We start from the raw sequence: 57,046 nt of genomic DNA, 5'->3' as shown, positions 1-57,046 counted from the left end.
CGGCGCTCACCTGCGACAGGTGCGGGTGGCTGAAGGTGTGATTGCCAAGCACATGGCCTGCAGCTTCGTAGCGCGCGATCCGCTCCGCCCCGCCGGTGGTCTTGGCGAGGTTGCCGGTGGTGACGAAGAACGCGGCCTGCCCGACGCCTGCCTGCCGCAGGCCGTCGATCAGGCGTTCGGTCCGTTCATCCTCGGACAGGAAGGCGCCCGGATTGCGCGGTACGTCGTCGAAGGTCAGCGCGATGCGCTTGGGCCCTTCGGGCACGGTAGCGCAGGCAGCGAGACAGGCCGCAGCCAGCAAAGCAAAGAGCGCGCGAAGCATCATCCCATCGTCGGTATCACGAAGGCGTTGGAGCCGTCACCGCCGCCGTCGGGCCAGCGCTGGGTGACCTTCTTGAGCTTGGTCCAGAACTTGAGTCCCTCCGTGCCGTACTGGTCGGTGTCGCCGAAGCCCGAGCGCTTCCAGCCGCCGAAGCTGTGATAGCTGACCGGGACGGGGATCGGCACGTTCACGCCGACCATGCCGACGTTGACCCGGGTGGCAAATTCGCGCGCGGCGTGGCCGCTGCGGGTGAAGATGGCGACGCCGTTGCCGTACTGGTGCTCGCTGGGCAAGCGCAGCGCTTCCTCGAAGTCCTTTGCCCGCACGATCTGCAGGACGGGGCCGAAGATCTCGTTGTGGTAGCTCGCCATGTCGGGGGTGACGTGGTCGATCAGGGTCGGGCCGACGAAGAAGCCGTCCTCGTGCCCCTGCAGGGTGAAGCCGCGCCCGTCGATGACGATCTCGCCGCCTTCCTTCTCGGCGGTGGCGATCCAGTCCTCGATCCGCTGTTTGTGCTCGGCGGTGACCACCGGGCCGTAATGCGCTTCGGGATCGGTCGAGACACCGACGCGCAGCGCGTTGATTGCGGGAATGAGCTTGGCCTTGAGCCGCTCCGCCGTGTCCTCGCCGACCGGGACCACCACGGGCAGCGCCATGCAGCGCTCGCCGGCGCTACCGAAGGCCGCACCGGCGAGGTCGCCCACCACCATGTCGAGGTCGGCGTCGGGCATGACGATGCCGTGGTTCTTGGCCCCGCCCATCGCCTGCACGCGCTTGCCCGCACGCACGCCGCGTTCGTAGACGTAGTGGGCGATGTCGGACGAGCCGACGAAGCTGACCGCGGCGATGTCAGGGTGGTCGAGGATGGCGTCGACCATTTCCTTGTCGCCGTGGACCACCTGCAGCAGCCCCTCGGGCGCACCGGCCTCGAGGAACAGTTCGGCGAGGCGCACCGGCACGCTGGGATCGCGCTCGGAGGGCTTGAGGATGAAGGCGTTGCCCGCCGCGATGGCCATGCCGAACATCCACATCGGGATCATCGCCGGGAAGTTGAACGGGGTGATGCCCGCGCCGATGCCGAGCGGCTGGCGCATCGAATAGACGTCGATGCCCGGGCCCGCGCCCTGGGTGTACTCGCCCTTGAGGACCTGCGGGATGCCGCAGGCGTATTCGATCACTTCGAGCCCGCGCTGGACGTCGCCCTTGGCGTCGTCGATGACCTTGCCATGCTCGCTCGACAGCAGCCGGGCGAGGTCTTCCATGTTGGCCTCGATCAGCTCCTTGAACCTGAACATCACGCGGGCGCGCTTCTGCGGATTGGTTGCCGCCCAGCCGGGCTGGACCTGCTTCGCGGTCGCCACGGCGCGGTCGAGCAACGCGGCATCGCCGAGCGCGACTTCGGCCTGCACCGCGCCGCTGTTGGGGTCGAAGACCTTGTGGGTGCGGGCCGGCGCGCTGCCGGTACCGCCGACTATGAAATGGTCGATCTGGCGCATGAGGATCATGCACTCCTTTCAGGTGAAACTATTTTTCTTGCGCCCTGCATGAGCGCGGTGCGCTTTGCAAGGTCTCCCTCGGTGAACGAACGTCCCCCTACGCCTATCGGTATCGTCAGGCGAGGGCGAGCACGCTGGTCAGGATGTGCCGCACGAGGTCGGCCTGCCCGCGCGCGCCGGTCTTGGCGTAGATCTTTTTCGAGTAATTGCGCGCGGTCTCGATGGTCAGGCCATGCGCGGCGGCGGCCTCGGATATGCTCATGCCCTGTGCCATCGACCAGGCGAGCCGCGCTTCGCTCGGGGTGAGCTGGAACAGGTCGGCGAGCTGCTCGTGGCGGTCGGCGAGCGAGGTGCGGTCGCCGCGCAGGTAAACGGCCGCGACCGCCTGCGATCCGCCGGACAGCGTATCGACCCTGAGCGGGGAGACGAGAAGGTCGATCCACGGGTCGTGGCTGAGGTTGATCGCGCGCGGGCGCTCATCGGGTGAGGCGGCGAACCGGCGGGCCAGCGCGGTCAGTTCGCGGTCGACAGCGGGATTGGCAGGGGTGAGGCGGTCGTAGCTGCCGCAGCGCAGGAGGCCCGACTGTTGCAGCACCCGCTCGGCTTGCGGATCGAGGTCGACGATGCGGCACTTCCCGTCGATGGCGATCCACCCGAAGTTCATCCGCCTCACCGCGTCGTCGCTCATGACCGAACGCGCCCGCTCGCGCTCCAGGGCGGCAAAGACGCGCAAGGCGACGCGCAGGTGCGGTGCGAGCGCGGCGAGGAGGCTTCCGGCGGCAGCGGGCAATGCGCCGGGCCCTGCGACCGTGAGCACCGCGTCGATCCCGCTTTCCTCGCGCACCCGCACCGCGCGCAGGTCCCCGGCGATGGCGCCCTCGAATTCGCTCGCGGCATAGCTGCGATTCTCGCGCAGCGCCGTCCCGCTCGTATCGACCGCCTCGATCGCACCGGCGGGGGCATCTCCGTGGGCCAGCACCAGCCCGTGCGCGGCGTGCGGCGGGGTCAGGACCAGCCCTGCGAACGGCACTTCGCAGACCGCGGCGAGGCGGGCGAGGAAGGTGCGCCACATCGGCTGCTCGAACAGCCCGTCATGCAGCGGCACAAGAAGATCTGTCTCGCCGAGGGCCGGAAAGCGCATGTATCAGGCCATAATCCCTCCCATATGGGAGGTCCATAGCGAACCGACAGGACTATGCCCGGAGCCATGAGCGAGACTGCGACCCTGACTCACCTCCAGCGCCTCGAAGCCGAGGCGATCCACATCATGCGCGAAGTCGTCGCCGAGGCGGACAAGCCGGTGATGCTCTATTCGGTCGGCAAGGACAGCGCCGTCATGCTGCACCTGGCGCGCAAGGCCTTTTACCCCTCGCCGCCGCCCTTCCCGCTGCTCCACGTCGACACCACGTGGAAGTTCAAGGACATGTACGCGCTGCGCGACAAGATGGCGCGCGAGAGCGGCATGGACCTGCTCGTCTACCACAACGAGGAGGCCAAGGAGCGCGGGATCAACCCGTTCGACCACGGCCCGCTGCACACCGACATGTGGAAGACCGAGGGGCTCAAGCAGGCGTTGACCAAGTACGGTTTTGACGCGGCCTTCGGCGGCGCCCGGCGCGACGAGGAAAAGAGCCGCGCCAAGGAGCGCATCTTCAGCTTCCGCACCGCCAGCCACGGCTGGGACCCGAAGAACCAGCGCCCCGAGCTGTGGAACCTCTACAACGCCAAGAAGAACAAGGGGGAGAGCATCCGCATCTTCCCGATCAGCAACTGGACCGAACTCGACATCTGGCAATACATCATGGCCGAGGGGATCGAGATCGTCCCGCTCTACTTCGCCGCCAAGCGACCGACCTTCGTGCATGACGGCCAGCTGCTGATGGCCGACGATATCGAGCGGCTCGAAAGCGTGCTCGGCTATCGCCCGGACATCACCGAACGCTCGGTCCGCTTCCGCACGCTCGGCTGCTTCCCGCTGACCGGTGCGGTGGAGAGCGAGGCGGCGACGCTCAGCGACGTGGTGCAGGAAACCCTGCTCACCACCACCAGCGAGCGGCAGGGCCGCGTGATCGACAAGGACGCCGGCGGCGCCGGCATGGAGAAGAAGAAGCAGGAGGGCTACTTCTGATGGCCGACCAGGACGTCATCTACAAAACCGAAGCCCTCATCGCCGAGGACATCGACGCGTACCTCGACCAGCACCAGCACAAGACGATGCTGCGCTTCATCACCTGTGGCAGCGTCGACGACGGCAAGTCCACGCTGATCGGCCGCCTGCTCTACGATTCGAAGATGATCTTCGAGGACCAGCTGGCCGCGCTCGAGGACGATTCGAAGAAGGTCGGCACGCAGGGCCAGGAAATCGACTTCGCGCTGCTGGTCGACGGCCTCGCCGCCGAGCGCGAGCAGGGCATCACCATCGATGTCGCTTATCGCTTCTTCAACACCGAAAGGCGCAAGTTCATCGTCGCCGACTGTCCGGGCCACGAGCAGTACACCCGCAACATGGTCACCGGCGCATCGACCGCCGACCTCGCGGTGATCCTGATCGACGCGCGCAAGGGCGTGCTCGTCCAGACCCGCCGCCACAGCTTCCTGTGCCACCTGATCGGCATCCGGAACATCGTGCTGGCGGTGAACAAGATGGACCTCGTCGACTACTCGCAGGAGGTCTTCGACAAGATCGTCGCCGACTATGCCGGGTTCGCCAAGGAAATCGGCATCGAGAGCTTCACCGCCCTCCCCATTTCCGGCTTCAAGGGCGACAATATCACCACCGCGCCGAGCGCCAACACCCCGTGGTACGAAGGCCCAAGCCTCATCGATCACCTCGAGACGGTCGAAGTCCGTTCGGCGGTCGACCGCAACAAGCCGTTCCGCATGCCGGTGCAGTGGGTCAACCGCCCCAACCTCGACTTCCGCGGCTTCTCCGGCCTGATCGCCACCGGATCGATCAAGCCGGGCGACGCGGTGCGCGTGCTGCCCTCGGGCAAGACCAGCACCGTCAAGAGCATCGTCACCTTCGACGGCGAGCTCGACGAGGGAGTCGCCGGCCAGTCGCTCACGCTGACCTTCGCCGACGAGATCGACTGCTCGCGCGGCAACGTGATTTCCGTATCCGACAACCCGCCGCAGGTCGCCGACCAGTTCGAGGCGACGATAGTGTGGATGGCCGACGAGGCGCTCCACGTCGGGCGCAGCTACTGGCTCAAGCTGGCGACGCAGACCGTCTCGGCAACGGTGCAGGCGCCGAAGTACGAGATCGACGTCAACAGCCTCGAACACCTCGCGGCGAAGACGCTCGAACTCAACCAGATCGGCGTAGCCGAAGTGCTGACAGACAAGCCGATCGTGTTCGAGCCCTACACCGACAACCGCACGCTCGGCGGCTTCATCCTGGTCGACAAGATAACCAACGCCACCGTCGCCGCCGGGATGCTCAACTTCAGCCTGCGACGCAGCCAGAACGTCCACTGGCAGCCGACCGACGTGACCCGCGAGAGCCACGCGATAATGAAGAACCAGACGCCCAGGCTGCTGTGGTTCACCGGCCTTTCCGGCTCGGGCAAGTCGACCATTGCCAACGAGGTCGAGAAGAGGCTCGCCTTGATGAACCGCCACACCTTCCTGCTCGACGGCGACAACGTGCGCCACGGGCTCAACAAGGACCTCGGCTTCACCGAGGCCGACCGGATCGAGAACATCCGCCGCGTCGGCGAAGTGGCCAAGCTGATGGTCGATGCGGGCCTGATCGTCATGACCGCCTTTATCAGTCCGTTCCGCGCCGAGCGGCAGATGGTGCGCGACATGCTGCCGGAGGGCGAGTTCGTGGAGATCTTCGTCGATACCCCGCTCGAAGTGGCCGAGGCGCGCGACGTAAAGGGGCTGTACAAGAAGGCCCGCTCGGGCGAACTTAAGAACTTCACCGGGATCGACAGCCCCTACGAAGTGCCGGAAAAGCCGGATATCGTGGTCAACACGGTCGAAATGAGCGTCGAGGAGGCCGCGCAGCACATCGTCGACCAGTTGCTGCCGCTGAAATGATGTTTCTTTTCCGCTTCGTCATTGCGAGGAGCGCAGCGACGAAGCAATCCTGAGTCCAGTGTGATGACGCCCTGGATTGCCGCGCGGCTTCACCGCTCGCAATGACGAAAGGCAAGTGATGAACGACGCCGAACTCGCCGCGCACCTGGCGGAAACCGCCGGACGCATCCTGGTTGCGGTGCGCGAGAGCGGCATGTTCGAAGGAAAGGCGCTCGGCACGGCGGGCGACCAGACGGCGAACCAGTTCCTCGTCCACGCCCTGCGCGCGCAGCGGCCCGACGACGGCCTGCTGTCCGAAGAGAGCAAGGACACCGAGGAACGGCTGGGCAAGGAGCGCGTGTGGATCGTCGATCCGGTCGACGGCACCCGCGAATACGGCGAGGAGCGCACTGACTGGGCGGTGCACGTCGCGCTCGCTATCAATGGCGTGCCGACGATCGGCGCGGTCGCCCTGCCCGGCCTCGGTGAGGTCTTGCGGACCGATGCGCCCATCATCGTTCCGCCCACGCCCGAAAAGCTGCGCATGGTCGTCAGCCGCACACGCCCCGCCGCCGAGGCGGTCGCGGTGGCCGAGGCGCTCGGCGCGGAGCTGGTGCCGATGGGCAGCGCCGGGGCCAAGGCCATGGCCATCGTCCGCGGCGAGGCCGACATCTACCTGCATTCGGGCGGACAGTTCGAATGGGACAGCTGTGCGCCTGCCGCCGTGGCCCTCGCGCACGGCCTCCACGCCAGCCGGATCGACTCCAGCCCGCTCGTCTATAATCAGCGCGACACCTACATGCCCGACCTGCTGATCTGCCGGCCCGAGCTCGCCAAGACAGTGTTCGACGCGCTGGCGGCGCTCGGCTGACGCTACCGCGATCGTGCTTTGCGGCGTCCCCGCCTGCTGGTAGGTAACCGAAATGTCTTCTTGCGATACCTGCGTTGTGCGGAACCGGGCGATCTGCGCAGTTCTCGATTCCAAGGAAGTCGAGGCGCTCAACGGCATCGGCCGCCGGCGCAATCTCGAAGCGGGTGAAGCGCTGATCTGGGAAGGCGAGGAATCGGTCCTCGTCGCCAACGTGATCGAGGGCATGCTCAAGCTCTCGACCGGGACCGAAGACGGGCGCGAGCAGATCGTCGGCGTCGCCTATCCGTCGGACTTCATCGGCCGCCCGTTCGGTGCGCGCACCAGCCACTCGGTCACCGCGCTGACCGATGCCCGCGTCTGCCTCTTCGCGCGCAAGGACTTCGACCGTTTCGCCGGTGAGCACCCGGCGCTCGAACAGAAACTGCTTCGCCGTACGCTCGCCGAACTCGACCGCACGCGCGACTGGATGCTGCTGCTCGCCCGCAAGAGCGCCGAGGAGAAGGTCGCGACCTTCCTGCTCGAAATGTCCTCGCGGCTGGTCGAACCGGGCTGCGAGGCGCCGGGCGACAAACCGCTCGACCGCTTCGACCTGCCGTTCTCGCGCCAGCAGATCGGCGACATCCTCGGCCTGACGATCGAGACCGTCAGCCGCCAGATGACGCGGCTCAAGCGCGATGGGGTGATCGGACTGCCGAACCGCCGCGCCGTCGAAATCCTCGACCGTCAGGCGCTGGAAGCCAGCGCCGGCTGATCTTGAGCGCAAGCCGGTGGGCACTGGCAGCGCGGCCTCCAAACTTTCGCACGAAAATTTCGCGATCGCGCAACGAATATTTGACCCACGTCAAGGTTGAGCGCCCGCTCGCACAGGCATAGCCTCCGCCACAACAGGAGGTACCGATGGAACGAGTCGTCACGCGCGCCGGGATATGGTTCGCCATCATGGTGCTGACACTTCTCGCGGCCGCCACGGCAGCGGATTCCGGCTTCGCCACGCACATGGTCATCGTCTGCCTCGCGGCGGGACTGTGTCTGTGGCTGACCGTTTCTCAGGCGGATTACGAGGCCATTGCGCGCGGCGTGCTGCGAATGCCGATAGACCCTTCGAAGTACGATGACGATCCGATCCGCTGGGGCGTGATCGCCACGGTCTTCTGGGGCATGGCGGGCTTCCTCGCCGGGCTGTTCATCGCCTTGCAGCTGACCTGGCCCTGGCTCAACCTCGAGCCCTACCTCAACTTCGGCCGCCTCCGCCCGCTGCACACCAGCGCGGTGATCTTCGCCTTCGGCGGCAACGCGTTGATCGCCACAAGCTATTACGTGGTGCAGCGCACCTGCCGCGCGCGGCTCGCCTTCCCCTCGCTCGCCCGGTTCGTGTTCTGGGGCTACCAGCTGTTCATCGCGCTGGCGGCGACCGGCTATCTGCTCGGCATCTCGCAGTCGAAGGAATACGCCGAGCCCGAATGGTACGTCGACTGGTGGCTGACGATCGTCTGGCTCGCCTACCTCGCCGTCTTCGTCGGCACGATCCTCAAGCGGTCGGAACCGCACATCTACGTCGCCAACTGGTTCTACCTCGCCTTCATCATCACCGTGGCCATGCTCCACGTGGTCAACAACCTCGACATGCCGGTGAGCCTGCTGGGCTCGAAGTCCTACCCACTGTTCGGCGGGGTGCAGGGGGCGCTGGTGCAGTGGTGGTACGGCCACAACGCGGTCGGCTTCTTCCTCACCGCCGGGTTCCTGGCGATGATGTACTACTTCGTGCCCAAGCAAGCCGAGCGGCCGGTCTACAGCTACCGCCTGTCGATCATCCACTTCTGGTCGCTGATCTTTCTCTACATCTGGGCCGGCCCGCACCACCTGCTCTACACCGCGCTGCCCGACTGGGCGCAGACGCTGGGCATGGTCTTCTCGATCATGCTGTGGATGCCGAGCTGGGGCGGCATGATCAACGGGCTGATGACGCTCAACGGCGCGTGGGACAAGGTCCGCACCGACCCGATCATCCGCATGATGGTGATGGCGCTCGCCTTCTACGGCATGAGCACGTTCGAAGGGCCGATGCTGTCGATCAAGAGCGTCAACAGCCTGTCGCACTACACCGACTGGACCATCGGCCACGTCCATTCCGGCGCGCTTGGCTGGAACGGGATGATCACCTTCGCCTGCGTCTATTTCCTCGTGCCCCGCCTGTGGCAGCGCGAGCGGCTCTACAGCTTGCGCATGGTCAACTGGCACTTCTGGCTCGCGACGATCGGCATCGTCTTCTACGCCGCGAGCATGTGGGTGGCGGGCGTCACCCAGGGCCTGATGTGGCGCGAATACGGCGCCGACGGCTACCTCGTGAACTCCTTCGCCGAAACCGTTGCCGCGCTGCACCCGATGTTCGCGCTGCGTGCCTTCGGCGGGTTGCTCTATCTCGCCGGTGCCGTCGTCATGGTGGTCAACGTCTGGGCCACGATCCTCGGCAAGCTGCGCAGTGAAGCGCCGATGTCCACCCCCGTATACGACCCAGTGAAGGACCGCCCGATCGTCGCGGTTCCGGCCGAGTAGGAGCCCAGGACGATGAGCACTCCCGACGTCGAAACCACCGTCACCGGCCATGCGCGCCTCGAACGCAACGTCACCCTGATGGCAGCGTTCTCGCTGGTCGTCGTCGCCATCGGCGGCATCGTCGAGATCGCCCCGCTGTTCTGGATCGACAACACCATCGAGAAGGTCGAGGGCATGCGGCCCTACACCCCGCTCGAGCAGGCCGGGCGCGACATCTACGTGCGCGAGGGCTGCTACGTCTGCCACAGCCAGATGATCCGCCCGTTCCGCGACGAGGTCGAGCGCTACGGCCACTACAGCCTCGCCGCCGAGAGCATGTACGACCATCCCTTCCAGTGGGGCTCGAAACGCACCGGGCCGGACCTCGCGCGGGTCGGCGGGCGTTATTCCGACGACTGGCACGTCCAGCACCTGACTGACCCGCAGTCTGTCGTGCCCGAGAGCGTTATGCCGAAGTACGGCTTCCTCAGGGAAAACGAGCTCGAGACCGAAGACGCCTCCGCGCGCCTCACGGCACTGCTGCGTGTGGGCGTCCCCTACAGCGAAGAGGACGTCAAGAACGCGCAGGCCGACCTCAAGGCGCAGGCCAATCCGGATGCCGATACCGGCGACCTCGCCACCCGGTACCCCAAGGCGCAGCAACGCGACTACGACGGCGACCCGGCGCGGCTGACCGAGATGGATGCGCTGGTCGCCTACCTGCAGATGCTCGGCACGCTGGTCGACGTGAACGCCGCCGCCGCGCAGGAAGACCTTGCGAAGGAGACCGGCCGATGAGCACGCATTCGACCTACGATTTCCTGCGCCACATCGCCGACAGTTACGTGCTCGCCGGGATGGTGGTGGTCTTCCTTGCGCTGGTGCTGTGGCCGTTCCGACCCGGCGCCCGCAACCGCAATCACGACGCCGCCAACATGATCTTCGAGGACACCGACGATGGCGAGTAAGAGGATCGACGAGCCGACCGGCACCGAGACCGTCGGCCACGAGTGGGATGGCATCGAGGAGCTCAACACCCCGCTGCCGCGCTGGTGGCTGTGGACCTTCTACCTGACCGTGGTCTTCGCCATCGGCTACGTCATCGCCTACCCGGCGATCCCGCTGCTTTCGCACGGCACCGAGGGCGTGATCGGCTGGACCAGCCGCGGGCAGCTCGACAAGGACACGAAGGCCGCCGCCGCAGCGCAGGCCGGCATTCACCAACAAATTGCAGGGCTCGACATCCAGCAACTTGCGGCCAATCCCGACCTGATGAGTCAGGCGGTGTCCGGAGGCCGCGCCGCGTTCCTCGTCAACTGCGTGCAGTGCCACGGATCGGGCGCGGCGGGCAGCGAGGGCTATCCCAACCTCAACGACGACGACTGGCTGTGGGGCGGCAGCCTGCCGGAGATCGAACAGACCCTGCAGCACGGCATCCGCCAGCCGGGCGACGACGCCACCCGCACCAGCCAGATGCCGGCCTTCGCCGACATCCTCGAGCCGGGACAGGTCTCGCAGGTCGCCGACTACGTCCTGAGCCTCAGCGGCAAGGGCCAGGCGAACGCCGCCGGAGCCCAGGTCTTCGCCGACAACTGCGCGGTGTGCCACGGTGCCGACGGCAAGGGCCTGCGCCAATTCGGCGCGCCCGACCTCGCTGACGCGATCTGGCTTTACGGCGGAACCAAGGCACAGGTGGTGCAGCAGGTCCGCCATCCGCGCCACGGGGTAATGCCGGCATGGCAGGGGCGTCTCGATCCGGTGACGATCAGGATGCTGGCGGCTTATGTCCATTCGCTGGGGGGCGGTGAAGACTTCGCAGAGATCGCCGATGCCCCGGCGGAAGCGGCAGATGAACAACCTTAGCCCATCGAAAAGCCTCTACGAGCCGCGCCGCGCGGTCCATAACAAGCGCATCGACGGCCCGTTCCGCCGCTTCAAGTGGCTGGTCATGGCGGTCACGCTGGGCATCTATTACGGCACCCCGTGGATCCGCTGGGACCGCGGCCCTTACGCGCCCGACCAGGCGGTGCTGGTCGATCTCGCCCACCGCCGCTTCTACATGTTCGGCATCGAGATCTGGCCCCAGGAGTTCTACTTCGTCGCCGGCCTCCTGATCATGGCCGGGATCGGGCTGTTCCTCGTCACCAGCGCGGTCGGCCGGGCGTGGTGCGGCTATTCCTGCCCGCAGACGGTGTGGACCGACCTATTCCAGCACGTCGACCGCTTCGTCGACGGTGACCGCAACGCGCGCATGAAGCTCGACGCCGCGCCTTGGACCTGGGGCAAGGTCACACGCCGCGTCTTCAAGTGGGCCATCTACCTGGTGATCGGCTTCTGGACGGGCGGCGCGTGGATCATGTACTTCGCCGACGCCCCGACGCTGGTCCACGATTTCTGGCGCGGTGAGGCGGCCCCGGTCGCCTACGTCACCGTCGCGATCCTCACCCTGACCACGGTCACGCTCGGCGGCTTCATGCGCGAGCAGGTGTGCATCTACATGTGCCCCTGGCCGCGCATCCAGAGCGCGATGATGGACGAGAAGTCGCTCACCGTGACCTACAAGGACTGGCGCGGCGAACCGCGCGGCAGCCTCAAGAAGTCGAAGAAGGAGCCGGACAAGTTCGGCGACTGCATCGATTGCAACCTCTGCGTGGCGGTCTGTCCGACGGGCATCGACATCCGCGAAGGGCCCCAGATCGGCTGCATCACCTGCGCGCTGTGCATCGATGCCTGCGACCGCACGATGGCCGAAGTCGGCCGCCCGCGCGGGCTGATCGACTACGTCACGCTCGAGGACGCCCGGCGCGAGATCGCCGGCGAGCCGCCGCGCCCGGTGTGGAAGGCGCTGCTGCGCCCGCGCACGCTGGTCTACTTCGGCATCTGGTCGGCGATTGGCCTCGCCATGCTGTTCGCGCTCGGCACCCGCAACCGCATCGACATTTCCGCCGCGCCCGACCGCAATCCGCCTTTCATGCTGCTGAGCGACGGCAGCGTGCGCAATTCCTTCACTGTGAAGATCCGCAACATGAGCACCGCGCCGCGCCGGATGAAGATCGAACTGGAAGGCCTGCCGGGCGCGGCGATGTGGAGCAGCACGACCAGCCGAGACAGAGCCGCGAGAGAGATCGAAAGCACGATTCCCGCTGATGCGACCGAGCCGCTGCGGCTCTACATCGCCGCCCCACCGGGGACCGGCGGACAGTCGTTCGCGTTCAATCTCACGACGCTCGACGCGCAGACGGAGACCGATACGGCAAAGGTGACGTTCAGCGGACCGGGAGCAAGTGAATGACGGGCAAGGCGTTTAACGGCTGGCACATGACCGCCATCCTGGTGGCGTTCTTCGGGATCGTCATGACGGTCAACTTTACCATGGCGCACTATGCCAGTTCGACCTTCGGCGGCGTGGTGGTGGAGAATTCCTATGTCGCCAGCCAGGAGTTCAACGGCTGGCTCGACGAGGCGAAGGACGAACGCGCCCTGGGCTGGAAGGCGAACGTGGGACGCGACGCGGCCGGGCATGTCACGGTCGCATTCAACGGCGCGCCGGACGGCATCGTGCTGAACGCCGAGGCCCGCCATCCGCTCGGACGCCTGCCCGATGCCATGCTGAGCTTCGCTTCCCTCGGTGGAGGCCGCTATGTCTCGCGCGAGGTGCTGCCCGCCGGGCGCTGGACGATCCGCCTTTCGGCAAGAGGTGGTGCCCACCAGTGGCGCGCCGAGAAGCAGCTCTAATGGCCACCCGGCCCATCCTTCCCGAAGCGACCGGTCAGACCATGCTGGTAGTGCCGGGAATGCATTGCGCCGGGTGCATGGGCAAGGTCGAGCAGGCACTGGGCGAGCTGCCTGGCGTGACAGGAGCGCGGGCCAACCTGACGGCGCGCTCGGTCACGGTGACGCACGCCTCGTCGCTCGACGACCATGCGCTGGTTCTTGCGCTGGAAGCGGCCGGTTTCGAAGCCAAGCCGCGCCGCGAGCTTCCGGAGCGGCACCTGTCCGCCGCCCGCCCATTGCTCGCCCCGCTGGCGGTGGCCGGCTTCGCGGCGATGAACGTCATGCTGCTGTCGGTGAGCGTCTGGTCGGGCGCCGAGGGCAGCACCCGCTCGATGTTCGAGTGGATCAGCACGCTGATTGCCATCCCGGCGGTGATCTATGCGGGCCGGCCGTTCTTCGCATCGGCGTGGAAGGCGGTGCGCCGCGGCACGACCAACATGGACGTGCCGATTTCCATAGGCGTGATCCTCGCCACCGGGCTCAGCTTCTACGAAGTCATCGCGGGCGGCGGGCACGCCTGGTTCGACGGCGCGCTGATGCTGCTGACCTTCTTGCTCGCCGGCCGGGTCCTCGACGCGATGATGCGCGACCGGGCGCGCGCCGGGGTCGATGCCCTGCTGGGCCAGGCCGCGCGCGGCGCGACCGTGCTGCGCGAGGGCGGCAAGCTCGAATGGCTTGACGCCGCGGCGCTCTCGCCGGGAATGACGATGCGCGTGCCTGCGGGCGAGCGGCTCGCGGCAGATGGCACCATCGTCACTGGCGCAAGCCGTTTCGACCAGTCGCTGCTGACCGGCGAAAGCGCGCCCGTCCCCGCACAGCAAGGCGACACGGTGCTTGCCGGTACGCTCAACCTCGATGCCCCGGTCGACGTGCGCGTCAGTCACGCCGGGCAGGACACGGCGCTTGCCGAGATCGCCCGGCTGATGGAAGCGAGCACGCAGGACCGTAGCAAGTACGTGCGCATCGCCGACCGCGCCGCGCGGCTCTATGCCCCGGTCGTGCACACGCTTGCCGCGGCCACGGTGATTGGCTGGCTGCTCGCTGGTGCGAGCCTGTACAAGGCACTGGTCATTGGCGTGGCAGTGCTGATCATCACCTGCCCCTGCGCGTTGGGCCTCGCCGTGCCGGTGGCGCAGGTCGTTGCCAGCGGGGCGCTGATGCGCGCCGGGATCATGGTCAAGGACGGATCGGCGCTGGAGCGGTTGGCCGCCACGGACCGCGCGCTGTTCGACAAGACCGGGACGCTGACCATGGGCGAGGCGCTGCCCGACCCGGCGGTGCTCGACGCGCTGCCGGCGGACGCAGCCGAGATCGCCCTCGCGCTCGCCTCGCACTCGAAGCATCCGCTTTCGCGCGCGCTGGCCCGGGAGCTGGCGGCACGGGGACACAAGGCTGCCACGTTGACCGACGTGCGCGAGGAGGCCGGTTTCGGGGTCTTTGCCGTGCATGACGGCGCCAGGGTCGCCGTGCGCCGCCCCGAATCGGCTGCCGGAACCGCGGTCGCGCTCGACATCTCCGGCCGGCCGACCCAGCTGATCCCCTGTGCCGACCGCCTGCGTCCCGACACAGCGGCGGCGCTCGAACGCCTCAGGGCCATGGGCGTTACCAGCTCGATCATTTCGGGCGACAACGTCGGCGCGGTGAGGGACGTGGCGCGGGCCACCGGCCTGACCGCCCAGGCCGCGGCGACGCCGCTCGACAAGCAGCAGGTCATCACCAGCCTCAGGCACAACGGGGCGCACGTTCTGATGGTCGGCGACGGGCTCAACGACGGCCCGGCGCTGGCGACGGCGAGCGTCTCGATGGCCCCGGGTGCGGCGAGCGAAGTCGGGCTGCAGGCTTCGGACCTCGTGTTCATGCAGGATACGCTGCTCAGCGTGCCGCGCGCGGTCGGTGCGGCGCGCTCGACGATGCGGATTGTGAAGCAGAATTTCGCGCTGGCGATTGCCTACAACCTGATCGCGGTGCCGCTGGCGATCGCCGGTCTGGTCACCCCGCTGATCGCCGCAGCGGCCATGTCGCTCAGTTCGCTGATCGTGGTCGGCAATTCGCTGCGCCTAGTGCGGGCAGCGAAATGACCGTCCTCGCCTTCCTCATCCCCGTCGCGCTCGGCCTCGGCCTGCTTGGGCTGGCGGCGTTCTTTTGGGCGTTGCGGAACGGCCAGTTCGACGATCCCGACGGGTCCGCGGCACGCATCCTGCTCGACGAGGAGGACGAGGCATGAGCGGGCCGCTATCCGGCCTGTTCGCGGCGCTGGCGATAGTCCCGGCAATGGTCGGCACGATCGAGGCGGGCGAACACAGCCTTAGCCTGGCGCTGTGCAATGGCGGTTCGCTGATGATACTGGTCCCCGGACGGCAGGCTCCCCTGCCCGGAACCCAGCCGTGCTGCGTCGAAAAAGGCTGCCGCACCGGCGAGAAACGAAAGCGGTTTGACCCGGCGCAATGAACTCGCCCCGGCCTGCTGCGATGCAGGCTCGCATGTGGCCCTATCATCCCGACCTGCTGGCGACACCGGTCCCGCGGTACACCAGTTTCCCGACGGCAGCCGAGTTTGCGGCCGACGTCGGCCCCGAGGACCTTGCCGAGGCGATATCGACCGCAACGGGCGACGTCTCGATTTATGTCCACATTCCGTTCTGCGAGAAGATCTGCTGGTACTGCGGCTGCAACACCGCCGCGGCGAACAAGGCGCAGCGGCTGGCGAGCTATCTCGAGGCCCTGCACCGCGAAATCGAGCTGGTCGCGACGCAGCTGCCGGCCAGCACGCGCATACGTCGCATCGCCTTCGGCGGCGGCAGTCCCAACGCCATCTCCCCAGTCGACATGGTGCGGCTGTTCGAGGCGCTGGTCATCGCTCTGCCCCTGCACGACCCGTTGGTCTCGATCGAGCTCGACCCTCGCACGCTGGGCGAGGCCTGGGGCGACGTGCTGCGCGGCATCGGCGCGACCCACGCCAGCTTCGGCGTGCAGACCTTCGCCCCACGCCTGCAGGAAACGATCGGGCGAGTGCAGCCGTTGTGCATGATCGATTCCGGTGTGCGCGTGCTGCGCGATGCCGGGATCACCTCGCTCAATTTCGACCTCATGTACGGACTGCCCGGGCAGTCGCAGGCCGACCTTGCCGAAACGCTGGCGCTGGCCAGCGCCTATTCCGCCGACCGCATCGCGCTGTTCGGCTATGCCCACGTGCCGCACCTGCTGCCGCGCCAGCGGCGGATCGACGCCAGCGCCCTGCCACCCCAGGAGGCACGCTTCGGCATGGCCGCGGCCGGGTACCAGCAACTGCTGACCGCGGGCTACCAGGCGGTCGGTTTCGACCACTTCGCGCTACCGGGAGATCCACTGGCACAGGCCGCAACCAGCGGCACACTCAGGCGCAATTTCCAGGGCTTCACCGACGACCAGGCCCCGGTCCTGATCGGACTCGGCGCCTCGGCCATCAGCAGCTTCCCGACGCTGCTGGCGCAGAACGAAAAGAATGCCGGACGCTATCGCATGATGCTCTCGCAGGGACAGCTCACCACCGCCCTCGGCAAGCGGCGCAGCGTCGAGGACCGGCGCCGCGGGGCGATTATCGAGGAACTGTTGTGCCGCGGCCGCGCCCGGATCGATCCGGCCACGGCGGCGAGCGTGCACCAGCGGCTGCGGCCCTATCTCGAACCGGGCCTGTGCCGCTTCGACAACGGCTCGCTGGTCATCGCCGGCCACGCGCTGCCCTATGCCCGCTCGATCGCCGCAGCGTTCGATCCCTACCGGCAGGATTCCGCTCGGCGCTTCAGTTCTGCGGTCTGAAATGACTGCGAAAAAATGAGGGAGGCTGCGGTTTGCCGGTGCAGCCTCCCCCACCCCACCTCGCGGCGGAACTCACGCGCGGACCTTTTCCCGGTTCTCGAGCAGAACGGTGGCCGCAGCGGTGTTGGAAATGGGCACGTGATAGTTGCTCGCCAGTTCGCGCACCGATCCGCGCAGCGCCCCGCGCGCGGCGATCCAGTTGAGGATCTCGACCCCCTGGCTGCCCGCCAGTTCGACGATGTCGAGCGTATCGTGTTGCAGCAGCGCCTCCGGATCGGGTGCGAGGTTGCGCAGGCAGAACTTGTCGTAGTCGACGTTTATGTGCCCGGCGCGGCCGCCTTCGAGCTGGTGCGAGAGGCCGCCGGTGCCGAAAATCACGATCTTCTCGTCCCGGTCCCAGCTTTCCAGCGCCCGGCCAACGGCCTTTCCGAGGTCGTAGCAGCGCTTCGGACTGGGCAGCGGGTGCTGCACCGTGTTGATGGCGACCGGCACCAGTTTGACCGGGAAGTCGCCATCGGGCCAGGCGAGTTCGAACGGCACGGCGACGGCATGGTCGACGGTCATCGTCTGGCAGGTCACCGGGTCGAATTCGTCGTTAACGATCGATTCGATGATGTGCCACGACAGGTCCGGATAGCCGGGCATCGGGCGGTCGAAGGCGATACCCCAGCCCTCGTCCTCGTGGCGGTAGTCGGGAGCCGCGCCGACCGCGAAAGTCGGCATCTTGTCGAGGAAGAAGTTCAATCCGTGGTCGTTGTAGAAGACCACCGCGACATCGGGCTTCTCGCGTTGCAGGAAGGCATGGATCGGCCCGAAACCGTCGAAGAACGGCTTCCAGTACGGGTCGTGCTGCAGGCCCTTGGTGATGGCGCCGCCGATGCCGGGCACGTGGCTGGTGAAGATGCCGCCGACGACTTCGCTCACGACACCAGCTCCCGCGCATTCACGCGCCGCTCGGTTACCGCGTGGACCATAAGAGCCGCCTTGAAGTCGTCGAGCGCCATGCCGGTCTGAAGCGCGCCGAGATCCTGCACGTTGAGGCCGAAGATCCCCGCCAGCTTGGCGAGGTAGTAGACGTTGCCTCCCGCCGCGACCATTGCCGGAACGTCGCGTGCACGCACCGCCTGCTTTTGCGGCTCGGTGAGGTCGAAGCGGGCCATGTAGCCTTCCTCGTCGGCGGCGAAGGCATCGCGGTTCGCCTTGGAGTTGAACGAATAGCACATCGCATTGAGGGCAAATCCGGCCTGCGCGCTGTCGCCGTCGAACACCGGGGTGCCGGGGATGACGCGCTTTCCGGCCGCATCGGACTGGGCAAAGGCAAGCATCGCAATGTCTCCCTTGTTGATGCTCGACCAATGCCCCTGACCGGCCAACACTTCATTGTCCGAGGTCAAAATCGCCGGCGGCACTGCCAATTGATTCCGGTCAAAGTCAATTTGCGCGAAATGCGCCATCCGACCTCCGTCGCCGACCGGAGGCAATCCGGCCTTGTGCCTCAAAGAGGGGAATACGATGGGAGAATGGCTGTTCGAGATGACCGAAAGGCTGCGCGGCACGCAGCTGGTCGAATTTTCGCTGTGGGTGACCGACTGGCCATTCGCGATCTGGCTGCAGAGCCACTTCCTGGCGATCCCGGGATTCCAGACGCTGCACATCCTCGCCATCGCGGTGCTGTTTTCCAGCGTGCTGATGCTCAACATGCGCATCTGGGGCTTCACCGGCAAGGACCAGGGGATCGAGGCGGCCTATCGCCGTTTCGTGCCGTGGAGCTGGTGGGCCGCGGCCTTCCTGATCGCCACCGGCGTGGTGCTGCTGATCAGCGAACCGGTGCGCAACATGGTCAACGCGATCTTCTGGATAAAGATGAGTTTCCTCGTGATCGCCATCACCGCCAGCCTGGTCTTCCAGCGGGCGGTCCGTGTGCAGATGCGCGCCGGTGCAGCGGCCTTGGAAGCTACGGGAGCGCTCAAGGTCGGCGCGGTCGTCCTGACCCTGCTGTGGTGCGCGGTGATCATGGGCGGGCGGTGGATCGCCTACGCGCCGGTCTAGGGGGAATACGAAAATGGCAAATCCGACCATCTGGGAAAACGTCCAGAACTCTTCGCTCGGCCTCGGCATCGCCGAATCCGAATGGTGGTTCCCGACTATCGAAACCGTCCACGTGATCGCGCTGGTCACCGTCGTCGGCGTGATCGCCGCCATGGACCTCAGGCTGCTTGGCCTGACCTCGCGCGGCAAGTCGGTCGTGGCGATGGAGCGCGACACCGTGCCGCTGGTGTGGGGCGCCTTCGTCCTGGCGCTGGTGACCGGCACGCTGCTGTTCGTCAGCAAGGCGGCGACCTACATGGCCAACCCCTTCTTCCTGTGGAAGATGGGCCTGATGGCGCTCGCCGGCGTCAACATGGCGATCTTCCACCGCGTGCTCTCGCAGGGCGTCGACGAGTGGGGTCAGCCGGGCCATGCCATTCCCATGGCGGCCAAGGTCTCGGGCGTGGTTTCGCTGGTATTGTGGATGCTCATCCCGCTGTGCGGGCGCATCGTCGGCTTCACGCTGGGGGTCTATTACAGCTGATCGCCTGGCGCGCGCCAGGTGACGGAGCGAAGGCGGCGGTCGATCGAAATCGCGACCCCGCCTTCCCACTCGCCCAGCCGGAACGAGAAGCCGCTCGTTGCCGTCGATTCCCAGTCCCACGCGCGCAGTTCCCGGCCGTCCGGGCCGCGCCATTGGCCGTCGTCGGGAAAGGCATGGAACAGGTCGAGGTGTGCCGCACGGCGGGCCGAGAGGTGGGCGACATGGTCCTCCAGCTCGCGGTCGCGGCCTTCCCAGTCGATCGGCATGTGCTGGCAATAGGCGTTGTTGTTGCCCTGCTGGCTGCGCCCGAATTCATCGCCCGCGGTTAGCATGATTGTCCCGGTCGAGGCGAACAGCGTGCCGAGCATGGCGCGCAGGTCGTTGGCGCGCGCCGCGGCGATGTGCGGATCGCCGCTCGGCCCCTCCACGCCGTTGTTCCAGCTGAAGTTCTCGTGGTGTCCGTCGCGGTTCTCCTCGCCGTTGGCGAGGTTGTGGCGGTGTTCGTAGGCGACGACGTCGGCTAGCGTGAAGCCATCGTGCGCGGCGAGGAAATTCACGCTGCGGCAGTCGTCGCCGAACACGTCGGACGAGCCGGCGACGCGCATCGCCAGCTCGCCGATGGCGGCATCTCCGCGCCAGAAGCGGCGCACGTCGTCGCGGTAACGATCGTTCCATTCGAGCCAGTTCGGCGGGAACATGCCGAGCCGGTAGCCGCCCGGGCCGATGTCCCACGGTTCGGCGATGAGAACCCGGTCGGCGAGCAGCGGATCGGCGGCGATCTCGGCGAAGATGGGCGCGTGACGATCGAAGGCCGGACCGCGCGCCAGCACCGGGGCGAGGTCGAAGCGGAAGCCATCGACGCCGCAGTGGCGCACGAAGTGGCGCAGCGTGTCGAGCGCCAGCTGCCGCACGTGGGCCTGCGCGAAGTCGAGCGTGTTGCCGGTGCCGGTGGCGTTGACCATTCGGCCATCCGGCTCCTTCGCGTAGCTCGTATCGTCGAGGCCGCGCAGCGACAGCACGCCGCCGTGGATGTCGCTCTCCCCGCTGTGATTGAGCACGAGGTCGAGGATCACCCCGATCCCCGCGGCATGCAGCGAAGTCACCGTCTCGCGCAGTTCCGCCACCCCGCCGGGGCACAGACCGGGATCGAGAGCCATCATCGCGACCGGGTTGTAACCCCAGCTGTTCGCCAGCCCGAGCGGCGGCAGATGGCGTTCGTCGATGCATGCGGTGACCGGCATGAGCTCTACGGCGTGGACGTGCAGCTTCTTCAAATGCTCGATGACCGCCGGATGCGCTAGCGCCGCGACTGTGCCGCGCTGCCCCTTGGGCACATCGGGATGGAGTTCGGTGAAGCCCCGGACGTTGAGCTCGTAGACCAGCCCACCGCGCGGCAGCAGCGGCGCATCGACGATGGCTTCGTGCAGCGGGCCGGTGACCACGGCCCGCGGGACGAGGTCCGCGGTATCGGCCCCGAACTCGCCGAGCGCGGAGTCCTGCACGAAGCACCGGTCGAGCTCGATGGCGTAGGGATCGACAAGGAACTTCGCCGGGTCGAACCACAATCCGCGATCGGGCGCCCATTCACCGTCGGCGCGGTAGCCATAGCATTCGCCGGTGCAGTCGCGCGGAACCACGGTCACCCAGCTGTCGCCATGCCGCTCCATCGCCACAAGCGCCTCGTGCTTGCCGTGGCGCTTCGACAGGCACAGCGTGACCGCGGCCGCGGCGGGAGCGCGGACGACGAAGGTCGTCGCATCGGGCGTGACCCGGACGCCCGGCAGCATCGTCACCGGTTGCGCCCCAGCAGCCGACGGTAGAGGTCCGCATAGGCATGGGCGCTCGCCCCCCAGCCGAAATCGGCGCGCATCCCGCTGCGCTGCAGCCGGCGCCATTCCGCCTTGTCACCGTAGAGGCGGATCGCCCGGGTGATGGCGAGCGAGAATTCGTCGTATGTGGCCTCGGAGAAGACGATCCCGGTCGCCCCGCCCTCGGCGACTGCCGCCGGGTTGGCGTCGATGACCGTATCGGCCAGGCCGCCGGTCCGCGCGACCACGGGCACGCAGCCGTAGGCGAGGCCATAGAGCTGGGTCAGCCCGCACGGCTCGAACCGCGAGGGGACGAGGATCGCATCGCCGCCGCCCTGCATCAGGTGCGAGAGCGGCTCGTCGTAGGCGAACCTGAGGCCGACGCGGCCCGGATGGCGTTCCGCCGCTTCCGTCAGCCCCTGTTCGAGCCCCGGTTCGCCCGAGCCGAGCAGCGCCAGCCGTCCGCCGAGCCCGACGAGATGGTCGATGACTTCGAGCAGGACGTCGATGCCCTTCTGCCAGGTCAGGCGGCTGATCACCACGAACAGCGGCCCGTCGTCCTTGTCGAGGTCGAACGCCTTCTCGACCGCGCGCTTGTTGGCCTTGCGATTGCCGAGGTGGCCGGCATTGTAGGGCGCGGCGAGGTGCGGGTCGGCGGCCGGGTTCCATTCGGCCTTGTCGATGCCGTTGAGGATGCCCTCGACGAGGTGCGTGCGGGCGCGGACCACGCCGTCGAGCCCCATGCCGAAGCGGGCCGTGTGTATTTCGCGCGCGTAAGTCGGGCTGACCGTGGTGATCGCATCGGCGCAGACCATCCCGCCCTTGAGCATGCCGACGCCACCGTGGAACTCGACGCCGTCCATCGTCCACGCCGCGTCGGGCAGCCCGAGCCGCGCAAAGACCTCGCCGCCGAAGTAGCCCTGGAAGGCCATGTTGTGGATCGTCAGCACGCTCGGCACCGGGCGGCCACCGAAGCGCAGGTAGACGCAGGCCATCGCCGCCTGCCAGTCGTGCGCGTGGACAAGGTCGAAGCGCTGCTTGCCGTCGACCCCGGCGAGCCGGGCCGCCGCCAGACCGAGCGCAGCGAAGCGGCGCCAGTTGTCGCCGTAGTCGACGCCCGCCGCATCGCCATAGGGCCCGCCGAAGCGGGCGAAGTAGGCCGGGGCATCGAGCACCAGCAGCTTGCGCCCGTCGTGGAACTTTGCCGACAGAACACGCGCCGGTTCGCCGAGCAAGGAGTCGAAAACAGACACTCTTCGCGGCTTATCAAGCGCTTCAATCACCTGCGGATAGCCTGGAATCAGGGTCGTCATCTCGACTCCCTCCCCGGCCAGCGCCGCGGGCAGAGCCCCGACAACATCGGCCAGCCCGCCGGTCTTGACCAGCGGCACCGCCTCGGAGGCGACCGAGAGAACCTTGAGGCTCATCCCAGCTTGGCGATCATGTCCTTGGTTATCAGGCAGATACCCTTCTCGGTGCGGCGGAAACGCTTGGCGTCGAGCACCGGATCCTCGCCGACCACCATGCCTTCGGGGATGCGCACACCGGAATCTAGGATCACGTTCTTCAGCCGCGCCGAACGGCCGATGTTGCAATAAGGCAGGATCACCGCCCGCTCGACGCTCGAGAAGCTGCCCATCTTGACCCCGGTGAACAGCAGGCTGCTCTTCGCCACCGAGCCCGAGACGATGCAATCCTGCGAAATCAGCGAGGAGATCGCCATGCCGCGTCGGCCATGTTCGTCATGCACGAACTTGGCCGGGGCGGCGACGATCTGGTCGGTCCAGATCGGCCAGTCGCGGTCGTAGAGGTTGAGCTTGGGGACCACGTCGGTGAGGTCGAGATTGGCCTCGAAGTAGGCATCGACCGTGCCGACGTCGCGCCAGTATTCCTCGATTTCCTCCGCCGCGCGCACGCAGGACTGGGTGAAGCGGTGCGCCTGCGCCTTCCCGTGCTTGACGATGTAGGGGACTATGTCGCCGCCGAAATCGCGCCGCGAATTGGGATCGGCGGCATCGCGCCTGAGCTGCTCGAACAGGAACGCCGTCTCGAACACGTAGATACCCATGCTGGCGAGCGCCATGTCCGGATCGCCGGGGATGCCCGGCGGGTCGGCGGGCTTCTCGACGAAGGCGGTAATTCGGTCCTGCTCGTCGACGTGCATGACCCCGAAGCCCGAGGCCTCCTCCCGCGGCACCACGAGGCAGCCGACGGTGACGTCCGCACCGCTTGCGACGTGCTGGCGCAGCATCAGCTCGTAATCCATCTTGTAGACGTGGTCCCCGGCAAGGATGACCATGTACTTCGGTGCGTGCACGGCGATGATGTCGATGTTCTGGTACACGGCGTCGGCAGTGCCCTCGTACCACTGCGTCTCCGAAACGCGCTGGCTCGCGGGCAGGATATCGAAGCTTTCGTTGCGTTCGGGGCGCATGAAATTCCACGCCCGCTGCATGTGGCGGATAAGCGAATGCGCCTTGTACTGCGTGGCGACACCGATGCGCCGAATGCCCGAGTTGATCGCGTTCGACAGCGCGAAGTCGACGATGCGCGAGACGCCGCCGAAATAGACCGCCGGCTTGGCGCGGTTGTCGGTCAGTTCCTTGAGGCGGCTGCCGCGCCCCCCGGCAAGGACATAGGCCATAGCGTCGCGGGCCAGGGGCTGTGAATAGGAGTCTCTCATCGGCCGTTTCCTGCAACCTATCCAGTGAACTCGAACATGACCGTCGCCAGCGGCGGCAAAATGGCGAATGCAACCCCATCCCTTACCTCGATATGGCCGAGGTTACCCTGTCCGCTACCGCCGTAGGCCAGCGCATCGGTGTTAATCACCTCGGCCCAGTATCCGTCGAGCGGCAGGCGCAATGCATAGCAGCCGTGCGTCATCGGGGTCATGTTGCAGACCACAGCGACCGGCGGCTGTCCCGGGCATTTGCGCAGCCAGGCGAAGACCGACGCCTGCGCATCGTCCGCCACCAGCCACTCGAAGCCCTCGCCCTCGCAATCGCGGGCGTGCAGCGCGGGTTTGGCGCGGTAGAGGTGGTTGAGGTCGCGCACGAGCTTGCGCACTCCGTCGTGCGCGGGCGCATCGCACAGCTCCCAGTCGAGCGCCCGGTCCTCGGCCCATTCGCGGCGCTGGGCGAACTCCTGCCCCATGAACAGCAGCTTCTTGCCGGGATAGCCCCACATCAGCCCATAGTACGCGCGCAGGTTGGCGAACTTCTGCCAGTCGTCGCCGCTCATCTTGCCGAGCAGGCTGCCCTTGCCGTGGACCACCTCGTCGTGGCTCAGCGGGAGGACGAAGTTTTCGCTGAACGCGTACATCAGGCCGAAGGTGATGTCGTCGTGGTGGAACTTCCGGTGCACCGGGTCGCGCGCCATGTACTTCAGCGTATCGTGCATGAAGCCCATGTTCCACTTGAAGCCGAAGCCGAGCGAGGTGCGCGGGCCATCGTCGTAGACCGGCAGGGTCACGCCCGGCCAGGCGGTGCTCTCCTCGGCCATCGTCAGGCAGCCCGGGTGCTGGCCATAGACGGCGCGATTGGTCGCGCGCAGGAACTCGACCGCCTCCCAGTTCTCACGCCCGCCGTGCTCGTTGGGCACCCATTCGCCGGCTTCGCGCGAATAGTCGCGGTAGAGCATCGAGGCGACGGCATCCACGCGCAGCCCGTCGATGTGGTAGCGCTCGGCCCAGAACAGCGCATTGTTGACGAGGAAAGCGGCGACCTCGCGTCGGCCGAAGTTGTAGATCGCGGTGTTCCAGTCGGGGTGGAAGCCGAGCTTGGGGTCCTCGTGCTCGTAAAGCGCGGTGCCGTCGAAACGGGCGAGGCCGTGCTCGTCGGTCGGGAAATGCGCCGGGACCCAGTCGATCAGCACCGAGATGCCCGCCCGGTGCGCCCCATCGACGAAGCGGGCGAAGCCGTCGGGTCCACCGAAGCGCGAACTCGGGGCGTAGAGGCCGGTGGTCTGGTAGCCCCAGCTCGGATCGTAAGGGTGCTCCGACACCGGCAGGAATTCGATGTGGGTGAAGCCCATCTCGACGACATGCGGGACGAGCCGCTCGGCCAGTTCGTCCCAGGTGAGGAACCAGCCATGCTCGTTCCTCTGCCACGATCCGGGATGCACTTCGTAGATCGAGATTGCCTCACGGCGCGGATCGACACTGGCCCAATGCGCCCGGTGCGCCTCGTCGCCCCAGTCGGTCTTTGCCGGGCGCGCGGTTAGCGAGGCGGTCTTGGGCCTCAATTCGCTGGCAAAGGCAAAGGGGTCGGCCTTGAGCGGCACGGCTTTGCCGTCGGGACCGATGATCCGGTATTTGTAGGCGCGCCATTCTCCGATGCCGGGGATGAAGATCTCCCACACGCCGATGTCGGTGCGGCGGCGCATCTGATGGCGTGCCGGATCCCAGTCGTTGAAATCGCCGACCACGCTGACGGCCTGCGCATTGGGCGCCCAGACCGCGAAATGCACGCCGTCGGCACCCTCGTGCTCGATCAGGTGCGCGCCCATCTTGTCGAACAGGCGGAAATGCGTGCCTTGCGCGATCAGCAGGTCGTCGACCGGGCCAAGCACCGGACCGAAGCTGTAGGCATCGGTCGACCACCAGGAGTGCTTGCCGGCCTTGCAGCGATACTTGACCGGCCGCGGATTGCCCTTGATCGGCCCTTCGAACAGTCCGCGCGAGTCCACCCTCTCGAGCTTGCCAAGTGCGCCGCCTTTCAGGCTGTAAGCCGTCGCTTCCTCCGCACCCGGAAGCATGGCACGTGCGAACGTACCCTCGGGACCCGCGTGCGTCCCCAATAATGAAAACGGATCGGCGTGAGTGCCAGCCAGCAGAGCTTCGATTGCCGACTTGGGTGGCCTCACATCACTCCCCAGATATCCTTCGCGTACTCGCTAATCGTCCGGTCGGAAGAAAACCAGCCGACATTGGCGATATTGCGAATTGCCTTCTCACGCCATGCCGCCTGATCGATCCAAAGTTTGTCGACCGCACGTTGGGTATCGGTGTAGGAATCGAAGTCGGCGGCAACCATGAACCAGTCGTGGTCGTAGATGCCGTTCATCAGGCCGGCGTAACGGGTCGGATCGTCGGGCGAGAACACCCCCTTGGCAATGGCCTGCATGGCCTGCGAGAGCTCGCGCGAGCCCTCGATAATCTCCCGCGGGTTGTAGGCCTCTTCACGCTTGGCGGCGACTTCGTCCGCGGTCAGCCCGAAGATGAAGATGTTCTCGTCGCCGACGCGGTCCTTGATCTCGATGTTGGCGCCGTCGAGCGTGCCGATGGTCAGCGCCCCGTTGAGCGCGAACTTCATGTTGCCTGTGCCGGAGGCTTCCATGCCAGCGGTCGAGATCTGTTCCGACAGGTCGGAGGCGGGGATGATCCGTTCGGCCAGCGTGACGTTGTAGTTGGGCACAAAGACGACCTTGAGCAGGCCGCCGACAGAGGGATCGAGATTGACCCGCCGGGCGATGTCGTTGGCCAGCTTTATGATCAGCTTGGCGTTGTGATAGCTCGGCGCCGCCTTGCCGCCGAAGATCTTCACACGCGGCACCCAGTCCTTTTCCGGATGGCTGCGGATCTGGTCGTAGAGCGCGACTGTCTCGACCAGGTTCAGGAGCTGACGCTTGTATTCGTGGATGCGCTTGATGTGCACGTCGAACAGCGCATCGGGATCGAGCCTGATGCCGCTCAGTTCCGTCAGGTGCTCGGCCAGCGCCAGCTTGTTCGAGCGCTTCACCTCGGCGATCCGCTCGCCCAATTCGCGATCGGCGGCGAGCTTGTTGAGATCCTCGAGCTTCCCGGTGTCGTCGAGGAAGGCATCGCCGATGGCATCGCGGATTACGCTGGTCAGCCCCGGGTTGCATTGCATCAGCCAGCGCCGCGGGGTGACCCCGTTGGTCTTGTTGTTGATCCGCTCCGGGTAGAGCGCGTGCAGGTCCTTGAAGACCGTGACCTTCATCAGGTCGGTATGCAGCGCAGCGACCCCGTTGACGCTGTGCGCGCCCGAAAAGGCGAGGTTGGCCATCCGCACGCGGCGGTCCCCGCCTTCGTCGATCAGCGAGATCGCGGCAATTGCCGCATCGTCGAGTCCGGCCTTGCGGGCATCGCGCAGCACCCGGCTGTTGATCGCGTAGATGATCTGCATGTGCCGCGGCAGCAGCCGTTCGAACAGCGGAAGCGGCCAGCTTTCGAGCGCCTCTGGCAGGAGGGTATGGTTGGTGTAGCCGACGGTCCGCTTGGTCACGTCCCAGGCGCTGTCGAATTCAAGCCCGTGGTGATCGACCAGCAGACGCATAAGTTCCGCCACTGAGACCGCGGGGTGGGTGTCGTTGAGCTGGATCGCCACCTTGTCGGGCAGCGTCATCACGTCCTTCTCGTACTGGACGTGGCGGCGGACGATGTCCTGGATCGAGGCCGAGGAGAAGAAGTACTCCTGCCGTAGCCGCAGTTCCTGCCCGGCCGCGCTTGAATCCGCTGGGTAGAGCACGCGCACGAGGCTGTCGGCGCGGGCTTCGTTCTCGAGAGCGCCCACGTGGTCGCCGGCGTTGAAGGCATCGAGCTTGATCGGGTCGAGCGCGTGCGCGGTCCACAGCCTGAGGGTGTTGACCCGCTTGCCGCGCCAGCCGACCACCGGGGTGTCGATTGCGCTGGCCTCGATGACCTCGGCAGGCTGCCACATCACGCCGCCGCCGGCCTCGACCACCTCTCCGCCGAAGCCGATGCGGTAGGCGCTCTCGCGGCGGTCGAATTCCCACGGGTTGCCGTGGCTGAGCCAGGTCTCGGGCAGCTCGACCTGCCAGCCGTCGTCGATCCGCTGGCGGAACATGCCGTTCACGTAGCGGATGCCGTAGCCGTAGGCCGGGATGTCGAGGCTGGCGAGGCTCTCCATGAAGCACGCCGCGAGCCGGCCGAGGCCGCCGTTGCCGAGCGCGGCGTCGGGCTCCAGCTCTTCCAGCACCGCGAGGTCGAGACCGTAGCGCTTGAGCGCCGAGGACATGTCCTTGGTCAGCGACAGGTTGTTGAGCGCGTCGCGCAGAAGCCGGCCGATGAGAAATTCGAGGCTGAGGTAATAGACCCGCTTGTCGCCCTGGGCATATGTCCGGCGGGTCGATTCCATCCACCGGTCGATGACCTTGTCGCGCAGCGAAAGTACCGCGGCGGTGTACCAGTCGTGCGACTTGGCGGCCCGCTCGTCCTTGCCCACGCGGTGGCGCAGGACGTCGATGATGAGATCGTCGATGCCGGGCGATTGTGCATCGGGACTAGAGCTCATGGGCCACGCTCCTAAAGACCGCACGCGCATGATGCCGCGCCGGTTGCGGTCCTCTCCCGTGAACAACGGCCTGTTGCTGGCTTCGGATATCCGTAGCCGCCGCCGCGCCGGCCGCCGGCGCAACTCCCGATTGGTAAGCGCGCCGCCAGCAAACGACAAGCGCCGCGGACGCCCCGGAGAGAAAAAATGCTGCGATGCAGCAATACGCTTCCGCTATCCGCGATTGCTGTTATCGTGGCCGCGCAAGTTTCGAGGATGGGCCATGGCTTCCGCCGATGCCGCTGCACTTTCGCCATGGTGGCGCGGGGCAGCGATCTACCAGATCTATCCGCGCAGTTTCCAGGACAGCGACGGCGACGGGATCGGCGACCTGCCCGGCATTACCCGCCGCCTGCCGCACATCGCCGACCTCGGGGCGGACGCGATCTGGATTTCGCCGTTCTTCCCCTCGCCGATGCGCGATTTCGGTTACGACATTTCCGACTTTTGCGGCGTCGACCCGGTGTTCGGCACGCTGGCGGACTTCGATGCGCTGGTCGCCCGAGCTCACGAGTTCGGCCTCAAGGTGCTGATCGACCAGGTCTATGCCCACAGCTCCGACCTGCATCCGTGGTTCGCCGAAAGCCGCGCCGCGACCGACAGCGACAAGGCCGACTGGTATGTCTGGGCCGATCCGAAGAAGGACGGCACCCCGCCCAACAACTGGCAGTCGGTGTTCGGCGGCCCGGCATGGACCTGGGACGCGCGGCGCGGGCAGTACTACCTGCACACCTTCCTCAAGGAGCAGCCGCAGCTCAACCTGCATTGCGAGGCGGTGCAGGACGTCCTGTGCGACGTCGCGAGGTTCTGGTTCGATCGCGGGGTCGACGGCTTCCGGCTCGATGCCCTCAACCACGCGATGGTCGACCGGCAGTTGCGCAACAATCCGCCCGCCCCGGCCAAACCCGGCAAGCGTCGCACGCGACCGTTCGATTTCCAGGTCAGGCTCCACAGCCAGTCGCAGCCGGAAATGCTCGGCTTCGTCGAAAGAATCCGCAGGGTGGCCGACAGCTACGATGCGGTGTTCACCATGGCCGAGATCGGCGGCGACAATTCGCTGGCGGAAATGAAGGCCTACACTGCGGGCGAACACCGGCTCAACAGCGCCTACGGCTTCGACTTCCTCTACTCGCCCGAACTCACGCCGAAGCTGGTGGCAGATGCCATGGCCGAATGGCCCGGCGAACCCGGCGAAGGCTGGCCGAGCTGGGCCTTCGAGAACCACGACGCGCCGCGCGCCGTATCGCGTTGGCCCGCGCCCGAGGACATGGACCGCTTCGCCCCGGTCAAGATGGCGCTGCTGCTGTGCCTGCGCGGCAACCCGATCATCTACCAGGGCGAGGAACTGGGTCTCGAACAGGACGAGATTCCCTTCGAACTGCTGCAGGACCCCGAGGCGATCGCCAACTGGCCGATGACACTGAGCCGCGACGGTGTGCGCACTCCCTTCCCGTGGGAGGATACGTTGCTCGGGGGCTTCACCACCGGCACGCCGTGGCTGCCGTTCGGGGCCGCCAACCTGCACCGATCCGTGGGCCTCCAGCAGGGCGATGCAGGATCGATGCTCGAACAGACCCGACACCTGCTCGCCGTGCGACGCCAGTCGCCCGAACTGCGCCTCGGCGATTTTGAGCTGGCCGAGGCAAAGGGACAGGTGCTGTCCTTCATCCGCACCTACGGTGGTTCGACGGTGATCTGCGCGTTCAACCTCGGCCGCGAGGATGCTGCCTTCAGCGCTCCTGCCGGAACCGCGCAGCTCGCGGCGGTCGGCGGCGCGACGACCACCTCTCTACCCGGATATTCAGCCTTCTTGGGCCGGGTCGCCGGATAGGCTCGCCATGAGAGCCAGCTCGATGGCCCCCATCGGCCCGGCCTGATTGCCGAGCGCGGCAAAGACGATCAGGTCGCGGATGGTCTCAGCGTTGACGTGCGGGAGGTACCCGCCGACGCTTCGAACGGCTTCCTCCCGGACCAGCGGAAGCAGGTACGGCCGCTGCAGCGAGACGCTGCCGCCGAACACGATCTTGTCGGCCGAAATCGCCACGAGGACCGCCGCCGCCAGCTGCCCGAGATCGGCGGCGACATTGGCCCAGCCCGGATGGTCGCCCGGAATGGCCTCACCCGGCATGCCGAAGCGCGCGGCAAGGGCGGGACCGCTTGCCAGTCCCTCGATGCAGTCGCCGTGGAAGCTGCAGGCCCCGGCAAAGGTGTCGCCCTCAACGCGGCGCAACTTGAGGTGGCCGAGCTCGGGGTGCAATGCCCCGTGGACCGGCTGGCCGCCGACGAGCAGGCCGCCGCCGATGCCCGTGCCGATGGTGATGTAGCAGACGCTGTCGCAGCCCTGCGCGGCGCCTCGCCGGTACTCCGCCAGCGCCGCGGCGTTGACGTCGGTGTCGATGCGGAACGGGCAATCGATGCCCTGCATCAGCAGCGGCACGACGCCCGCCCCGCGCCATCCGGGCTTGGTGGTATCGAGGATGTGCCCGAAGTCCGCATGGGCCGGGGCGAGCGCCACCGGGCCAAAACTGGCGATCCCGATGCCGGCGAGAGGCTGCTGGTCGTGCCAGCGGCGGAGGTGTTCGTTCAGCGCGCCGAGTGTCTCGCCCGGCGCGCCAGTAGGGACTGTGTGGCTGGAGATGATCTGCTCGCCGTCGGAGAGGACCGCGATGGCCTTGGTGCCGCCCAGCTCGATTCCGGCAAGGCGCGCTGCCTGCGGCATATCAGGTCCTCATCCCCATTTGCGCCATCGGGCGCGACGAGCAGGACCAGTACCCGACCCCGCGATTTATCTCCGAAACTGATAGCCTTGGGGCTCGCCAGCACAAGCCGGGATGTCGTTTTCGGTAACCGCTCCGCGGGCGGCATCCCCGGAATTATCCCGGCGCATCGCCTGGCCGATAAGGAGCAGGGCCGGCCCTTCGCCCAGTGCGGACCTTGCCGCGATCGGCAGGAGGTCGAGGCGGGTGTGGAACTGCCGCTCGTCTTCGAGGCTGGCGTTTTCGACGAGCGCGACCGGCGTATCGGGCGGCAACCCGCCTTGAATCAGGCCCGCGGCAACCTCGGGAGCCGAAGCCTTGCCCATGTACACCGCCAACGTCGCTTCGGGATCGGCCAGCGCTTGCCAGTCGAGCGCGGGCGCCTTGCCGTTGCGGGTATGCGCGGTGACGAAGGTCAGACGGCGGGCGAGGCCGCGCAGGGTGAGCGACTTGCCGAGCGAGGCGGCGGCGGCGCTTGCTGCCGTGATCCCCGGGCAAACGCTGACGGCGATGCCGTGCGTCCGGCAGGCTTCGAGTTCCTCGTCGGCCCGGCCGAAGATCGACGGATCTCCACCCTTGAGGCGCACGACCCGCTCGCCTGCCAGCGCCGCCTCGACCAGCAGGGCATCGATCGATTTCTGGTCCTTAGAATGGCGACCCGAGCGCTTGCCGACCGGAACCAGCCGTGTCCCGGCGGGCACGAGGTCGAGCACGCCCGGCCCGACCAGCGCATCGTAGAAGACCACGCTGGCCGCCCGCAGGAGCTTCTCGGCCTTGCGCGTCAGCAGGTCGGGATCGCCCGGCCCCGCGCCGACCAGCCAGACTTCGCCCGGAGCGATCATTGGTCCGCGCTTTCCGCGGCCTCGATCATGGCCGTCGACAGGATCGTATAGGCTTCGGTCCATGCGTCATGCAGGTCCGCCGACCACTCTTCGCCCAGTCCGGTCTCGAGGGTGAAGAGCAGGGTTTCCCCGACCATGCCGTAGTGCGCCGGCACCGCGCCGTAGGAGACATGCTTTCGCGCAAGGCTCCGCACCGCGGGCAGGATATCGTCGAGCCGGGTCAGGCCGTTCACCACGACGCCGAGGGTGGTCATCAGCTTGCGCTTCTGCTCGGCCATGTCGTCGGGAAACATGGCGCGCACCTGCGGGGCGACCTCGAACAGGCGGCCATAGAATATGTCGGCCGCCTGCGGCGCAATCGGGGCGACCTTGGCGAAACTCTGCTGGACGAGGGCAATGCTTTCCGGGTTCATGATACGGGCTCCAGGCTGCTCTGTTTCTTGCGTTTCAACATCCCCGCGATGATCGTGCGGCACGATCCGCAATTGGTGCCTGCCCGGGTCGCCGAGCTGACGTCCTTCACCGTTTCGGCCCCTTCTTCGAGGGCTTTCATGATGTCGCATTCGCCGACGTCGAAGCAGACGCAGACGAGGTTGCCGCGCTCCGCCGGGGCGGCGGCGGGCCTTCCGGCGAGAAGCTCCGTCGTGCCGGCGTCCGGAGCGGCGAATTGCCGCACGATCCAGTCGCGGTCGGGGAGTTGCCCGTTGCGCGTGACGTAGAGCGCAGCGGCAAGGCCGCCGTCCCGATCGGTTACGACGAGGCGAAGCATCCCTCGCTTTGGGTCGCTGGCTTCGCGGCGCGGCCCGGCGGGCAGGAGGGCGTCGGCATCTAGTTCGCCGCTTCCAGCGATTTCGTGGAGCCAGCCACCGTTGATCTTTGCCCGGGACCAGTAGTCGGCCTCAGGCCGGACCGGGTCGCGCGTGACGAGAAAAGCGCGCCAGTCCGGGTGGACCGGGGCGATCGACGCGGCGACGTTCTTGAAGGCCGGCTGGCCCGAATGCGGGTCCACGATCGGTTCAACCAGCAATCCGGTGCGCGCCGAGCTGGCGGTCAGGTCGCTCCAGTGCATCGGGACGAAGATCTCGCCCTGGCGCTGGGCCTCGGTCAGCGAGACACGATAGATCGCCTCGCCCCTCGCGGTTGCAACTCTCGCCAGTCCGCTCTGTTCGAGGCCGTAGGTTGCGCCGTCTTCAGGGTGGACCTCCACCAGCGCCTCTCGGCGGTGCATCGAGAGCTTCGCGCTGAGCGCGGTGCGGGTCATGGTGTGCCAGTGGTCGCGATATCGGCCGGTATTGAGGCGCAGCGGCAGGGCGGGTTGCGCAGGCGCCGGTGGAGTTGAAGACACCGAAACCAACCGCGCCTTTCCGTAGGGCGTCGGATAGCGGCGCTTCAGCGGGTGGGCTCCGCCCCAGCGGAACGGACGCATCGCGGCGTATTCGAACTCGCTGCAATCCGCCCAGTCGGTCAGGTCGAGCAGTTTGCCGTGCTCCCCGGCGAGCGCCGTCATGGCGGCGTATTCGCGGAAGACTTCGGCCGTGCTCTGGAAAGCGAAGGCGCTGCCAAAGCCGAGCCTTGCCGCCACATCGCAGACGATCTGCCAGTCGGCCCGCACCGAGCCCGGCGGCGGGAACAGCGCGCGCTGGCGGCTGATGCAGCGTTCGGAGTTGGTGACCGTCCCGTCCTTCTCGCCCCAGCCGAGCGCCGGGAGGCGGATGTCGGCGAGGAGCGCGGTGTCGGTATCGGCGATCACGTCGGACACAACCACCGTCGGGCACTTGCGCAGGGCCTCCCGCACGAAGGCCGCGTCGGGCATCGAAACCGCCGGGTTGGTGGCCATGATCCAGACGAACTTGATGCGCCCCTCGTCAATGGCGCGGAACAGATCGACGGCCTTCAGGCCCGGCCCCGAGCACAACGCGGGAGCTTGCCAGAAGCGCGCCACATCCGTGCGCTCCGCCTCCGAGAAACCGAGGTGGCAGGCGAGCATGTTGGACAGCCCGCCGACCTCGCGGCCGCCCATGGCGTTGGGCTGGCCGGTAATGCTGAACGGCCCCATCCCCTCGCGGTTGATCCGGCCGAGCGAGAGGTGGAGGTTGATGATCGCGTTGCCCTTGTCGGTCCCGCCAGCCGACTGGTTCGCACCCTGGCTGAAGAGCGTGACCATGCGCGGGTTGGTCGCGACCATGGCGGCGAATTCGCGGAAGGTTTCCTGGGGGATGCCTGGCTGGTCTTCGAGCTGGTCCCAGAATCCCTCGGGCACCGAGCAGCGCGCGCGTAGGTACTTCTCGTCGACGTAGCCGCTGTGCTTCATCGTCCGCAGCAGGGCGTTGAACAGCGGGACATCGCCGTCGGGGGCGATCTGGACATGCAGGTCGGCCAGCTCGGCGGTCTCGGTTCGGCGCGGGTCGATCACTACCAGCTTGGCTCCGCGCCGCTCGCGGGCGCGCTCGATCCGCCGCCAGACGATCGGGTGGCACCAGGCGGTGTTCGATCCCACCAGGATGATCAGGTCGGCGCTGTCGAGGTCGTCATAGGTGCACGGCACGACGTCTTCGCCGAACGCCCGCACATGCGCGGCGACCGCGCTGGCCATGCACAGCCGAGAATTGGTGTCGACGTTGGCCGTGCCGATGAAGCCTTTGGCGAGCTTGTTGGCGACGTAATAGTCCTCGGTCAGCAACTGGCCCGAAAGGTAGAACGCGACGCTGTCGGGGCCGTGCTGTTCCACGGTGTCCTTCAAACGTTTGGCGACCAGATCAAGCGCTTCATTCCACTCGGTTTCGCGCTCGCCGATCATCGGATCGAGCAGCCGCCCCTCTAGCCCGACCGTCTCGCCGAGGTAGGTGCCCTTGGAGCAGAGCTGCCCCTCGTTCGCCGGATGGTCCGGATCCCCGGCAATGCTCACCGCGCGCTCGCCCGTGACCGTGGCCGCGATCCCGCAGCCGACGCCGCAATAAGCGCAGGTGGTCCGGATGCTTTTCAACTCAGCCCCTCACGCTGCCAGTGCCGACGTGAGGGGCAGTGCTTTTCCCGGGGCTCGTCCCGGGACGACCGCCTCGCGCAGCAGGAACAGCCTCCCGCTGTCGACCTTGAGCGGGATGGTCGGGGTACAGCCCTTGTCGTCGCCCAGCGCCTCGCCGGTCTTGAGCGAGATGCGCCAGTTGTGCAGCGGGCAGGACACGCTGTCGCCGTGAACGATGCCCTGGCTGAGCGGACCCTGCTTGTGCGGGCACTTGTTGACCAGCGCGTAGAATTCGCCTCGCATCGTGTGGAACACCGCGATCTCGTCACCGCCGGCGACCGGCAGCGTCCGCGCCGACCCGGGTTCGATCTGCGTGGTAGGACCGATGTCGAGCCAGGCGCCATAGGCTTCGGACATCATGCATTCTCCATGGCAAGCGGGCGGATTTCGGCGAGGTGGCTGTGCAGGTTGCGGTGGGCGCCCCCGGCGCGGCGCGCCCAGGGATCGACCTGCCAGAACTTCTGCGACAGCCGGAACCGGGCGGCGAGTTCGGGGATCGAACCGGGATCGTCGAACAGCTGTGCCTTGATCCAGTCGAGCCCCTTGCGTTCGAGCCAGGGGGCGGTGCGTTCGAGATAGTGGCCGGTTTCGCGGTAGAGCTGGATGAAAGCGATGCAGGTCTCCATCGCCTCCTCCTCGGTCTCGACCTTGCACAGCAGGTCGGTGCCGCGCAGGTGGATGCCGCCGTTGCCGCCGACGTGCAGTTCGTAACCGCTGTCGACGCAGATCACGCCGAAGTCCTTGATCGTAGCCTCGGCGCAATTGCGCGGGCAGCCGCTGACCGCCATCTTGAACTTGTGCGGCATGTAGCTGCCCCAGGTCAGGTGCTCGAGCTTGACTCCCAGGCCGGTCGAATCCTGAGTGCCGAAGCGGCACCATTCGCTGCCCACGCAGGTCTTCACCGTGCGCAGCGCCTTGCCGTAGGCATGGCCCGAGACGAGGCCGGCCGCGTTGAGGTCGGCCCAGACGGCGGGCAGGTCCTCCTTCCTGATGCCGAAGATGTCGAGCCGCTGGCCGCCGGTCACCTTGACCATCGGCGCATCGTACTTCTCGACCACGTCGGCGATCGCGCGCAGTTCGGTGGGATTGGTGATCCCTCCGAAGAAGCGCGGCACGACCGAATAGGTGCCGTCCTTCTGGATGTTGGCGTGGAGCCGCTCGTTGACAAAGCGGCTCTTCTCGTCGTCCTGGTATTCGCCGGGCCAGGCGCACAGCAGGTAGTAGTTGAGCGCCGGGCGGCACGAGGAGCAGCCGTCCGGGGTGGTCCAGTGCAGTTCCTGCATCACCTCGGGGATCAGCTTGAGTTGCTTCTCCACGATGTTGCGGCGGACGTCGTCATGCGTGAAGCTCGTGCACTTGCACATCGTCTTCGGCCCGGTCTGCACCTCGCCGCCGAGCGTGATCGCCAGCAAGCTCTCGACCAGGTTGGTGCAGCTGCCGCAGCTGCCCGAGGCCTTGCACTGCGAGCGCACCGCATCGAGGCTGTGCGCCCCGCCAACGATGCACTGGACGACCTTGCCCTTGGAAACGCCGTTGCAGCCGCAGATTTCTGCGTCGTCCGAAAGAGCGGCAACGGCGGCATTAGGGTCCGCGAGCGCGCCCCCGGCGGCGAAGGCCTGTCCGAAGATCAGCGCCTCGCGAATGTCGGAAATGTCCTCCTCCTTCTTGAGGAGGTCGAAATACCAGTTGCCGTCCGCGGTATCGCCGTAGAGCACCGCGCCGACGACCTTGTCGCCCTTCACGACCACGCGCTTGTAGACCCCGCGCGCGGCGTCGCGCATTACGATGTCCTCGCAGTCCGCGCCGCCGGAGAAGTCGCCGGCCGAAAACAGGTCGATGCCGCTCACCTTGAGCTTGGTCGATGTGACCGAGCCGAGGTAGCCGGTGGGCGCGTCGGTCAAATAATCGGCCAGTGCCCGGCACATCTCCCACAGCGGGGCGACGAGGCCGTAGCACAGGCCGCGGTGCTGGACGCATTCGCCGACCGCAAGGATGGCGGGGTCGGAGGTGACCATGTGGTCGTCCACCATGATGCCGCGCTCGCATTCGAGCCCCGCGGCCTTGGCCAGCGTGATCGAGGGCTTGATGCCTGCCGCCATGACCACGATGTCGGCCTTGACCCGCGTCCCGTCCTCGAGCTCGATCCCGGCGACGCGGCCCTCGATCCCGTGGATCACCCGGGTGTTAGCGCTGGTCAGGATGGTCTGCCCGCGGCTCTCCAGTTCCTGCCGCAGCAGGTAGCCGGCGGCCTCGTCGAGCTGCCGCTCCATCAAGGTCGGCATGAGATGAACGACGGTGACCTTCATTCCTCGCAGGGAGAGGCCATGCGCCGCCTCCAGCCCCAGCAGGCCACCGCCGATCACCACAGCATCGCCGCCGAGTTCCGCGGCGGCGAGCATCCGGTCGACATCGTCGAGATCGCGAAAGGTAACGACGCCCGGAAAGTCGTTGCCGGGAATGGGAATGATGAACGGATCGGAACCGGTCGCTATCAGCAGCCGGTCGTAGGGTTCGACCCGGCCCGAGCGGCTGATTACCGACATTGTCTCGCGGTCGATGTGTTCGACCGGATCGCCGCTGACGAGCTCGATGCCGTTTTCGGCGTACCATTCGGCGGTGTTGATGACGATCTCGTCGAACGTCTTTTCGCCGGCTAGCACCGGGGAGAGCATGATCCTGTTGTAGTTGACCCGCGGTTCGGCGCCGAAGATCACGATATCGAAGCGGCCGGGATCGCGCTCGAGCACTTCCTCCACCGCACGGCAGCCGGCCATGCCGTTGCCGATCACCACGAGCCTTTCGCGTTTTGGCGGATCGATCCTGGTCTGGGCGTTCATCGTTCAAGTCCCTTGTCGCGAACGCACGCAAAAAAAACCGCCAGGTCCGGTTGGACTGGCGGCGTCGTTGCCACGTTCTGTAACTGGTTTGAGCGGAAGGGCCTGATCGTCCGCCGATGGACGGGCGCACTTCCTGTGGGTCGGTTTTTAACCGATTCGACTACTTGGCGGCAAGCCTTTTTTGCACTGCAGCAACACTTGCCGCCCCTTGCGATCCTACCAGCTCTTGTAGGGCAGGAACTTGCCCCTCATCACGACCTGCACCCGGTCTCCCTTCTCGTGCGCAACCCGTTCGATTTCCATGTCGAAATCGATCGCGCTCATGATGCCGTCGCCGAACTTCTCCTGCACCAGCTCCTTGAACGCCTCGCCGAAGACGCCGGTGATCTCGTACCAACGGTAAATGCAGGGGTCGGTCGGGACGGTCTTGTCGAACTGCTTGGTCGGAAACTCGGCAAGGACCGTGGCCGCCTCGGCGGGCAGGCCGAGGAACTCGACCACCTTGGCCGCCGCATCGGGCAGGAGGCTGTTCATGCCGAGACAGGCGGAGGTCACGAACACCTCGCTCAATCCCGTCGCCGCGGAAATCTCGGCCCAGGTCTTGCCGCTCTCGCGCTTCGCCGCGCGGATCATCGTGGTTACATCCTGTTTGGTCATCATGGCGGGCGGTCCTTTCATCGGGTGAGCAGGGAAACGATCAGGGCGATGGCGAGCAGGGCTGCAATCGCCTGCCACAGGCGCAGCGGATCGCGCTGCAGCAGCGGCCGCGGCTCCGGGTTGGCGAGCGACTTGTTGGGATTGGCGATGTCGTAGACGAACTCGCTCAGTTCCTCGTAGCGCTTGCGGGGATCGACGGCGACGGCCTTGGCCAGCGCCGCGTCCACCCAGTCCGGCACTTCCGGATTGCGTTCCGTGGCGGGGACGTAGCGCAGCTTGCGCTGGGCCTGCGGCGTCGTCGCATTGGCCACGCGCGGACCGTAGGGCAGGTCGCCGGTCAGCAGCTGGTAGGCGATGACTCCGAGCGAATAGAAGTCGCTCTGCCGGGTCGCGGGCTCGCCCAGGTACACTTCCGGCGCGCTGTATTGCATGGTCCCGGCAAAGGCCGCCTCGCCGGCGAGGCCCGGGGCCAGTTCGTCGAGCCCGGCGACCTGGACCGATCCGAAATCGATGATCCGCACCACGCCGTTGGGGTCGATCATGATGTTGTGCGGCCTCAGGTCGCGGTGGACCATCTCGCGCCGGTGCATCGCCTGCAGCCCCGCCGCGACCTGGCGGACGATGGCGCGCGCGGGTTCGAGATCAGCCGGCCCGCGATCGAGCATCCACTGGCGCAGGCTCTGCCCGACGATGTAGTCCGCGACGCCGAAAGCGTGGCTGCGTGCGCGGCGTTGCGGCGGCGCGGAAAGCAGCGACGGGTGATCGAGCCGGCGCATGACCCATTCTTCGAGGAGCAGTTCCTGCAGCCGGGCGGCCTGCTGGCCATGCTCGGTCGAGGGCACCTTGAGCGCGACTTTGCGGCCATCCGCTTCGTCACGCACGAGATAGACGTGGCTGCGGCTTCCAGCGTGGAGTTCGCGCAATACCTCGTACCCGGCGAAGCTGTCGCCCGGCCGCAGTTGCGGTGCGGGCGGCAGCGCGGCGTCGGCCCCGAGAAGATCGCCGATCTCTCCGGCGGGCAAGTCCTCGACGGTGACGACCTGCACCGTGAGGTTGTCGCCGTTCCCCGCGTCGAGGGCCGCGCGGGCGATCGCCTCGGCCCCGTCGCCGAGCAGGCGCAGCAGGGCGGCATCCGGCAGGTATTCGTGTACCCCGTCGGTGGTCAGGACGAATGTGTCGCCGGGTTCGAGGCGGACCGAGCGGTAGTCGATCTCGACGTTGCGGTTCACGCCGAGCGCGCGGCCGAGATAGCTGTCGCCGCCTCCCAGATCGACGCGGTGCGCCTCGGTGAGCGGCTCGAGCCGACCCAGCCGGACGAGCGCGACGCGCGCATCGCCGACGTGGAAGACATGCGCGGTGCGCGATTTGAGGACGAGCGCGGACAGTGTGCAGACCAACCCCCGCTCGCGCTCGCTCTCCTGCGGCGGGCCGCCGAAGGTCCCGCGGTTTTGCGCGTACATCCAGCTGTTGGTCGCCGCGATCACTCGCTCGGCCGAGGTCTGTACCGACCAGCCTTCGGAGGTGCAGAAGTAGTCCGTGAGGAAGGTCTTCACCGCGGTTTCCGCCGCGGCCGCGCCGAGCTTGCTGGTGCTGATCCCGTCGGCCAGCGCAACGGCGATGCCCTTGGTGGCAAGCAGCGCGCCCTCGGGCTCGAGCGCGCCGTGAAAGTCCTGGTTCTCCGCCTTGGTCCCGGCGGTGGAGTACTGGTCGAGCGTGATCCGGAGGGTGCTCGTCCCCCCGGATGCACTTCTCGCCGAAGGTGTTGGCAGTGCCGCCATGATGCCGGGTGGCGGGCGGCCGGTTCATCGCCGGCCGCCCTTCCTCCTGCCTCGTTCAGGCCGTGACCTTGAGGGCCGCCGGCTTGCGGCTCTTCGAGGTCTTGTAGTGCGTCGAATAGAGCATCAGCCCGGTGAAGGTGACGCCGCCGACCAGGTTGCCGAGAACGGTCGGGATTTCGTTCCACCAGAAGTAGTCGCCGATGGTGAAGCCGCCGCCCATCATCAGCGCCGTCGGGAACAGGAACATGTTCACGATCGAGTGCTCGAAGACCATGTAGAAGAACAGCATGATCGGCATCCACATGGCGAGGACCTTGCCCGAGACGCTGGTCGAGACCTGCGCGCCCACGACACCGGTCGAAACCATCCAGTTGCACAGCATGCCGCGCACGAAGATCGTCATCCAGCCGGCCCAGCCGTACTGCTCGTAACCGAGCGTACGGGCGACGCCGATACCGGCCAGCTTGGCGCCGACTTCGCTCGGTTCGGTCTGGAAACCATAGGTGAAGTAGATCGCCATCATCACCGCCGTGGTCAGCGCCCCGGCGAAGTTGCCGACGAACACCAGCCCCCAGTTGCGCAGGACCCCGCCCCAGGTGCAGCCGGGACGTTTGTCCCACACCGCCAGCGGGCACAGCACGAAGACGCCGGTAAGCAGGTCGTACCCCAGCAGGTAGAGCAGGCAGAAACCGACTGGGAACAGCACCGCGCCGGCCAGCGGCTGGCCGGTCTGGACGTTGATCGTGACGGCAAAGGCCGCCGCCAGGGCCAGTGTCGCGCCGGCCATGTACGCGCGGATCAGCGTGTCCTTGGTCGACATGAAGATCTTGGATTCGCCCGCATCGACGAGCTTCGAAACAAATTCGCTAGGCGCAAGATATGCCATGATGATTCCCCTTTCTCAGAAGCTGTATTCGGCTTGGAGCCAGAATTTTTGCGTGTCGGATGCGAACCCGCTGGAGTTGAAGTCCGCGTACTTCGCCAGCAGGGCGACCGGACCGACCTTGAAGCCGAACGAGGCGTCCCACTCGCTGCCGTAGTCGAGACCGCCAAAGGCGCTGTCGAACTGATGGTAGACCACCGCCGCATTGAAGACGGTCAGGCCTTTCACCTTCACCGCCGTGCCCGCCTTGGCGTAGTAGTCGCGCAGGCCCGCGGCGGGGGTGGTCAGGAACAGGTCGGCCCAGCCGTTGAAGGCATGGAGCGTGGCGAGCGGGGTCTGGAACGAGGCGACGCCATCGCTGCCAAGCTCCTCGTAGCCCGCGCCGAGCGTGATGCCGGCCAGCGTACCGCCGAGCTCGGCGTTGAAATAGTCGGTCGTGTAGCTGACCGGGTTGGCGCCATAGTCCGACTGGCTGGCATAGCTCGCCGTAGCGTTGAGCTTGAAGCTGCCTATCGGGATCGCCGCCTTGGCGAGCACGCCGTAAGTCTGGCTCGAGAAGGCGAGCCGGGTGTCGTAGTCGATCAGGTAAGCGAAGGCCTTGATGTCGAGGATGTCGACCTTGGCCCCGGCGTTGAGCAGCACGATGTCGCCGTCGAAATGCTCGTTCGGGCTATCGGCGCCGAAAATCGTGCGCTGCGAATCCGAATAGGTCGCATCGAGCGTGACCGGCCCGATCTTCGCCTGCCCGCGCACGGCGTCGAAGGTCTGCTCGTTCTGCCGCCAGCCGACGTTGCCGACGAAACGGGCATTGTCGAGGATGATGCGCTGGCGGCCGATCGTGACGCCGGTGCCGTCCTTCATCCACGAGACTTGCGCGCGGTTGAGCTCGAAACTCTCCGGGTCGGCGACGATCGGGAACGGCTCCAGTCCATTGAACGGCAGGGTGTCGTTGTAGTCCGACTGGAAGGCGCGAGTGGTTTCCGCTTCGGCGAGGACCGAGAAGTTCGAGACCTTGATCGATCCGCCGAAACGTAGGCGCAGGGTCAGCGCCTCGGCATCGTTGACGGCGCTCGCCTGATCGACCGTTTCGTAGCGCAGGCGCGCATCGAGCGTCAGGTCGAGGGTGACGTCGTCGGCGATCTCGACCGGGTCCCCGTCCTTGGCAAAAGCCGGGGTGGCGAAGGCGACGGTCGCTGTGGCGGCAAGCAGGCTGAAGGCGATTTTCATTGGCGCAGATCCCTGTTCGGGAGACCCTCCTGGGCCTCCTCGGCAAGAAGCGAGCGCCATTGCCCGCCGTTGGAACCGGATAATCCGGCGATGTCGTTTTCGCGGGTACGGCCCCTCTGCCGCCCCGGCCCCTCCCAGAGCGTCAGGCGGCCTTAGCCGACGGACCGTGATCGTATTCCGCCAGGAAGTGCAGGACCTCCTGCCGGTATTGGTAGAACTTCGGATGGTCGAGCAACGCCTTGCGGTCGCGCGGACGCGGCAGGTCAACCTTAAGAATCTTGCCGATCGTGGCGTTCGGCCCGTTGGTCATCATCACGACCCGGTCAGCCAGCAGGATCGCTTCGTCAACGTCGTGGGTGACCATGATCGCGGTGACCTTGGTGCGGTTCCAGGTCTCGACCAGCACGTCCTGCAGGTCCCAGCGGGTCAGGCTGTCGAGCATGCCGAAGGGTTCGTCGAGCAGCAGCAGCCGCGGCGACAGGGCGAAGGCACGGGCGATGCCGACGCGCTGGCGCATGCCGTTCGACATTTCCGCCGCCATCCGCTCCTTCGCGTCGCCCAGCCCGACCCGGTCGAGGTAGTAATCGACGATGTCGCGGCGCTCGGCCTTCGAGGCGTGCGGATAGACCCGCTCGACGCCAAGCGCGACGTTCTGCCGCGCTGTCAGCCAGGGCATCAGGCTCGGGGCCTGGAAGACCACCGCCTTGTCCGGCCCGGCGATGTCGATCTCGCGGTTGTCGAGCACGATGCCCCCGCCGCTGATCTCGTTGAGGCCGGCTGCCATGGTCAGCACGGTCGACTTGCCGCAACCCGAGTGGCCGATCAGCGAGACGAACTCACCCCTGTCCATCAGCAGGTTGAAGTCCTCGACGACCTTCAGCGGCCCAATCGGCGTCGGGTAGACCTTGTCGAGCTTGAAGAACTCGAGATAGCGATCCGTGACCGCGCTTTGTGCCGCCTCGCGGTAGGCCTGGGGCGGCGGCGCAAGGTCTAGCGGGGTGACGTTGGGCAGGTCGACCGAACTTTCGCCGACCGTTCCCGCCTCGGCGTTGAGCGAGCCGAGATAGGAGACGATGCGCTTGCGCAGCGCCTGGAAATGGAGGTCGTCGTTGACGGCTTCGCGGTCGCGCGGCCGGGCGACGTCGACGTCGAACACCTGACCTATCGTTGCAGCGGGCGCCGGCGTCAGAACAGCGACCCGATCGGCAAGAAGAAGCGCTTCATCGACATCGTTCGTGACGAGGACGATGGTCCGCCCTTCCTCCTTGCGGATGCGCTCGATCTCGTCCTGCAGCTTGGCGCGGGTCAGCGCGTCGAGCGCCGAGAGCGGCTCGTCCATGAGCAGGATTTCCGGCTCCATGGCGAGGGCCCGTGCGACCGCCACGCGCTGGCGCATCCCGCCGGAGAGCTGCGCCGGCTTGCGTTCCATAGCGTGGCCGAGCCCGACCAGTTCGACCTTCTGCTTCACCAGCGCGGCGCGCTCGGCCCGGCTGCGATCCCTGTGAACCGCATCGACCGCCAGCGCGATGTTCTGCTGCACGGTGAGCCAGGGGAACAGCGAGTAGGACTGAAACACCAGCCCCCGGTCCTTGCCCGGCTCGCTGACCGCCTTGCCCTTTAGCAGGATCTCGCCCGCGTCGGGCGCGACGAGCCCGGCGATGGCGTTGATCAGCGTGGTCTTGCCCGCTCCCGAGAAGCCGAGGATGGCGACGAATTCGCCTTCGGCCACGTCGAGATCGATGCCGTCGAGGACATTGGTGTCCCCGTAGGACTTGGCGACGCCGCGCAGCGAGAGGATCGGCTGGTCCATGGTCACACCGTGTGGTTCTTGGAGGCGAGCGCCTGGAGGAACATCATCAGCCGGTCGAGCGCGAAGCCGATGAAGCCGATGACGACCACCGCGAACATGATGCGGGCGAGCGACTGGCTCGATCCGTTCTGGAACTCGTCCCACACGAACTTGCCGAGGCCGGGGTTCTGGGCGAGCATTTCCGCTGCGATCAGCACCATCCAACCCACGCCGAGCGAGAGGCGCATGCCGGTGAAGATGTAGGGCAGCGAAGACGGCAGGATCAGCCGCGTCAGCTTGGCGAACCAGCCGAGCCGGAGCACGCGGCCGACGTTGAGCAGGTCCTTGTCGATGCTGCTGGCGCCGACCGCCGTATTGATCAGCGTCGGCCAGAGCGAACAGAGCATGACGACCAGCGCCGAGATCACGAAGGCCTTGGGCAGGAGCGGGTCGGCGCTGGTGATCATCGCCGAGATGACCATCGTCACGATCGGCAGCCAGGCCAGCGGACTGACCGGCTTCATGATCTGCACCAGCGGGTTGATCGCGGCGTTCACCAGCGGCGAGAGGCCGCAGACCAGGCCGATCGGCACCGCCACGAGCGTCGCCAGCACGAAGCCCAGCGCCACCGTCTTCAGCGAGGTGAAGATCTGGTCGAGGAATGTCGGCGGCCCGGCATATTCGAAATCGCGCACCCCGGCCGGATTTCCGGCGGCGATGGCCGCGGCGTTGCTGGCATCCTGCTGGGCGTAGAATTCCGCCTTGGCTTCCCTCGCGGCGGACCACTCGTCGTAAAGCGCACTGCCCTGCTCGGCGACTTCCACCGGCCCCGGCAAGGCACCGAGCGAGGTATCGACCTGCGGCGCCAACACGGCCCAGAGCGCCAGGAAGGCGGCGATCCCGATCAGCGGGGCGACCAGGGCCTTGGCCATTCCGGCGATCCTTGCGGCTACGGGACTGGCTTTGCCCTTGGCCGGAGTGGCCGCGGTTTCGGGCACCGGGGCAGCTCCGGTTGGGACCGTTGCCGTTACCTGCGGCGTGGTCTCGTCGGGCTGCAAATCTGCAAAGGCGGTTGCCATGGTAGAACTCCTGTCCAGTCCCTCGGACATCAGCTGCCGCTGACGCCCGAGGCGGTGACGCGCTGGCCCTGCTTGAGGCCGATCGCGAACTTGGCGAGGTAAGCGTTGGGCGCCTTGGCGTCGTAGGTCACACCGTCGATGAAGCCGCCCTGCGGGGCGCGGAACCCGTCGGTCTCGGGCACCGAAGCGGCGGGGATGGCGCCATCGGCGACCAGCTTCTTGGCGGCGGCGAGGTAGAGGTCCGGGCGATAGACGGCCTTGGCGGTGTCGAAATACCACTGGTCGGTCTTGTCGTCGGCGATCTGGCCCCAACGGCGCATCTGGGTGAGGTACCAGACGGCGTCGGAGTAGAACGGGTAACCGGCGTACTTGTCGAAGAAGATGTTGAAGCCCTTGGCGTCGCGTGTGTCGCCCGGCGCGAAGGTGAACTTGCCGGTCATGCTCGCGGCGATCACATCCGCGTCGGCACCGACATAGTTCGGCTGGCTGAGGATCTTGACGGCCTCGGCCCGGTTGGCGCCGCCGTCGGCATCGAGCCACTGCTGCGCCTTGATGAGCGCGCGCAGAATCGCCGCGGTGGTCGCCGGATACTTTTCGGCGAAGTCCTTGCGCAGGCCAAAAACCTTCTCGGGGTTGTCGTGCCAGATCTCGTCGTCGGTGATGACCGGGACGCCGATCTTCTTGTGAACAGCAGCCTGATTCCACGGCTCGCCGACGCAGTAGCCGTCGATCGTACCGGCCTCGAGCGTCGCCGGCATCTGCGGCGGCGGAGTGACCGAGAGCGGCACGTCGGCGGCCACCGTGCCGGCGACGTCGCCATTGGTGTAGAAGCCCGGGTTCAGTCCGCCCGCGGCGAGCCAGTAGCGCAGTTCGTAGTTGTGGGTGCTGACCGGGAAGACCATGCCCATCTTGAACTGCTTGCCTTGCTGCTTGTAGCTGGCGACCACCGGCTTGAGATGCGATGCGGAGATCGGGTGGACGGGCTTGCCCCCCTCCTTGGGCAGGTCGGGTTCGATCATCGCCCAGACCTTGTTGGACAGCGTGATCGCGTTGCCGTTGAGGTCGAGGCTGAGCGGGGCGATGAGGTCGGCCTTGGTTCCGTAGCCGATGGTTGCCGCCAGCGGCTGCCCGGCGAGCATGTGCGCGCCGTCGAGCTGGCCGCCGATGACCCCGTCGAGCAGGACCTTCCAGTTGGCCTGTGGTTCGAGTTCGACGTTGAGGCCTTCCTCGGCGAAGAAGCCCTTTTCCTTGGCGATGGCCAGCGGGGCCATGTCGGTGAGCTTGATGAAGCCGAGCTTGATATTGGGCTTTTCGATCGCCCCGTCGAGGTTCGCTGCGGCGACGGTTTCACCGCTTGTGCCGGTGTCGCTGCTGCTGCCGCAGCCGGCAAGTGCCAGGCTGAAAGCGACCGCCCCCAGCGCCGCGATGGCCTGCCTGCGTCCAACCGCCGATCCCCCAAATCCCGTCATCGCTCGTCACTCCGGTCTCGAGCGGACAACGCAAAAAACCGCCTCGATTCGACCCGTTTGGGGGTCAGATCGGGCGGCTACGTTGCCACGCAATGTTGAAACAGAATGGAGGGCCGGGTGATCACCCATCAGCGGGTGCGACGCTCCGTTCGAGGCAGGGAAATAACTGATTCGGGCAGCCGCGGTAAAGGGGTTTTTGCATTGCAGCATAGATTTTTGTCTATGGCAGGCCGTCCAGATAGTCCTCGATGCGCGCCGGATCGAAACTGCTTCCGTCGAAAAAAGCATTGGGAGACAAGGTGATGGTGCCCTGCTGGGTGCTCACCTGCATCGGCTGGTCGAGGCTGCCCTCGACCTTGGAATTTGCCCCCGGCAAGGCATCGCCGGTCCCTTTTAGTGCACTGCGGTATACGTCAGGACGGAAGACGCGGGCGGCCGTCTCGGCATCTTCGGACGAGAATTCGAGGTGGTCCCAGCGGACCATCTGCGAGTAGAGCCACTGCGCCTGGCTGACCCACGGGAAGTTCGCCGCCTCGCTGTGCTGGAACATGAAGTCGGGGTAGTGAACCGGCCGGCCGCCGGGCGTCAGGATCAGCCGGTCGGCGATCGACCGGTAGATCAGCGCGGCATCGGCGCCGAGGTACTCCGGGCGCGCCAGGATTTCGGCGCTGTCGTCCCAGGTTTGCGAATTGATGAAGTGCCTGCCCGCCTTGCGCATGGCGCGGATCAGCGCTTCCACCTGCGGCCGCTTGGCTTCGAGCACCGGCTCGCGCATTGCCAGGACCTTCTCCACCCCGCGCCGCCAGATCTGCGCCGTAGCGAGGACGATCGTACCCACGCCGCGTTCCACGCAGACGCTGTTCCACGGCTCGCCGACACAGGCGCCGTCGATCTCGCCCGTCCCCAGCGCATCGGCGACGAACGGCGGCGCAACGGTGACGATCTCGACGTCCTCGTCGGGCCTGATTCCGCTCGCTGCCAGCCAGTAGCGCAGCTTGTAGTTGTGGCTCGAATAGCGGTGCACGACGCCGAAGCGCAGCTTGCGGCCGCGCTCCAGCGCCGCAGCCGCTTCCACCCGAAGCTCTTCGCCGCACGCCCTGGGATCGCCGAACAGGCCGGGAGTGACGACCCTGGCCGCGAGCTCGCTCGACAGCGTCACGGCATTGCCGTTGAGCCCGAGGACGAAAGGCGCGGACAGCGGCTGGGCCGGGCGGCCCCTGCCCAGCGTCGTGGCGATTGCAAGCGGCGCGACGAGGTGCGCTGCGTCGGTGTGCCCATAGAGCAAGCGGTCGAGCACCGTCGCCCAGCTGACGTCGCGCACGAAGGTCAGGTGCAGTCCTTCCTCCTTCGCGAAGCCATGCTCGTGCGCCAGGATGGGCAGGCACGCATCGACCAGCGGCAGGAAGCCGATCGTCAGTTGCTCGCTCACGTTGCCCGCCCCTTCATTCCGCTCCCCCCATGAGTTCGTGTGCCGTTACAACGGCTTCCGCTATTTCGAATATGCGCTTGTTCGACGACATCGCCTTGCGGCGAAGCTCGCCATAGGCCTCGGGCTCGGTCACCTTCTTGCTGTCCATCAGGATGCGCTTCGCCCGGTCGACCGTGTCGCGCTCGGCGAGCTTGCCCTTGGCCTCGGCAAGGTCGGTCTGGAGCCGGGCGAAGGCGTTGAAGCGCCGCACCGCAAGGTCGAGCAGGGGCCGGATGCGGTTGGCAGAGAGACCGTCGACGACGTAGGCGGAGACCCCGGCGTCGATCGAGGCGGCGATCGCATCGTCGTCGCTCTCGTCGACGAACATGGCGATCGGGCGGGCCAGCGCCCGGCTGACGACGAAGTATTCCTCGAGGACGTCGCGCGACGGGTTGCCGAGGTCGATCAGGACGATATCGGGGGCGATCTTCTCGATTTCGGAGAGAAGGCCCCTGCGGTCGGTGAGGACGAAAAGCTCGCACCCGGCAAGCTCCGCCAGCCCCTCGACGATGATCGAGGCACGGGCAGCGCTTTCATCGACGACGGCGACTTTCATGCCGCGTTTGTGCACTGCAGCATAAAATTCCGCAAGATGCGATCCGGTGAGGCATTAACCATTCACCGGCGCGCGTTCGGACGACAGTCGAATCCCGCTGGAGCACCAGAGGTGACGCTCCCGTGGCGGCTATTTCTTGGCCGGAAGCTTGTCCAGTTCGGCCTGGATTTCCTTCATTTTTTCGTCGGTCAGCACAGCGCTTTCGTACTGTTGCGCCGTGCGCAGGGTGTTGGGGCGGCCCATCGTCTGGAACATGTCGTTCTCGTAGACCGTCGGAATCAGGCGCTTGAGGATCGCGGCTGCCTCGGGATCGTCGAGCAGCGTGCCGATCGTCGTCGTATCGACCGAATAGGGACGTTTTTCAGCGGGCTTCGCGCTTTCCTGGGCAAGCGCCGTGCTCGACGCCGCCGTAACGCCGAGGCCGGCCACCAAGGCGACGGCAAGGGTCCATCTCTTCATCATGCTCTCCTTCGCGCTGCGACATCCTTGGCCGAGGTTGCCTGCAGCGGAGCAGCCCGGCGATGGTTCCTAGTTGCCCGGGCCGACCACCCGCTGGTCGATCGCCCCGAACGGCGCGTGCCCGGCGGCGTCGACCGCCTCCATCCGGACCCGGTCGCCAAGGCTCATGAAAGGCGTATCGGGCTTGCCCCCGGCGATGATCTCGATCGCCCGGCGCTCCGAAATGCAGCTCGATCCGACTTCGGCGTAGCCTTCGTTGGCGACGGTGCCCGAGCCGACGATCGTGCCTGCCGCGAGGTCGCGGGTCAGCGCGGCGTGGGCGACGAGGTCGTGGAACCCGACCGACATCTCGCGCCCGTTGGCGGAGCCGAAGCGCTGGCCATTCCAGTCGATCTGCAGGTCGAGACATACTCGCCCGTCGTGCCAGCCCTCGCCCAGGGCATCGGGCGTGACGGCGAACGGCGCGACCGAGCAGGCCGGCTTGGCGAGGATGAAGCCGAAACCCGTCTTCATCTCGGGGACGGCATGGGCGCGCAGCGACCAGTCGTTGACTTGCAGGACCAGCTTGATGTGGCGCATCGCCTCATCCGCCGTCGTCCCCATCGGCACGTGGTCCACCACGACGGCGAATTCGCCCTCGAAATCGATGCCGTGTTCCGCGCCCGGAAAGCGCGCGTCTTCGGTCGGGCCGAGAAAGCGGTCGGACATCCCCTGGTACATCAACGGCCGGTCGTGCGGGATCGGATCGGTCGCAAAGGCGACCTCCATAAGCCGGGCGTGGGTGAGGAAGGCCGACCCGTCGAGCCACTGCCATGTGCGCGGCAGCGGGGCGCAGAGCCGGTCGGGGTCGAGCGCGATGCCCTCGCCATTTTCCAGGCGGGTGGCGATATTACGCAAGTCGGCCTCGGCTACCGCCCAGTCCTCGATCGCTGCGAGCAGGCCGGGCCAGCGCGGACCGGCGTAGAGACACCGCTCGCCCCCGGACGAGACGACCACCAGGCGGCCGTCGGGCGTTCCGTCGTCGAGCGTCGCCAGCCTCACGCGTCGAGGCCCTCGGTGAACTCGCCGTCGATCAGAATGAAGGCGATGCGGCAGTTCCTGCCCGAGCGATTGGCCCAGCCGTGGTTGGTGCCGCGCTGGATCACGATGTCCCCGGCCTTCACGACCGTCTCGCCGATATCGAGGATCAGCGTGACTTCGCCTTCCAGCACGATGCCGTAGTCGATCGTCTCGGTCCGGTGCATCATGTGGTGGCGCGAGGAGCCGTCGTCGCTGTGCGAGGATGCATTCCCCGCCCCGACCTCGGCGAAATGCGACTTCACCTGTTCGACCGACAGCGCCGCCAGCCGCTCGTCCTCGGGCGGGATGTCGAGCACGCGGATGCGCGTTCCGTTCTTCGGCGGGGCAAGCTGTATACCCTCTTCCGCCGGTTCGCCCGAGGCGCGGTCGATGATTGCCGGCGTCTCGCGCGTGTTCCAGACCTCGTGGAACAGCGGGCCGATCTCCCCGCCGACCCGGACGACTCGCGGCGGCGGTCCATCCTCAAGGAAGACTGCACGCCCCTGTTCGTCATGTCCGGTGACGATCCGGCGAACCGGTGTCTCGCTCATTTCCTGTCTCCCTTGGCGAACGGCGGGCGGAACAGCAGCCCGCGCGCGTCGAGTTCCTTTTCGGCTTCGGCCTCGCGCGTCAGCGCCGCCTGCGCCGAGGGACGGGCCATGGCGCGTGCGTAGTGGTCACGGATCGACGGGAAGCTGTCGGCGTCGAAGCCCGATCCGGTCAGGCGGAACCAGATCCATGCGATGTAGGCGTCGAGCACCGACCACTCGGTGCCGAAGTACCACTCGCTCGCCGCCAGCCGCGCGGCCACCGGGGCGAGCTGGAACTCCATCATGGCCCTCGCCTGCTCGCGAATATGCGGAGCGCCGTCGGCGTTGGCCGTCATCATCTGCGGGATTACGAAGCGCGTGACGATCGGGTGCAGGTCGGCCGAACAGCGGTAGAGTTCGGCGCGGATCGCGGCGCGTTCGAACGCGTCGCCCGCCGCGGGCAGCAGTCGCGCATCGGGATGGGTCTCGGCAAGGTATTCGAGGATCGCGCCGTTCTGCACCAGCGTGCCGTATGACGTTTCGAGCGCCGGGACCTTGCCCGAGGGATTGACCGCGAGGAACTCGGGCTTGCGGTGCTCGCCCGCCATGAAGGCGATGAGCGCGGTGTCGTAGGGCTCGCCGATTTCCTCGAGCGCAGTCAGGGTCACCCGGGCGCAAGTGTTCGGCGCGAACCACAGCTTCATCATTGCGTGCGCCCTCCGAGCGTATCGGCGAACCAGTCGGCGATGTAGTCGCGGCCATAGGACATGTTGTCCGCCCCGACGTGCTCGACCCCGCCTTCATGGGTGGTGAAGATCTTGAGTTCGCGGCGCGGCGAATTGACCAGTTGTTCGTAGGCCTGGTGGGCATAGTCGACGCTGATCTGGCGGTCGCTCGCGCCGTGTGTGACGAGGAAGGGCACGCGGATGCGGTCCATGTGGCCGTTGAGGTTCATGTCCTGCGACTTCGCGAGGAAGTCCTCCATATCGCTGGCGCCGAAGGTCCAGAACACGTGCGCCCAGTAGTGAGGCACGGGGTTCTCACCCTCGCGCCGGATGCGCTTGTCCTGCACTTCGCGCCAGTTGTGGTTGGCGCCCCAGACCGCGCCGCTAACGAAGCGCGGCTCGTAGGCGACCGCGCGCGGGGCGAAGTGTCCGCCGAGCGAGATGCCGGTCATGCCAATGCGCGCAGGATCCACCTCGGGCTGCGCCTCGAGCCAGTCGACGGCTTTCGAGGCCCAGCTTTCCGAATGCGGATCGACCGGCTGGCCCTGCAGCCGGATCGCCTCGCCCGTGCCGGGCTGGTCGACGCACAAGGTGGAGATCCCGCGCCGCGCCAGCGCCTCGGGCAGGCGCGACCAGTAGAGCAGCTCCTTGCAGCTATCGAGGCCGTTGCAATAGACGACCGCGGGACGGGCACCTTCGCCCATCCCGCGGGTGAACAGCGCCGGCATCGTTCCCTTCTCGAGGGGAATCTCCACCCGCTCGCGGCCCAGTAATCCGAGCCTTGTCGAGCGTTCGAAGGATGCCAGCGCCTTGGCATAGGTCTCTTCGCGACCCGAAGAGCCCTGCTGCTGCATGCGTTCGGCGACGAGCAGGTAGAGCGAGGCGCGCTCCAGCTTGTCCGAGGCGGAAAAGCCGCGCCCGCGTTCCTCGTCTTCGGCTGCCAGTTCGAGCAGGTTGTCGGCCACTCTGACCCATTGCCGCATGAAGTCCGGCGCGCCCGCGTCACCGCGTTCGGCCGCCTCGCGAATGGGCTCGCACATGTCCACGATCTCGCCGATCTTCCCCCCGCTCTCGAGCGCCATGGCGACCGAGAGGTTCCAGATGTAGTTCGGGAAGTATTCGAACAGCGCCACGCGTTTACACTCCGGCCGGCTGGAACAGGCGCGGGTCGGGCGTAGCGTGCGGCATGGTCTGCGGGCCGCCGACGCCGATGCCCCATTGGTCCATGATCCGCGGACCGGGTGCGTGGACCTGCGCGACGTGCGTCTCGAAATCGACCTCTTCGAGTTCGGCGGTGTACTCGACCGCGAAGCCGCCGGGCGTGACGAAATAGCTGAAGGTGTTGTCGCCCGCCGTGTGCCGGCCCGGACCCCAGCGAATGTCGATGCCGTGCTGCTTGAGCTGCGACACGCCGCGAAGCATCCCGTCGGCGCTGACCATGTCGTAGGCTACGTGATTGAGGCACGGCGGCCCGGGCAGGATCGCCAGCCGATGATGCGCAGAATTGCAGCGCAGGAAGCACATGAAGTCGCCGAGCCAGTCGGAGACCTTGAAGCCCAGCACATCGGTGAAGAATGCAACCGCCGCGTGGTGGTCGGGCGAATGCAGAACGATGTGGCTGATGCGCACGGGAAGACCATCCCATCGCCCGATCTCGCGCTTGTCGCCGCGTGCCACGTCGGAGGAAATCTCGAACGGCAGCCCGTCGGGAGAGAAGAAGCGAAAGCCATAACCTCCGCCCGGCGCATCGAGGTCTAGCGGCGGATGGACCACCTTGCAGCCTGCTTGGCTGACCTTGGCGTGGAGCGCATCGACATCGCCGCGGGTATCGGCGGCGAGGGCAATGACCTCGACATGGTTGGCATCAGAGCGGTGCAGCCGGACGACGTGGTGCTCGCCGTCGCCCTGCGCCTTGAACCACGCCATGCCGTCCGCCGCCGCGATTTCGACCAGCCCCCAGTCGTCGGTGTAGAACGCGCGCTCGGTTTCGAAGTCATCGACTCCGTAGCCGACGTAGCGAATGTCAGTGACGCGGCTCATGCATGCTCCTCAGATTGGTTGGGCGACGACTTGCGACATCTCGGCGGTCGCCTGAGCGTTATCGACGGGCGGACCCTTGCCCAATTGGCCGAAACAGATCGCGAGAGAACGTTCGACGATGTATTTGCAGCGCTTCATTCGCCTGTTCTGGTACGCGGTGAAGGCCTCTTCGGGGGTCTCGGCCCGGGCCAGCTCCTCGGACAGCACGATGCTGTCCTCGATCGCCATCCCCGCGCCCTGCCCGAGGTGCGGGGTGGTCGCATGGACCGCATCGCCGAGGAGGACCACGGCCCCCTTGTGCCACGGCCCCTCGACCATCACGGCTTCGAGCGGACGGTAAACCACCCCTGCATCGTCGGTAATCAGCGCAGCGAGGTCCACCAGCGGCGCGGGCACCTTGCCGCGCATCGTCGCGGCGAGACCGTCGGCCGGATAGCGCGGATTGCCCGGCTCAGGCGTGGTCAGGTACATGTACATCAGCGCATCGCTGATTGGCACGAGACCGGCTCCGATTGGCCCGTTGTAGACGTGCAGCGCGTCGAGATCGGCCGGGCGCGGCAGGTTGTAGCGCCACACCGATTGCCCGGTAAATTCGGGCTGCGGAGCATCGGGAAACAGCATGCCCCGTGTCTGCGAATGGATCCCGTCGGCGCCGATCGCGATGTCGAAACGCTGCTCGCGGCCGTCGGAGAAGCGCACCTTCACACCGGTCGCATCGCTGGCGAGTTCGTCGGCCGTTACGCCGAGCCGGATCTCTGCCCCGGCTTCGCGCGCCTTGTCGGCGAGGACCTTTTGCAGCGCGGGCCGCGATATTCCGACGTTTGCCGGGCAATTCTCGACCAGCGGCCTCGAGGGAACCCGGGCGACCTGTGTGCCGTCGGGGGCATGGATAGCGACCGCGTCGAAGCCCACCGCCGCATCGAGGTACGCGTCGAGGATGTCGAGCTGCTGCATGGCTCGCAGCACGTTGCCTTGCTGGATGATCCCGACGCCGTAGACCGTCCATTCCGGGTCGCGCTCGATCACGGTCACGGCATGTCGGGCCCGGCCGAGCGCGATCGCGGCGGTCAGCCCGCCGATGCCGCCGCCAATAACGAGGACGTTCAATGCCTTCATAGCTCAGAACCCGTCGAGGTCGCGGGCGATGGTCACCGGTCCGTCATAGACCTGGTGAATCTCCGCGACGTAGCGGCGCAAATCGTCCAGGCCGGCATTGCCGACGACTAGGTGCGTCACCACGACCTGACCCGCCTCCATCGCGCTGGCCATCTCGCCGACTTGTCGCGGCGTGATGTGGTGATCCCGCAAGTGCTGGATGATGATCGGCGGCGGACCTCCCGGCGCATCGCCGCGCTGCGGACCCATCGCGCCGAGCAGGCCGTCGAGGTCGATCATCTCGGCCACCAGAATGTCGACGCCCTTGCCGAGCGCGTCCACCTCAGGGCTCGGCCCGGTATCGCCGGTGTAGAGGATCGAGCGCTCGGGCAGGTCGAAACGATAGGAAAGCGAGGCGTAGCGTCCGTATTGCGGGTTGTCCGGCGTGAAGCTGTAGTGGGTGTTGACCGCGTTGCGCACGGTCATCGACCCGACCTGCACCGTTTCGCCGCCGGTCCATTCGACCGTGCGCACGCCCGGGCGAGGATCGTGGATCGGCTCGCCCGGCACGCCGTAGCCGGACTCGCCCCCGGGAACCAGCGAAGCGACGATGCCGTCGACCAGAGCCTTCGTTCCCGGCGGGCCATAAACCGTGAGGACACCCGGGGTCTCGGTCTGAAAACGCAGGCTCAGCACACCAGCAAGGCCGCCGGTGTGATCGGGATGGAGGTGGCTGATGAAAATGGCATTGAGCCGAGGCAGCGCAACTCCGGCCTTGGCCAGCTGGTTTGCCGCACCGTCACCGGCATCGACGAGATACGCCTCCTTGCCGACGAGCAGGAGGTTGGCCGGCTCCGAACGATTGGCGTTGGGGACTGGCCCGCCGTGCGTGCCGAGCGTCACCCAAAGGCTGGCCGGTTCGACCGGCGCCGCGGCCACGTCCTGCGCCACCGCCGGCTGGGCGACCAGCGCGAGCAATGCGGCCACTGTCCTCAGCAGGCGCGTTCTCTCCATCATCTCCCACCTCTTGCGCTGTCTTTGAAGGACAAGTGCCACGCACTTGCGAAGCAGTCCAATTTTTAGGATTGGTCGTTTCCCACAAATGGAATCGATGGATGCGGCTCGACAATTTCGATCTCAACCTTCTCGTCGCGTTCAACGTCCTGCTCGAGGAACGCAGCGTTACGCGCTCGGCGGAGCGGCTCCACGTCACCCAATCGGCGATGAGCGCATCGCTCAAGCGATTGCGCGAGGCGTTCCAGGACGACCTGCTCGTCCAGTCCGGCCGGACGATGGTACCGACGCCCAACGCCATGCTCCTCGCCCCGAAGGTGTCCGAGGCTATCGTGACGCTCCGCAGCCTGATTTCGGCCGGGACCGGCTTCGATCCTGCGACATCGCAGCGCCGCTTCCGCATTGCCGCGTCGGACTACATCACCACCGTCCTGCTGGTGCCGCTCATGCGACTGCTCGAAACCGAAGCTCCCGGGATCGGCTTCGAGATATCGCTGCCGACCGAGGACACCCCTGACCGGTTGGCGAAGGGCGAATTCGACCTCGTCCTGACGCCGCTGGAATTCCTTGATCCGGTCCACCCGGCCGACCTGCTGTTCGAAGAACGCCACGTCGTTGTCGGCTGCAAGGACAACCCATTGCTCGCATCGCCCATGTCGCCGGCCCAGTTCGCCGAAGCCCCGCACGTCGCGGTCACCATCGACGGGCGCGACACCTTCATTGAGGGCGCGCTCGATCATCAAGGCCTCACTCGCCGGATCGAGATCCGCGCGCCCTCTTTCGTCCTCGTCCCGCAGTTCCTGCACGGAACGGCCCGAATCGCACTGATGCACGAGCGCCTGGCCAGGCTGATGGCCCCGAGCCTCTCGCTCGCGATTGCCGAACCGCCCTTCACCATCATGCCGATGCGCGAAATGGTCCAGTATCACGCCACCCGTTCGCAGGACGCCGGGCTGACGTGGATGAGGGGCAAGCTCGGCGACCTTGCGCGGACGGAATAGAGAAAGGGGATTACGAGGGTCATATCTCTTTGCTTCTAGTATCTTGAGAAAACATATGGTGCACAGGAAGACTCACACAAAACCTACGTTCCCTTGTTCTTCTGAGTTTGCTTCTTGATAATTTTGCTTAAAACCAAGGTGTTGGCCCCTTTGCACACCAACCGAGTTGGGTGCGGATCCTGATGGTCGGATCCGAGCGAATGCACTTGCAGTTAAGGAGTTGAGTGCAGGGCGGGGTGATGCCTTGACTGA

51 protein-coding genes (1 of these 51 cut by a window edge) are annotated in these 57,046 nt (G+C 66.5%); 18 read left to right on the top strand and 33 right to left on the bottom strand.

The features are described from left to right. The 3 genes from GRI89_RS15950 to GRI89_RS15940 all read right to left on the bottom strand — a co-directional run. Positions 1–265: the start of a polysaccharide deacetylase family protein gene (locus GRI89_RS15950; protein ID WP_328598311.1), read on the bottom strand. The gene continues 614 nt to the left of window position 1, outside the view; 265 of the gene's 879 nt are visible here — the first part of the coding sequence; its start codon is at positions 263–265; its stop codon lies off the left edge, out of view. Between the two features lie 56 nt (positions 266–321). Further along, on the bottom strand, positions 322–1,818 hold the full coding sequence (locus GRI89_RS15945) for a CoA-acylating methylmalonate-semialdehyde dehydrogenase (RefSeq protein ID WP_159797851.1): 1,497 nt from the start codon (positions 1,816–1,818) through the stop codon (positions 322–324). A 115-nt stretch (positions 1,819–1,933) separates the two neighbouring features. Continuing rightward, entirely contained in the window at positions 1,934–2,959 is a 1,026-nt protein-coding gene (locus tag GRI89_RS15940) for a helix-turn-helix transcriptional regulator (protein WP_201290955.1), read from the bottom strand. Positions 2,960–3,025: 66 nt separating this feature from the next. On the opposite strand from GRI89_RS15940, the gene cysD reads away from it, so the two are divergent. The 14 genes from cysD (at position 3,026) to GRI89_RS15870 (ending at position 16,812) form a co-directional block, all read left to right on the top strand. Then, positions 3,026–3,946 (top strand): sulfate adenylyltransferase subunit CysD, encoded by a 921-nt coding sequence (gene cysD / locus GRI89_RS15935; protein WP_159797694.1) that lies wholly within the window; start codon positions 3,026–3,028, stop codon positions 3,944–3,946. After that, on the top strand, positions 3,946–5,862 hold the full coding sequence (gene cysN / locus GRI89_RS15930) for a sulfate adenylyltransferase subunit CysN (protein ID WP_159797692.1): 1,917 nt from the start codon (positions 3,946–3,948) through the stop codon (positions 5,860–5,862). Before cysD ends, cysN begins: the two co-directional genes overlap by 1 nt. Positions 5,863–5,980: 118 nt before the next feature. Then, positions 5,981–6,712, top strand: a complete 732-nt coding sequence (locus GRI89_RS15925) for a 3'(2'),5'-bisphosphate nucleotidase CysQ (protein WP_159797847.1) — start codon at positions 5,981–5,983, stop codon at positions 6,710–6,712. Positions 6,713–6,764: 52 nt separating this feature from the next. Further along, positions 6,765–7,463 carry a Crp/Fnr family transcriptional regulator gene (locus GRI89_RS15920; RefSeq protein ID WP_159797690.1) on the top strand — a complete coding sequence of 233 codons (699 nt, stop codon included), beginning with the start codon at positions 6,765–6,767 and terminating at the stop codon, positions 7,461–7,463. A gap of 146 nt (positions 7,464–7,609) precedes the next feature. Continuing rightward, positions 7,610–9,265: a cytochrome-c oxidase, cbb3-type subunit I gene (ccoN, locus tag GRI89_RS15915; RefSeq protein WP_159797688.1), complete on the top strand. Its 1,656-nt coding sequence runs from the start codon at positions 7,610–7,612 to the stop codon at positions 9,263–9,265. 12 nt (positions 9,266–9,277) lie between these two features. After that, on the top strand, positions 9,278–10,042 hold the full coding sequence (ccoO, locus tag GRI89_RS15910; RefSeq protein ID WP_159797686.1) for a cytochrome-c oxidase, cbb3-type subunit II: 765 nt from the start codon (positions 9,278–9,280) through the stop codon (positions 10,040–10,042). Further along, positions 10,039–10,212, top strand: coding sequence for a cbb3-type cytochrome c oxidase subunit 3 (locus tag GRI89_RS15905; protein ID WP_159797684.1), 174 nt, complete (start codon positions 10,039–10,041; stop codon positions 10,210–10,212). The genes ccoO and GRI89_RS15905 overlap by 4 nt, the downstream gene beginning before the upstream one ends. Beyond that, positions 10,202–11,107, top strand: coding sequence for a cytochrome-c oxidase, cbb3-type subunit III (gene ccoP / locus GRI89_RS15900; protein ID WP_159797682.1), 906 nt, complete (start codon positions 10,202–10,204; stop codon positions 11,105–11,107). The genes GRI89_RS15905 and ccoP overlap by 11 nt, the downstream gene beginning before the upstream one ends. Continuing rightward, a complete protein-coding gene (ccoG, locus tag GRI89_RS15895) occupies positions 11,094–12,536 on the top strand; it encodes a cytochrome c oxidase accessory protein CcoG (RefSeq protein ID WP_235913463.1) in 1,443 nt (480 codons plus the stop codon). Before ccoP ends, ccoG begins: the two co-directional genes overlap by 14 nt. Beyond that, a complete protein-coding gene (locus tag GRI89_RS15890) occupies positions 12,533–12,979 on the top strand; it encodes a FixH family protein (protein WP_159797678.1) in 447 nt (148 codons plus the stop codon). Before ccoG ends, GRI89_RS15890 begins: the two co-directional genes overlap by 4 nt. Further along, on the top strand, positions 12,979–15,096 hold the full coding sequence (locus GRI89_RS15885) for a heavy metal translocating P-type ATPase (protein WP_159797676.1): 2,118 nt from the start codon (positions 12,979–12,981) through the stop codon (positions 15,094–15,096). The genes GRI89_RS15890 and GRI89_RS15885 overlap by 1 nt, the downstream gene beginning before the upstream one ends. Next, the gene (gene ccoS, locus GRI89_RS15880) at positions 15,093–15,242 is read left to right on the top strand and encodes a cbb3-type cytochrome oxidase assembly protein CcoS (protein WP_159797674.1); all 150 of its coding nucleotides are present in this window, start codon (positions 15,093–15,095) and stop codon (positions 15,240–15,242) included. Before GRI89_RS15885 ends, ccoS begins: the two co-directional genes overlap by 4 nt. Next, positions 15,239–15,466 carry a hypothetical protein gene (locus tag GRI89_RS15875; protein WP_159797672.1) on the top strand — a complete coding sequence of 76 codons (228 nt, stop codon included), beginning with the start codon at positions 15,239–15,241 and terminating at the stop codon, positions 15,464–15,466. The genes ccoS and GRI89_RS15875 overlap by 4 nt, the downstream gene beginning before the upstream one ends. Positions 15,467–15,498: 32 nt before the next feature. Continuing rightward, positions 15,499–16,812, top strand: a complete 1,314-nt coding sequence (locus tag GRI89_RS15870; protein WP_159797845.1) for a radical SAM protein — start codon at positions 15,499–15,501, stop codon at positions 16,810–16,812. A gap of 72 nt (positions 16,813–16,884) precedes the next feature. On the opposite strand, the gene GRI89_RS15865 is transcribed toward GRI89_RS15870, so the two are convergent. After that, a complete protein-coding gene (locus GRI89_RS15865) occupies positions 16,885–17,736 on the bottom strand; it encodes a class III extradiol dioxygenase family protein (protein ID WP_328598310.1) in 852 nt (283 codons plus the stop codon). Then, the gene (locus GRI89_RS15860) at positions 17,733–18,137 is read right to left on the bottom strand and encodes a protocatechuate 4,5-dioxygenase subunit alpha (RefSeq protein ID WP_159797670.1); all 405 of its coding nucleotides are present in this window, start codon (positions 18,135–18,137) and stop codon (positions 17,733–17,735) included. The genes GRI89_RS15865 and GRI89_RS15860 overlap by 4 nt, the downstream gene beginning before the upstream one ends. 187 nt (positions 18,138–18,324) lie before the next feature. Here GRI89_RS15860 and GRI89_RS15855 point away from each other — a divergent pair, with 187 nt between their 5' ends. Together GRI89_RS15855 and GRI89_RS15850 are read left to right on the top strand one after the other, a co-directional pair. Then, positions 18,325–18,861 carry a DUF6644 family protein gene (locus GRI89_RS15855; protein ID WP_159797668.1) on the top strand — a complete coding sequence of 179 codons (537 nt, stop codon included), beginning with the start codon at positions 18,325–18,327 and terminating at the stop codon, positions 18,859–18,861. Positions 18,862–18,874: 13 nt separating this feature from the next. Then, positions 18,875–19,384: a hypothetical protein gene (locus tag GRI89_RS15850; protein ID WP_159797666.1), complete on the top strand. Its 510-nt coding sequence runs from the start codon at positions 18,875–18,877 to the stop codon at positions 19,382–19,384. Here the strand turns inward: GRI89_RS15850 and glgX are convergent. The 5 genes from glgX to GRI89_RS15825 are packed head-to-tail and all read right to left on the bottom strand — an operon-like array spanning position 19,375 to position 28,469. Beyond that, positions 19,375–21,171 (bottom strand): glycogen debranching protein GlgX, encoded by a 1,797-nt coding sequence (gene glgX / locus GRI89_RS15845; RefSeq protein ID WP_159797843.1) that lies wholly within the window; start codon positions 21,169–21,171, stop codon positions 19,375–19,377. The two genes, GRI89_RS15850 and glgX, sit on opposite strands and share 10 nt — an antisense overlap. Before the next feature lie 2 nt (positions 21,172–21,173). Further along, the gene (gene glgA / locus GRI89_RS15840) at positions 21,174–22,619 is read right to left on the bottom strand and encodes a glycogen synthase GlgA (protein ID WP_159797664.1); all 1,446 of its coding nucleotides are present in this window, start codon (positions 22,617–22,619) and stop codon (positions 21,174–21,176) included. Then, on the bottom strand, positions 22,616–23,875 hold the full coding sequence (gene glgC, locus GRI89_RS15835; protein ID WP_159797662.1) for a glucose-1-phosphate adenylyltransferase: 1,260 nt from the start codon (positions 23,873–23,875) through the stop codon (positions 22,616–22,618). The genes glgA and glgC overlap by 4 nt, the downstream gene beginning before the upstream one ends. Positions 23,876–23,892: 17 nt before the next feature. Then, positions 23,893–26,058, bottom strand: a complete 2,166-nt coding sequence (gene glgB / locus GRI89_RS15830; RefSeq protein WP_328598309.1) for a 1,4-alpha-glucan branching protein GlgB — start codon at positions 26,056–26,058, stop codon at positions 23,893–23,895. Beyond that, on the bottom strand, positions 26,055–28,469 hold the full coding sequence (locus GRI89_RS15825; RefSeq protein WP_159797660.1) for a glycogen/starch/alpha-glucan phosphorylase: 2,415 nt from the start codon (positions 28,467–28,469) through the stop codon (positions 26,055–26,057). Before GRI89_RS15825 ends, glgB begins: the two co-directional genes overlap by 4 nt. A gap of 262 nt (positions 28,470–28,731) precedes the next feature. Between GRI89_RS15825 and GRI89_RS15820 the strand changes: the two genes are divergently transcribed. After that, the gene (locus GRI89_RS15820) at positions 28,732–30,339 is read left to right on the top strand and encodes an alpha-glucosidase (protein WP_159797658.1); all 1,608 of its coding nucleotides are present in this window, start codon (positions 28,732–28,734) and stop codon (positions 30,337–30,339) included. Here the strand turns inward: GRI89_RS15820 and GRI89_RS15815 are convergent. The 23 genes from GRI89_RS15815 to GRI89_RS15705 form a co-directional block, all read right to left on the bottom strand. Next, positions 30,310–31,227, bottom strand: coding sequence for an ROK family protein (locus GRI89_RS15815; RefSeq protein ID WP_159797656.1), 918 nt, complete (start codon positions 31,225–31,227; stop codon positions 30,310–30,312). The genes GRI89_RS15820 and GRI89_RS15815 overlap by 30 nt on opposite strands. Positions 31,228–31,293: 66 nt before the next feature. Continuing rightward, positions 31,294–32,106 carry a uroporphyrinogen-III C-methyltransferase gene (gene cobA, locus GRI89_RS15810; RefSeq protein WP_159797654.1) on the bottom strand — a complete coding sequence of 271 codons (813 nt, stop codon included), beginning with the start codon at positions 32,104–32,106 and terminating at the stop codon, positions 31,294–31,296. Further along, the gene (locus GRI89_RS15805) at positions 32,103–32,519 is read right to left on the bottom strand and encodes a globin family protein (protein WP_159797652.1); all 417 of its coding nucleotides are present in this window, start codon (positions 32,517–32,519) and stop codon (positions 32,103–32,105) included. Before GRI89_RS15805 ends, cobA begins: the two co-directional genes overlap by 4 nt. Continuing rightward, positions 32,516–35,089, bottom strand: coding sequence for a nitrate reductase (locus tag GRI89_RS15800; RefSeq protein WP_159797650.1), 2,574 nt, complete (start codon positions 35,087–35,089; stop codon positions 32,516–32,518). Before GRI89_RS15800 ends, GRI89_RS15805 begins: the two co-directional genes overlap by 4 nt. A 9-nt stretch (positions 35,090–35,098) precedes the next feature. Next, positions 35,099–35,485: a nitrite reductase small subunit NirD gene (gene nirD, locus GRI89_RS15795; RefSeq protein WP_159797648.1), complete on the bottom strand. Its 387-nt coding sequence runs from the start codon at positions 35,483–35,485 to the stop codon at positions 35,099–35,101. Beyond that, entirely contained in the window at positions 35,485–37,965 is a 2,481-nt protein-coding gene (gene nirB, locus GRI89_RS15790; protein WP_159797646.1) for a nitrite reductase large subunit NirB, read from the bottom strand. The genes nirD and nirB overlap by 1 nt, the downstream gene beginning before the upstream one ends. 216 nt (positions 37,966–38,181) lie before the next feature. After that, a complete protein-coding gene (cynS, locus tag GRI89_RS15785; RefSeq protein ID WP_201290953.1) occupies positions 38,182–38,625 on the bottom strand; it encodes a cyanase in 444 nt (147 codons plus the stop codon). 14 nt (positions 38,626–38,639) lie between these two features. Further along, positions 38,640–40,400, bottom strand: a complete 1,761-nt coding sequence (locus GRI89_RS15780) for a bifunctional protein-serine/threonine kinase/phosphatase (RefSeq protein ID WP_159797644.1) — start codon at positions 40,398–40,400, stop codon at positions 38,640–38,642. 55 nt (positions 40,401–40,455) lie between these two features. Further along, positions 40,456–41,286, bottom strand: coding sequence for a formate/nitrite transporter family protein (locus tag GRI89_RS15775; protein ID WP_159797642.1), 831 nt, complete (start codon positions 41,284–41,286; stop codon positions 40,456–40,458). Positions 41,287–41,301: 15 nt separating this feature from the next. Beyond that, positions 41,302–42,510 (bottom strand): alginate export family protein, encoded by a 1,209-nt coding sequence (locus GRI89_RS15770; RefSeq protein ID WP_159797640.1) that lies wholly within the window; start codon positions 42,508–42,510, stop codon positions 41,302–41,304. A gap of 142 nt (positions 42,511–42,652) precedes the next feature. Next, the gene (locus GRI89_RS15765) at positions 42,653–44,320 is read right to left on the bottom strand and encodes an ABC transporter ATP-binding protein (RefSeq protein WP_159797638.1); all 1,668 of its coding nucleotides are present in this window, start codon (positions 44,318–44,320) and stop codon (positions 42,653–42,655) included. Between the two features lie 2 nt (positions 44,321–44,322). Further along, positions 44,323–45,378: an ABC transporter permease gene (locus GRI89_RS15760; RefSeq protein ID WP_159797636.1), complete on the bottom strand. Its 1,056-nt coding sequence runs from the start codon at positions 45,376–45,378 to the stop codon at positions 44,323–44,325. 29 nt (positions 45,379–45,407) lie between these two features. Continuing rightward, entirely contained in the window at positions 45,408–46,847 is a 1,440-nt protein-coding gene (locus tag GRI89_RS15755; protein ID WP_159797634.1) for a CmpA/NrtA family ABC transporter substrate-binding protein, read from the bottom strand. A 220-nt stretch (positions 46,848–47,067) separates the two neighbouring features. Continuing rightward, positions 47,068–48,276, bottom strand: coding sequence for an ABC transporter substrate-binding protein (locus GRI89_RS15750; RefSeq protein ID WP_328598308.1), 1,209 nt, complete (start codon positions 48,274–48,276; stop codon positions 47,068–47,070). Between the two features lie 13 nt (positions 48,277–48,289). Beyond that, a complete protein-coding gene (locus GRI89_RS15745) occupies positions 48,290–48,871 on the bottom strand; it encodes an ANTAR domain-containing response regulator (RefSeq protein WP_159797632.1) in 582 nt (193 codons plus the stop codon). A gap of 129 nt (positions 48,872–49,000) precedes the next feature. Continuing rightward, positions 49,001–49,330 carry a hypothetical protein gene (locus tag GRI89_RS15740; protein WP_159797630.1) on the bottom strand — a complete coding sequence of 110 codons (330 nt, stop codon included), beginning with the start codon at positions 49,328–49,330 and terminating at the stop codon, positions 49,001–49,003. A gap of 69 nt (positions 49,331–49,399) precedes the next feature. Continuing rightward, positions 49,400–50,371, bottom strand: coding sequence for a fumarylacetoacetate hydrolase family protein (locus tag GRI89_RS15735; protein ID WP_328598307.1), 972 nt, complete (start codon positions 50,369–50,371; stop codon positions 49,400–49,402). Further along, on the bottom strand, positions 50,368–50,940 hold the full coding sequence (locus GRI89_RS15730) for a cupin domain-containing protein (protein ID WP_159797628.1): 573 nt from the start codon (positions 50,938–50,940) through the stop codon (positions 50,368–50,370). Before GRI89_RS15730 ends, GRI89_RS15735 begins: the two co-directional genes overlap by 4 nt. Then, positions 50,937–51,626 (bottom strand): glutathione S-transferase family protein, encoded by a 690-nt coding sequence (locus tag GRI89_RS15725; RefSeq protein WP_159797626.1) that lies wholly within the window; start codon positions 51,624–51,626, stop codon positions 50,937–50,939. Before GRI89_RS15725 ends, GRI89_RS15730 begins: the two co-directional genes overlap by 4 nt. Further along, complete coding sequence (locus GRI89_RS15720) at positions 51,623–52,777, bottom strand: alpha/beta hydrolase family protein (protein WP_328598306.1); 1,155 nt, start codon at positions 52,775–52,777, stop codon at positions 51,623–51,625. The genes GRI89_RS15725 and GRI89_RS15720 overlap by 4 nt, the downstream gene beginning before the upstream one ends. Before the next feature lie 4 nt (positions 52,778–52,781). Then, on the bottom strand, positions 52,782–53,684 hold the full coding sequence (locus GRI89_RS15715) for a VOC family protein (protein ID WP_159797624.1): 903 nt from the start codon (positions 53,682–53,684) through the stop codon (positions 52,782–52,784). Positions 53,685–53,693: 9 nt separating this feature from the next. After that, the gene (locus tag GRI89_RS15710) at positions 53,694–54,800 is read right to left on the bottom strand and encodes an FAD-dependent oxidoreductase (protein ID WP_159797622.1); all 1,107 of its coding nucleotides are present in this window, start codon (positions 54,798–54,800) and stop codon (positions 53,694–53,696) included. A gap of 3 nt (positions 54,801–54,803) precedes the next feature. After that, complete coding sequence (locus GRI89_RS15705) at positions 54,804–55,793, bottom strand: MBL fold metallo-hydrolase (RefSeq protein ID WP_159797620.1); 990 nt, start codon at positions 55,791–55,793, stop codon at positions 54,804–54,806. A 101-nt stretch (positions 55,794–55,894) separates the two neighbouring features. Here GRI89_RS15705 and GRI89_RS15700 point away from each other — a divergent pair, with 101 nt between their 5' ends. Beyond that, positions 55,895–56,794, top strand: a complete 900-nt coding sequence (locus tag GRI89_RS15700) for a LysR family transcriptional regulator (RefSeq protein ID WP_159797618.1) — start codon at positions 55,895–55,897, stop codon at positions 56,792–56,794. Positions 56,795–57,046: the final 252 nt, after the last annotated feature.

Source organism: Croceibacterium salegens (assembly GCF_009827435.1).
GTDB lineage: Bacteria > Pseudomonadota > Alphaproteobacteria > Sphingomonadales > Sphingomonadaceae > Croceibacterium_B > Croceibacterium_B salegens.
Note: the sequence above shows the minus strand (reverse complement) of the source record. Positions and strands in the feature narration are given on the sequence as shown.

Excerpts from the sequence above, each read along its gene's own strand:
- GRI89_RS15945 (WP_159797851.1), bottom strand. The coding sequence starts at position 1,818 with ATGCGCCAGATCGACCATTTCATAGTCGGCGGTACCGGCAGCGCGCCG.
- GRI89_RS15940 (WP_201290955.1), bottom strand. The coding sequence starts at position 2,959 with ATGCGCTTTCCGGCCCTCGGCGAGACAGATCTTCTTGTGCCGCTGCAT.
- cysD (WP_159797694.1), top strand. The coding sequence starts at position 3,026 with ATGAGCGAGACTGCGACCCTGACTCACCTCCAGCGCCTCGAAGCCGAG.
- cysN (WP_159797692.1), top strand. The coding sequence starts at position 3,946 with ATGGCCGACCAGGACGTCATCTACAAAACCGAAGCCCTCATCGCCGAG.
- GRI89_RS15925 (WP_159797847.1), top strand. The coding sequence starts at position 5,981 with ATGAACGACGCCGAACTCGCCGCGCACCTGGCGGAAACCGCCGGACGC.
- GRI89_RS15920 (WP_159797690.1), top strand. The coding sequence starts at position 6,765 with ATGTCTTCTTGCGATACCTGCGTTGTGCGGAACCGGGCGATCTGCGCA.
- ccoN (WP_159797688.1), top strand. The coding sequence starts at position 7,610 with ATGGAACGAGTCGTCACGCGCGCCGGGATATGGTTCGCCATCATGGTG.
- ccoO (WP_159797686.1), top strand. The coding sequence starts at position 9,278 with ATGAGCACTCCCGACGTCGAAACCACCGTCACCGGCCATGCGCGCCTC.
- GRI89_RS15905 (WP_159797684.1), top strand. The coding sequence starts at position 10,039 with ATGAGCACGCATTCGACCTACGATTTCCTGCGCCACATCGCCGACAGT.
- ccoP (WP_159797682.1), top strand. The coding sequence starts at position 10,202 with ATGGCGAGTAAGAGGATCGACGAGCCGACCGGCACCGAGACCGTCGGC.
- ccoG (WP_235913463.1), top strand. The coding sequence starts at position 11,094 with ATGAACAACCTTAGCCCATCGAAAAGCCTCTACGAGCCGCGCCGCGCG.
- GRI89_RS15890 (WP_159797678.1), top strand. The coding sequence starts at position 12,533 with ATGACGGGCAAGGCGTTTAACGGCTGGCACATGACCGCCATCCTGGTG.
- GRI89_RS15885 (WP_159797676.1), top strand. The coding sequence starts at position 12,979 with ATGGCCACCCGGCCCATCCTTCCCGAAGCGACCGGTCAGACCATGCTG.
- ccoS (WP_159797674.1), top strand. The coding sequence starts at position 15,093 with ATGACCGTCCTCGCCTTCCTCATCCCCGTCGCGCTCGGCCTCGGCCTG.
- GRI89_RS15875 (WP_159797672.1), top strand. The coding sequence starts at position 15,239 with ATGAGCGGGCCGCTATCCGGCCTGTTCGCGGCGCTGGCGATAGTCCCG.
- GRI89_RS15870 (WP_159797845.1), top strand. The coding sequence starts at position 15,499 with ATGTGGCCCTATCATCCCGACCTGCTGGCGACACCGGTCCCGCGGTAC.
- GRI89_RS15860 (WP_159797670.1), bottom strand. The coding sequence starts at position 18,137 with ATGCTTGCCTTTGCCCAGTCCGATGCGGCCGGAAAGCGCGTCATCCCC.
- GRI89_RS15855 (WP_159797668.1), top strand. The coding sequence starts at position 18,325 with ATGGGAGAATGGCTGTTCGAGATGACCGAAAGGCTGCGCGGCACGCAG.
- GRI89_RS15850 (WP_159797666.1), top strand. The coding sequence starts at position 18,875 with ATGGCAAATCCGACCATCTGGGAAAACGTCCAGAACTCTTCGCTCGGC.
- glgX (WP_159797843.1), bottom strand. The coding sequence starts at position 21,171 with ATGCTGCCGGGCGTCCGGGTCACGCCCGATGCGACGACCTTCGTCGTC.
- glgA (WP_159797664.1), bottom strand. The coding sequence starts at position 22,619 with ATGAGCCTCAAGGTTCTCTCGGTCGCCTCCGAGGCGGTGCCGCTGGTC.
- glgC (WP_159797662.1), bottom strand. The coding sequence starts at position 23,875 with ATGAGAGACTCCTATTCACAGCCCCTGGCCCGCGACGCTATGGCCTAT.
- GRI89_RS15825 (WP_159797660.1), bottom strand. The coding sequence starts at position 28,469 with ATGAGCTCTAGTCCCGATGCACAATCGCCCGGCATCGACGATCTCATC.
- GRI89_RS15820 (WP_159797658.1), top strand. The coding sequence starts at position 28,732 with ATGGCTTCCGCCGATGCCGCTGCACTTTCGCCATGGTGGCGCGGGGCA.
- GRI89_RS15815 (WP_159797656.1), bottom strand. The coding sequence starts at position 31,227 with ATGCCGCAGGCAGCGCGCCTTGCCGGAATCGAGCTGGGCGGCACCAAG.
- cobA (WP_159797654.1), bottom strand. The coding sequence starts at position 32,106 with ATGATCGCTCCGGGCGAAGTCTGGCTGGTCGGCGCGGGGCCGGGCGAT.
- GRI89_RS15805 (WP_159797652.1), bottom strand. The coding sequence starts at position 32,519 with ATGAACCCGGAAAGCATTGCCCTCGTCCAGCAGAGTTTCGCCAAGGTC.
- nirD (WP_159797648.1), bottom strand. The coding sequence starts at position 35,485 with ATGTCCGAAGCCTATGGCGCCTGGCTCGACATCGGTCCTACCACGCAG.
- nirB (WP_159797646.1), bottom strand. The coding sequence starts at position 37,965 with ATGAACGCCCAGACCAGGATCGATCCGCCAAAACGCGAAAGGCTCGTG.
- cynS (WP_201290953.1), bottom strand. The coding sequence starts at position 38,625 with ATGATGACCAAACAGGATGTAACCACGATGATCCGCGCGGCGAAGCGC.
- GRI89_RS15780 (WP_159797644.1), bottom strand. The coding sequence starts at position 40,400 with ATGGCGGCACTGCCAACACCTTCGGCGAGAAGTGCATCCGGGGGGACG.
- GRI89_RS15775 (WP_159797642.1), bottom strand. The coding sequence starts at position 41,286 with ATGGCATATCTTGCGCCTAGCGAATTTGTTTCGAAGCTCGTCGATGCG.
- GRI89_RS15770 (WP_159797640.1), bottom strand. The coding sequence starts at position 42,510 with ATGAAAATCGCCTTCAGCCTGCTTGCCGCCACAGCGACCGTCGCCTTC.
- GRI89_RS15765 (WP_159797638.1), bottom strand. The coding sequence starts at position 44,320 with ATGGACCAGCCGATCCTCTCGCTGCGCGGCGTCGCCAAGTCCTACGGG.
- GRI89_RS15760 (WP_159797636.1), bottom strand. The coding sequence starts at position 45,378 with ATGGCAACCGCCTTTGCAGATTTGCAGCCCGACGAGACCACGCCGCAG.
- GRI89_RS15755 (WP_159797634.1), bottom strand. The coding sequence starts at position 46,847 with ATGACGGGATTTGGGGGATCGGCGGTTGGACGCAGGCAGGCCATCGCG.
- GRI89_RS15745 (WP_159797632.1), bottom strand. The coding sequence starts at position 48,871 with ATGAAAGTCGCCGTCGTCGATGAAAGCGCTGCCCGTGCCTCGATCATC.
- GRI89_RS15740 (WP_159797630.1), bottom strand. The coding sequence starts at position 49,330 with ATGAAGAGATGGACCCTTGCCGTCGCCTTGGTGGCCGGCCTCGGCGTT.
- GRI89_RS15730 (WP_159797628.1), bottom strand. The coding sequence starts at position 50,940 with ATGAGCGAGACACCGGTTCGCCGGATCGTCACCGGACATGACGAACAG.
- GRI89_RS15725 (WP_159797626.1), bottom strand. The coding sequence starts at position 51,626 with ATGATGAAGCTGTGGTTCGCGCCGAACACTTGCGCCCGGGTGACCCTG.
- GRI89_RS15715 (WP_159797624.1), bottom strand. The coding sequence starts at position 53,684 with ATGAGCCGCGTCACTGACATTCGCTACGTCGGCTACGGAGTCGATGAC.
- GRI89_RS15710 (WP_159797622.1), bottom strand. The coding sequence starts at position 54,800 with ATGAAGGCATTGAACGTCCTCGTTATTGGCGGCGGCATCGGCGGGCTG.
- GRI89_RS15705 (WP_159797620.1), bottom strand. The coding sequence starts at position 55,793 with ATGGAGAGAACGCGCCTGCTGAGGACAGTGGCCGCATTGCTCGCGCTG.
- GRI89_RS15700 (WP_159797618.1), top strand. The coding sequence starts at position 55,895 with ATGCGGCTCGACAATTTCGATCTCAACCTTCTCGTCGCGTTCAACGTC.